The sequence below is a fragment of the Paramesorhizobium deserti genome (genome assembly GCF_001558695.1).
Lineage (GTDB): Bacteria > Pseudomonadota > Alphaproteobacteria > Rhizobiales > Rhizobiaceae > Paramesorhizobium > Paramesorhizobium deserti.
In genome coordinates, this window is the sequence record NZ_LNTU01000001.1 from 567,365 (window position 1) to 625,035 (window position 57,671).

Genomic DNA, 57,671 nt, shown 5'->3' on the forward strand with positions numbered 1-57,671 from the left:
GGTCGCCTCCCGCCCGGATGATCGCCTCGGCGAGGAACTCGGGAACGCGATAGTCGAGCTTGCCGATAAGCGCCGTCTCGAAGGTGGGCGCATAGGCATCGAAGAGGCTTTCGACATAAGCCGTCGGCGGCGCATCAGGCTGGGCCGTCAGGCCGACGCTCGCAAGTTTCAGGCTCGCGCCGAACCGATCGTCGGCATCGGCGCGCAACACGCCGCGCCAGGCTTCGTCTGCGGCCTCCAGCCGGCCCGCCTTCTCCTCCATCTCGCCCAAACGAAATAGCCCCGGCACCCAGTCCGGTACGATTTCCAGCGCCTGGCGCATCACGTCGGCCGCGGCGGCATGATCTCCCGCCTCGAACATCATTTCGGCATAATGGGCACGGCGATCGGCAATCAGATCGCCTGAGGAAAGGAATGCGCGCGTCATGGGGAACCGGACTGCGGGTTGAAGTGCGCGGGATATGATCTTCCGCCCCGGATTTTGCAAGAGGTTTCAGGAGACTCATCGCGAAACCTTTCCCCGGCCGCTTCTCCTCTCTATCTTCATGCAATGCGCCCAGAGGAACTGCTTCGTCCCACACCGCAAGGCCTCTGCTGCCCGCCAGGCGATTTCCATATCGATCCGGTGCGGCCGGTGGAGCGCGCCCTCATCACCCACGGCCACGCCGACCACGCGCGGGCGGGCCATGGTCATGTGCTGGCCACGCAGGAAACCCTCGATATCATGCGGCTGCGCTATGGCGAGGATTTTGCCGGGTCGACACAGGCCGTCACCTTCGGCGAGACCGTTACCATCAACGGCCTCACGGTTCGCTTTCATCCGGCGGGGCATGTGCTGGGTTCCGCCCAGATCGCGGTTGAGCAAAACGGCATGCGGATCGTCGTTTCGGGCGATTACAAGCGCCAGGCGGACCCGACCTGCCAAGGCTTCGAACCCGTCGCCTGCGATGTGTTCATCACCGAGGCGACCTTTGCCCTGCCGGTCTTCCGCCATCCGGACGCGGCGCATGAAATCGCACTGCTGCTCAAATCGGTGGCGCAGTTTCCAGAGCGCAGCCATATCGTCGGCGCCTATGCGCTCGGCAAGGCGCAGCGCGTGATCAGCCTCATCCGGCAGGCGGGTTACGATAAACCGATCTATATTCATGGCGCATTGCAGAAGCTCTGCGACTATTATCAATCCCAAGGCATCGATCTCGGCGATCTGCAACCGGCGACGCTGGAAGAAGGCGACTCCCGCGATTTCGCCGGGGCCATCGTTGTTGGGCCGCCATCGGCTTTCGTGGACCGCTGGGCGCGGCGTTTTCCCGATCCGCTCGCCTGCTTCGCCTCGGGCTGGATGCGCATCCGCCAGAGGGCCAAGCAACAGGGTGTCGAGCTGCCGCTCATCATCTCCGACCATTGCGACTGGGACGAGTTGACGGACACGATCCGCGAGATCGCGCCTGATGAAGTCTGGGTAACGCATGGACGCGAGGAGGCGCTTGTGCGCTGGTGCACGCTTGCAGGAATTCCGGCCCGGCCCCTGCATCTCGTTGGCTATGAGGACGAGGGAGATTAAGGGTGGAGGGGTTTGCCGAACTGCTCGACCGGCTGGTGCTTACGCCGCAGCGCAACGGCAAGATTAAACTGCTTGCCGATTATTTCCGCGAGACGCCCGATCCCGAGCGCGGTTTTGCGCTGGCCGCCATAACACGGGACCTCGATCTTGCCAGCGTCAAGCCGGCTATGCTGCGCGCGCTGGTCGCCGAGCGGGTCGATCCAGAGCTTTTCGCCTATTCCTATGACTATGTGGGCGATCTCGCCGAGACCATTTCGCTGATCTGGCCCGCGCCCGAACAGCGGCGCGCGAACCGACCGCCCATGCTTTCCGAAATCGTCGAGACACTGTCGCAGACGTCGCGGCGGGAGGGGCCGCTGCTGGTTGCCCGCTGGCTCGATGATCTCGATGCATCAGGACGCTACGCGCTTTTGAAGCTCGTCACCGGAGGCCTGCGCATCGGCGTTTCCGCCCGGCTCGCCAAGCAGGCGCTCGCCGATTTCGGACGGGTGGACGTGACGGAGATCGAGGAACTCTGGCACGGGCTGAAGCCGCCCTATGAAACGCTTTTCGCCTGGCTAGAAGGGCGAGGCACCAGGCCGACCAGCCTGGCGGCAGCGCCCTTCCGCCCCGTTATGCTGGCGACGGCGCTGGACGAGGCGGACTTCCCGAAGCTCGACGCCGCCGATTATGCCGCCGAATGGAAATGGGACGGCATCCGCGTGCAGGCGGTCGCGGAGGACGGCATGCGACGTATCTATTCGCGCACAGGCGACGACATCTCCCACGCCTTTCCCGATATTCTGGACGCCATGGATTTCGAAGGCGCCATCGACGGCGAGCTTCTGGTCGGACGCCTTGGCGAGAATGGCATCGTCGCCGGCACGTTCGGAGACCTGCAACAGCGGCTCAACCGTAAGATAGTGACCGCTAAACAACTTTCGGACTACCCGGCATTCGTGCGCGCATATGACCTTTTGCAGGAGGGCAACCAGGAGATGGGGGAGGATCTGCGCCCCCTGCCCTTCAGTGAAAGGCGCAAGCGCCTGGACGCTTTCGTCGAGGATCTCGATCCCCAGCGGTTTGATCTCTCGCCTTTGGTTGCATTCAGCAGCTTCGAGGAGTTGGCGGCGTTTCGCAGCGCACCGCCGCATCCGATCATCGAAGGATTAATGCTGAAGCGCCATGACAGCCCCTATGTTCCAGGCCGTCCCAAGGGGCCATGGTTCAAATGGAAGCGCGATCCCTTCACGGTGGATGCCGTGATTGTCTATGCCCAGCGCGGACATGGCAAGCGATCGAGCTATTATTCGGATTTCACCTTCGCGGTCTGGACAGGGCCGGAGGATGATCCTTCCCTCGTGCCCGTCGGCAAGGCCTATTTCGGGTTCACCGACGAGGAATTGCGGCTGCTCGACCGCTTCGTCCGCGAGAACACGACGGAGCGCTTCGGCCCGGTACGCGCGGTGCGGGCAGAGCCCGATCACGGGCTGGTGGTGGAGGTGGCCTTCGAAGGACTCAACCGCTCGACGCGGCACAAATCCGGCGTGGCGATGCGCTTTCCACGGTTTTCAAGGCTGCGCTGGGACAAGCCGCCGCGCGAGGCGGACCGGCTCGAGGCGCTGGAGAAGCTGCTGATTGGATAGGTTATCGTCATTCTCGGACCTGTCCCGAGAATGACGGCGGCGCGGAAGCAGTAAGCACCGGAGCTACTGAGCGACGCTCACCCTTATCCCATAAATATCGACGATCTTGCCGGCACCTGAGATATCGCTGTTGATGGTGATGGTGCCACCGGCATCCGGCTGTTTACCCGCAGGAAACTCCACATCGAACAGGAAATCGTTGCTGGCATCGGTGACGTCGTAACGCTTGCGCCCGCAATCGCCCAATGCGCCGAAATCGCAGCTGACCGACATCTGGGTCGGCTTGCCGTCATCGCTCCTGGCGATGATATCGAACGTCGCCTTCTTCCCGGCGATCTCGTCCAGAACACCCTGGCCGACGTCGAAGACGATCTCGTCATCCGGCCCAGTGGATTTCACCCGCGCGAAGCTCTGCGATCGTTCGCTGGTGATTTCCGCCGTCGCGCTGCCATGGACCGACATCTGCGTCGGATCGGAAGGGGTGAAGATGGTGATCCAGTTCATGTCTCCGGCCTCCTCGCCCTCCTTGGCGGGGGCGCCGTTGGAGAGCGTGCGGCCCAGATTTGGACGGCTTATATCGGTGAAACTGTTGAACAGCGACCAGCCGATGAACGCGAACACGAGAAGGATGAGCGTCGGCAGCACGTAGGAAAGGAAGGGTGAACGAGGTTTGTCTTCCCGGTCCCGGCGTGTGGCTCCGCCCTCATATCCGAGGTCAGCGCCCCTCGCCTTCTTGCCGGCGGGGCGCACATCGTCCCGGTCGAGCGTCGGCTCCTCCATGGCGGCCGTCCTCGACGTGGCGGAGGCCACCGGGCGACCATTGCGATGCGGCTCCGCCGAAATATCGAGGGAGGGATCGGCGCTCGGGCCTTCCGTATTGACGGCCTGCTGCGCGGGACGAAACTCCGTCTCGATGCGGGATATCGTCGCCTTCAGGCGATCGCGCCGCCCGGCCTTCTGCTCCTCGCTCAGGCCGGCATTTGCCGCAAGCGCATGCTCATGCGCGCTCCAGGCCGATTCGTAGATCCGCTGGCGCGTGGCGGGATTGGCGGCATCGCCTTTGGCGAATGCATTGCGTATCGCGCGTTCTATGCCTTCCAAATCTCGGTCTTCCTCTGTTTCGAACCCGCGCCCTCGCGAGAAGGGTGACATGATAGACTAAAGCAGGACGACGTCATGCTCTAGAGGAATTGAACGGTTAATCAAGCATTTACACTTTATCCGACCGAACCGGAGGGCCGTCTGGCGCCTTCAATCAAGGTTTTTTCCCTGCCCGGTCGACGGCTTTTGCCAAAACTTCCGTTTACGGAAACGTCAAAATCCTGCATAGGTTTGTTCAAGATAGAGCGGAATGCGGGCGGAAGCCGCTTGTGCTTTTCCTCATTCCGCTCCACCCAGCATGGCAATGGGAGGACTATATGGCATTACCCGATATTTTGAAAAGCAGGCTGCGCATTCCCGTCGTCGGTGCGCCGCTGTTCATCATCTCCCATCCCGCACTGGTCCTGGCGCAGTGCAAGGCCGGTATCGTCGGCTCCTTTCCGGCCCTCAATGCACGGCCCGAAGCCCAGCTTGACGAATGGCTGGCCGAAATCACCGAAACGCTCAGCGCGCATGATGCGAAACATCCGGAAAGCCCGGCCGCCCCTTTCGCCGTCAACCAGATCGTCCATCGCTCGAACAAGCGGCTGGAGCATGATCTCGGGCTCTGTGTGAAATACAAGGTGCCGATCGTCATTTCCTCGCTCGGCGCCGTTCCCGAGGTTAATGCGGCGATCCATTCCTATGGCGGCATCGTGCTGCACGACGTCATCAACAATCGCCACGCCAATTCGGCCATCCGCAAGGGCGCCGACGGGCTGATCGCCGTTGCGGCGGGCGCAGGCGGCCACGCCGGTACGCTCTCGCCCTTCGCGCTCGTCCAGGAAATCCGCGAATGGTTCGATGGGCCGCTGCTCTTGTCAGGAGCGATCGCCAGCGGGCGCTCGATCCTCGCCGCCCAGGCGATGGGCGCCGATCTCGCCTATATCGGCTCGCCCTTCATTGCGACGCGGGAGGCCCGCGCCGTCGAGGAATACAAGCAGATGATCGTCGAATCGGCTGCTTCCGATATCGTCTATTCCAACTATTTCACGGGTATCCATGGCAATTATCTGAAACCCTCGATCGCGGCCGCCGGCATGGACCCGGACCATCTTCCCGAAGCCGATCCTTCCAAGATGGATTTCGCCAGCGCTGTCAGCGGCGCCAAGGCCTGGAAGGACATCTGGGGTTGCGGACAGGGCATCGCCGCGGTGAAGGAAATTTTGCCAACGGGCGCGCTCGTCGCGCGTCTGGAGAAGGAGTACCTGACGGCAAAAGCCGATCTGTGCGGCAAGTGACCATCCGTTTCACCTAGCGGGACAGGACCGGCCACACTGCATCGGTTTCACCTTGCACAATGTGGCAAATCTCTTGATTTGCGCACTTGCTTTTCCAGGCCGAGTTCTGTATCAGCGCTTCCAATCGGTCGGGACGTTTTCCGGCCGGTCATTTGTCTTGGTCGACAAAATCGGGGAAGCTTTTCCCTTGCCGCTTTAGCTCAGTTGGTAGAGCACATCATTCGTAATGATGGGGTCGCGTGTTCGAGTCACGCAAGCGGCACCACTTCCCGATGGTCCAGTTCCTCCGCCATTGCCTTCACGCATAGGTTTCCACATTTGCGATGCCAATGTGTTTGACAAGCTGCGGCACGTCTTCCCTTGCCTTCCCGCGGGAAAAGGACGAATTTGACAATATCGTCGGCAGGTTCCGATCCCCGGTCGCCGGTCGCAAAACTCCAAGAGGAATCAATTGACAGTCGATATCATCGTGAAAGACAGCAACGGCACGCAGCTGAATGACGGGGACTCCGTCACCCTCATCAAGGATTTGAAGGTGAAGGGCACGTCGCAGACGCTCAAGCGCGGCACTCTCGTCAAGAACATCCATCTGACCGGCAATCCCGGCGAGATCGAATGCAACACCAAACAGGTCAAGGGGCTGGTGCTGAAAACCGAGTTCCTGAAGAAGGCATGAGCAAGAAGATCACCAGGGATAATCTGTTCAAGCCGACGCGCTCTGAAAGCAAGAGCGCGGCGACCGACCATGCCGCTCGCGACATCCTGGAAAGCGAAACGGCGCAGCGCGAAGCCAAGACGGCAAGACTCAGGGAAGCGAGACTGGCAAAGGAAGCGGCCGAGCGCGAGGAAGCGCTCGCCGAACCAGCGGGAAAGGCTCCGAGAAAGAAAAAACGGACAAAGCCGGAATAGCGACCGGAGGGGACGACATGGCGGACACCTCCGCTCATGAACCGCCATACGGGTGAAATATTACGCAAGAAATTGCCCGACTATCTGCCAAAAAATTTCTCTTTTTTATTGGGATCGATCAAGCGACCCGACTCATACAGTATGCGAACGCGGCTGGACCTGAGTGCCCAGCTGAAGGCCCGGCGCTACTGCCCCCCATTACCCAGCGCCGGGCCTCTTTTACAGCGCCATGCATCTGTTAGGGCACAAAGGGCGCTTTAGCCTTCGAATGATCATCCCTGCAGAGCTTTGTCGCATGAAAGGTGAGACGGTATCGTTGAAACGCCGACGCATCGTTCGAGGCGCCGATGCGCCCCAAATAGCGCCTGTTTTATCGGGCCCGAAAATCCGTAATCGTTTTCGGTATAAATGATATATAATTTCAATGGCTTACGATACCATTTGCGCACCGTTCGGACCACACGGCGGCGTAGGAACGAGGCTTTCATATACTCGCTGTGGTAGCAACTTATTGGAGTAGCGCGCCGGCCGTGACTCATCCATGATTGCTCCATGGTCGGATCCGAACTCCGGCACACCATTCGACTGGCGCCAAGCTGTCCAGCCGGGGGTTTGAAAGATTTCTTCTGCGTCCCTGGCCATTCCCGCGGTGCCGATACCCGCGAAACCGGACAGATGCCGCCGTTCCAGATTGTGGAGGTCTGCATGCCTGAGAAAGAAAACCATTGGAATGTCGATACCGTTTCTCCCCCGCAGATAGACGGCGGTCCCGCGGACCTGCTCGCTGACGAGAGAAAGCAAGTGCTCGGCTTCCGCTTTGTCTACGGGCTCGCTCCCCAGGAACCGGTGGTTCAGATATGTCTGCAGGATCGGAATTCCAAATCCCAGACGTTCCACATATCACTGCCGGACGCGATGTATCTTCTTGGTGCCCTTCAGCATGTCCAGCAGGAGACAGAAGCCGAGATCCCTTCCGAACCCCCAGTTCTGGCAGAGTAATTTCATTCCTGCCGTCATAGCAGCCAATATATGAGAGCGGCCGCCGCCGCTCTGTAGCCGCCAATTTCCTTTATGCTTGCTGTCCACTATAGCATCGGCCTGAAAATCGGAATCGATTTTCAGGCCGATGCGTAGATTCAATAACTTACAGCGCCCTTTGCGCGTCCTAACGGACGCACGGCGCTGTAGGCCGCAGGCCGATTTTGCATGCGCTATCGCCTTAGATCATCCATCCGAAGCAGCGCCCGTTTTTGCCCGGAAGCGCCCGGGCTTCAATCCGAAATGGAAGGGCGCGCGGCTGCAGGTCAACGCCACCAATCTCCTCGACGAGGACGACGATGTCTGCACCAATGGCTATTGCTATGTGGATCAGGGACGCACCGTCATCGCCAGCATGCGATATCGCTGGTAGATAGAGGTCCATGTCAAGCAAGCCCGACAGCGGAAGCCCCCCCGTCTCCCCTCGCCTGACCCGCCGCGCCTTGCTGGGCGGAGGGCTCACCATGCTCCTTCAACCAGAGGGGGCGCGGGCTGCCGGTAAGGCCAAGCGCATCGTCTCGCTTGATTATGGCCTGGCGCAGACAATGATCGCGCTGGGAGAGCCGCCTATCGCGATTCCCGCAGTGCCGGACTGGAAAACATGGGTGCTGGAGCCGCCGCTGCCCGCCGGCGTCGCCAATCTCGGCAGCATGCTGGAAATCAATATGGAAGTTCTCCAGCAACTCGAACCTGACCTGATCCTCACGACGCCCTATCTCGAGGCATCGCGGCATCTGTTCGAGCGCGTGGCCCCGGTCGAGGTCCTGCCTGTCCATGCGACGGGCACACCGCCCTGGCCGCATATCCTTGCGGCGACGCGGCGGATCGGCACTCTCCTGGAACGGGAAAGCGAGGCGGAACGGCTGATCGCCCAATCGGAAGAGACGATCGTGCAAGCAGGCGCCCGGAGCGGCCGGCTGCGTGACATGCCCTGCTTCTTCGTCAATTTCTATGATCTCTACCATGTCCGCGTCTATGGCAGGAACAGCCTCTACCAGGATGTGCTCGACCGTATGGGCATCGCCAATGCGTGGCAGGGCGAAACCAATGCCTGGGGCTTTTCGCTGATCGGGATCGAGGATCTGGATATCGGCGGGGATGCGGAGATGTTCTATTTCGATCCCGTGCCGCCCGATGTTCTGGCCGCGCTGGGACGAAGTCCGCTCTGGCAGAACATGCCTTTCGTGCGCTCCGGACAGGTCGCGCATTTTCCGACAGTGCTGATGTTCGGTACGTTGCCTTCTGCAACCCGTATCGCGACGTTACTCGCCGATTTCGGGAGCAATGATGGCTTCTGATCGTTCTGTGAAGGGTGCGGCTCTCGTCTCTCTGTCGATGTTTTTGCCCGCCCTTCTCGGGATGTTGCTGCTCATCCTGTGGCAGGTGCCGGCGGAGCGGCTTTATGCAGCGCTCTTTGCTCCCGATATCGCCATGGTCGGCGAGCTTCGCGTCCATTACAGCCTGATGCCGCGCCTTGCGGTGTGCCTTGCCTCGGGCACAGCGCTCGGACTTTCAGGAGCGGTTCTGCAGCAGGTGCTGCAGAACCCACTGGCATCGCCCTCCACGCTCGGCATCTCCGCCGGAGCGCAGCTTGCGCTGTCCATCGCCATCCTTTTCTTTCCCGGTCTGATCGGATGGAGCCGGGATGCGGTGGCGCTCAGCGGCGGGATGATCGCGGTGTTCCTGGTGTTCGCCTTTTCCTGGCGTCAGCAATTTGCGCCGTTCACGGTGATCCTCTCCGGCTTGATCATCGGTCTCTTGTTTGCCGCCGTCTCCGCCGCGCTGGTGCTGCACAATGAGCGCTATCTCGCCGGGCTGTTTCTGTGGGGCAGCGGCGTGCTCAAGCAATATGACTGGGAAGCGGCCCGGGCACTCTTGCCGCGCCTCGCCGTCCTGACCCTTCTGGTCGTGCTGATGATGCGCCCACTGATCCTGCTGGGGCTGGAAGACGGCGCCTCGGCACTCGGCGTGAATGTGCTTGTTGTCCGCATTGCCGGCCTCACATTGGCTGCAGCACTCGCCGGAGTGGTCACTGCGCAGGTGGGCGTCATCGGCTTTATCGGGCTCGCCGGGCCGGCGCTTGCCCGATCGCTCGGGGCGGACCATTTCAAGCGGCAGCTTTTCTGGTCTCCAGTGCTCGGAGCCGCCCTTTTGCTGATCACCGACGTCGCTGTTCAGCTTCTCGATGCGGTGACGAATATCTCCTTGCCCACCGGCGCGGTAACGGCCCTCCTGGGCGCGCCGGTTCTACTCTGGCTGCTGCCGCGGTTGCGGATGATCAACAAGCCGGCGCTTTCATCCCCAACGGCCGGGCATCATCGCGTCCGCCATCCCGCACTTCTGCTCACGCTCCTTTTTGCGCTGGCGCTGGCCGCGCTCTGGCTTTCGCTCTCGTTCGGCCGCGCGCCTGACGGAAGCTGGCAGTTCGTACGGGGCGATATGTTCGAGGCGCTTCTGCCCTGGCGGCTTCCCCGCTCGGCGGCGGCATTTGCCGCTGGCACGATGCTGGCGATAAGCGGCACCATCCTGCAACGCTTCACCGGCAATGCGATGGCGAGTCCGGAAATCCTGGGGGTGAGCGCAGGCGCCGGCCTTGGCATCGTTGCGGCGCTCTTTCTACTTTCGGCCCCGTCCTATCTGGCCCTGACCGGCGCCGCCGCACTCGGCTCGCTCTTCGTCCTCATCCTGCTTCTCGGCATCATTCTCAGCGGCAGGACCTCGCTCAACCAGATCCTGCTTGCCGGCGTTGCGCTCAGCGCGCTGCTTTCCTCCGTCTTCGCCATCCTGATGGCGACGGGCGATCCGCGCATGATGCAGCTCTTCACCTGGATGACGGGATCGACCCATGGGATCACACCTGCCCCCGCAATAAGCGCGGGCATCTGCGCCGTCATCGTCCTGCTGCTGGCGCCGCTGTTTTCCCGCTGGCTCGACATCCTGCCGCTCGGACGGGATACCGCACAGGAACTCGGCATCGGCCTGAAGCTCAGCACCTTGACACTGCTCGGTTTCACAGCGTTTGCGACGGCGGCCGCCACACTGGTCACCGGGCCATTGACCTTCGTCGGGCTGATGGCGCCGCATCTTGCCCGCCAGTGCGGTTTCGCGCGCGCCCTGCCGCAAATGGTCGGTGCGGCTCTTTTGGGCGGGACGATGATGCTCTTTGCCGATTGGCTCGGACGTGTGGTCGACTTCCCCTGGCAGGTCCCGTCCGGTCTCGTCGCCACGTTGATTACCAGCCCGCTTCTCCTCTGGCTGCTTTCGCGGCGCTGATACACCCTATCAAAGAGGGCGGGAGTTCGGTTATCCTGCGTGGAACGAGGAGATTACCAAGATGACCAAAGCGCAGATCGTTGGATGGGCGCATTCGCCCTTCGGCAAATCCGAGCTCGAGAATACCGAACAGCTGATGGCGGCGGTCGCGACGCCGGCGCTTGAACACGCGGGCCTGGCGGCTGAAGATGTGGACGGCATCTTCGTCGGCGTCATGAACAACGGCTTTTCCAAGCAGGATTTCCAGGGCGCGCTCGTGGCGATGAACAATGAAGCGCTCGCCCATGTACCGGCCGTGCGACTGGAAAATGCCTGCGCCACCGGATCCGCTGCACTCTATAGCGCGATGGACTTTATCGAGGCGGGGCGCGGCCGCATCGCGCTCGTCGTCGGCGCGGAAAAGATGACGGCGACGCCGACGGCTGAGGTGGGCGACATCCTGCTCGGCGCCAGCTACCGCAAGGAAGAGGCTGACGTGGAAGGCGGCTTCGCGGGCCTGTTCGGCCGCATCGCGCAAGCCTATTTCCAACGCTATGGCGACCGCTCGGAAGAGCTCGCGATGATCGCGGCGAAGAACCACAAGAACGGCATGGCCAACCCTTATGCGCATATGCGCAAGGATTTCGGCTTCGAATTCTGCAACACCGTCTCGGAGAAGAACCCTTATGTCGCGGCGCCGCTGCGCCGTACCGACTGCTCGCTGGTTTCCGATGGTGCGGCGGCGCTTGTCATCGCCGATGAAGAAACCGCCGCAGGGCTCGCGCGTGCGATCGGCTTCCGCGCCCGCAGTCAGGCAAATGACCTCCTCGCGATGAGCCGGCGGGATGTGCTCGCCTTCGAAGGTGCGCGTCGCGCCTGGGCGGACGCACTGTCGGATGCAGGGGCGAGCCTCGATGACCTCTCCTTCGTGGAGACGCATGACTGCTTCACCATCGCAGAGCTGATCGAATATGAGGCGATGGGCCTCGCCAAGCCTGGCGAGGCCCATCGCGTCGTCCGCGAGGGCGTGACGAACAAGGATGGCAGGCTCCCGGTCAATCCTTCCGGCGGGCTGAAGGCCAAGGGCCATCCGATCGGCGCGACAGGGGTGTCGATGCACGTCATGGCGGCGATGCAGCTAATGGGCGAAGCGGGCGACATGCAGATCAAGGACGCCGATCTCGCCGGAATTTTCAACATGGGCGGGGCGGCGGTCGCCAATTACGTCTCCATCCTGGAGCGCGTCAGATAATGGCGGTAACGACTTCGTTATGATCGCAGCCGCTGGGTTCCGCCAGCGGTCAAACTTTCCTAAAACATCCCCGCACGTCAGAATCAAACGCGGGGATGCTGATGCTGAAATCCACCGTACTTACCATCGCATTGATGGGCTTGGCGGGCTCTGCCCTTGCCGCCGATCATTCCGTCATTCGGCGGCAGATCGCGAAGCTCGATCCGCAGACCCGCCTGGAGCAGCGATGCAACGGGCGCGCCATCGGCCGCATCGCACGCGAGAACAAAGGCATGTGGCCGGAGGAGGTCGTCGCCTACGCATTCGCCGATACGACCAAGAGCGCGCACGCCATGAAGGCGCCCGGCGCCGCCTTCCGCAGCAAGGGCAAGTGGTATCATCTCTCCTATAAATGCCATACGACGGACGATAACATGTCCATCATCTCCTTCGACTACAAGATCGGCGCGGTCGTGCCGCTCAGCGAATGGAGTGAGCATTATCTGGTGCCTTAGGGCCAATGGACATTCAGGCGATTGCGGGCAGCAAGACGCCCCTTGAAAATGGGGCGTAAATTTTTGCTCGCCTAAGACTTTTTCAAAACATACAGTCTTGCAGAAAGTGATTCGCGCAATCGTCCATTTCGGTGCGGCTCATATTTCAGTGGGGACATTCATGCTTACAAAAAAGCTTTTGCAAGCAGTCACGTCGGTTGCGATCCTATCAACCTTTTCCGCACTCACTCCAGCATCAGCCGAAGACTTATCCGGAGCGGGCTATTTCGGGCAGGTCGGCAAATATTCCGACAAGCAGGAAATCCGCTTTGGGGTCATGGCCTATGACCGCGGCCTGTTTTCGACGGACGATTTCAGCGGAGCGGTGATCAACGGCGAATTTCTGTTCAAGTCGCCCGAATTCCTGGAAGGCATCGGCTCGCCGCGCCCCTATATCGGTTTCGACGCCGCCATTGCCGACGATCCGATCCATTTCTTCTATACGGGCCTCAACTGGGATTTCCAGCTGACCGAGAAATTCTATCTCACGACCAGTCTGGGCGGCGCGATCACGACGGCTAACGACCTTCACAATCCCACCACCTACAAGGCGCTGGGATGCCGCGTGCTCTTCCATGCCGGTGTCGGCCTTGGATATGATTTCAGCGATCAATGGACCGCCCAGCTCTACGCCGACCACTTCTCGAACGCCAATCTTTGCGACGAGAACAATGGCGCCGAAGCGGCAGGTATCCGCCTCGGCTACCGGTTCTAAAGCGGTTTTATTGGCCGAGCGAAACGGCAACGTTGACGGCGGCCGCGACGAGCACCGTGTTGAAGAAGAATGAAACCATGCCGTGCAGCAGGTTTATCTTGCGCATCTCCGTGCTGGTGATTGCGGTATCCGAGGTTTCTGTCGCCATGCCGATCACATAGGCGAAGTACAGGAACTCGATGCCGCCGGGTTCTATGCCGCTCTGGAAGGCCAGCCCGCCGGCGTTCCCGCCCGCCTTGCCATCAGCGCCTCGCCCACCGACCGGCCGCCAATAAAGATGCGCATAGTGGACGGCCGCCATCATATGGATCGACAGCCAACCGAGCGGCACCGCGGCGAGCGTGAGCGACAGGTCAAGCGGGTAAAAACGATGTGCTGAATTGATCAACACGAATAGCGAACCAACGGCGACCACGACGGCGCCGAAGGTGATAGCGAAGATGATCCAGACCGGCTCATCGGCCGTTGCTATGTTCCTTTGCAGTAACTCCGGTGTCGATCTCAGCATTTTCCTTGCAGTCAGCATGACATAGATCACAAAGAACGCATCAACGGCGATGACATAGGCGACACGCGGCAGAAACGCCAGGCTCAATCCAAGAGCCGCAAGACCAACAACGGCAGCAATATAAAATGAATTGTGCCGTTTACTCACTATTGACTCTATCATTTCGGAAAATTCCTTACACTATTGAAGATTATGACGTATATTCTTCACGAATAGTTATCGGGACCGTGCAATGGATTTAGCCCTCAACATTCGAGCGGGTTCAAGGGCGGGTGCAAAATTTTCATCGCGAAGGAACGCACATTTATTGCCTTTCGCAGACTGTGCGCTACAATCTTACCTATTCAGACAATGTGACGTTTCCACCCCTCCATTCGGCGGGGTGACATCACCGTTTGAGGGAGGACAGCAATGGATGAGGTAGCAACCGGTTCACCCAGAAAACCACGCCCGGCTCCATCGCATATTCTGCAGAAAATCCATGCGGAAATGCCCAAGCCATCGAACGATCGCACGCGCATTTCCGATATATTGAGACTGGCAAAAGGCGGCTATTCCCGCTGCCGTCACAAGCAGCATTTACCAAAGCCGCCGCAGAAATAACCCGGCGCGGATCATATCCCGCCGGATATGCGGCCCGCACTCAGGACAAGGCAAGGAGATCGGCGCGCAAACGATGGGGATCGGAGCCGGCCAGAAGCTGCTCCGTCTCCGCATGCGCGGCTTTCCAGATCGGAACGGCTGCGGAGAGAAGCGCCTTTCCAGCCGGCGTGAGCGTCATCAGCCGGCTGCGCCGATCATCTTCACCCGGCTTGACCTCGATGAGACCACGGCGTTCGAGCGGCTTGAGATTGGCGGTCAACGTCGTCCGGTCCATGGCAAGCAGTGATGAAACCGACCCGATGGTCGGCGGCTTGGGACGATTGAGCGACATCAGCAGCGAGAATTGCCCGCTCGTCAGCCCCAGTGGACGGAGTGCATCGTCAAAGCGTCGGGCAAGAGCCCGCGCGGCGCGCTGCACATGAAGGCAAAGGCAGCTGTCGCGGACGAGCAGGGTCGTTTCAAAGGGTATCTCGACGGGATTTGACATGTGCCAATAATGTTGATATCAACATATTATGTCAAGGGAAATCGTCCGTTTGGGCCCTGGGATATGTCCCGAGCGCCCTCATACCGGACCGGTTTCCCATAGGAGGATGCACGGATTCAGCGGCTTGCAGCGCGCATCCAGCGGGAGGCATAGCGCCATAACCTGTAACCCCGAGAGGAGGATTCACATGCAACATGCAGTCGTAACCCGCGAGGAATGGCTCGAAGCACGCAGGACGCTTCTCGCCCGCGAAAAGGAAATGACGAAGCTGCGCGACAAGCTCAATGCCGAGCGGCTCGCCCTCCCCTGGGTCAAGGTCGAGAAGGACTATGTCTTCGACACGGCGCAGGGCAAGAAGACGCTGGCCGAGCTGTTCGACGGGCGCAGCCAGCTGATCGTCTATCACTTCATGCTCGGGCCCGGCTGGGAGGCAGGGTGCGTCGGCTGCTCCTTCCTGACCGATCACCTCGACGGTGCGCTGCCGCACCTCCAGAACCACGACGTTACGCTGACCGCAGTATCCCGGGCGCCGCTCGCCGAGATCGAGGCCTACAAGAAGCGCATGGGCTGGCGCTTCAACTGGGTTTCTTCCCACAACAACGACTTCAACTACGATTACCATGTCTCGTTCACGCCGGAGGAGCTGGCAAAGGGCAAGGTCTTCTACAATTTCACGGAAATCGACGCGGAAAACGCCTTCGAGGAACTGCCGGGGATGAGCGCCTTCTACAGGGACGAAGCGGGCAATGTCTTCCACACCTATTCCACCTATGCGCGCGGCGCCGAAGAGTTGATCGGCACGTTCATGATCCTTGATCGAGCCCCGAAGGGCCGCAACGAAACGACCACCATGCACTGGGTGCGGCGCCACGACGAATACGAGAACGCGCCGAAGCCGCACGCCTGTTGTGCATGACACAACAATCCCAGATCAGATACTGAGGAGGAAACCATGAAAGCAGAACCGCTGAAGGAACATCATTGGCTGCAGCAGCTCGTCGGCGAGTGGACCTGCGAAATGGAGTCCAGTATGCCATCCCCCGAGGGCGACAGCGCGGAAGGCGGCCAGGCCACGTGGACGGAAAGCGTCCGCTCACTTCACGGTTTGTGGGTTGTCGGCGAGGGCACGGGCGAGATGCCCGAGGTCGGTCCCGTCACCACGATCCTGACGATCGGCTACGATCCGGAGAAGAAGCGCTATGTCGGCACATGGATCGGCTCGATGATGACCTATCTCTGGGTATATGACGGATGGCTCGACGAGACGGAGAAGGTCCTGACACTCGAGGCGGAGGGTCCCGATTTCCAAAATCCGGGAAAGATGGCGAAGTATCGCGACATCATCACCATCAAGGACAAGGACTATCGTCTCTTTACGGCTCAGGTGTTCGGCGACGATGGAGAATGGCGCGAAATGATGCGGGTCCACTACCGCAGGAAGGGCCGGAGCGCCGTGCATCCGGCCGAACACGAGAAGGCCACTTCTTCGCTTTGAACCCTTTCAGGGATGCCGCTTGTCCGGGCTGAAGCGCCCGGGCACGCGGTATTCTCTCCCGAAATCCGGGGATCCCGCAATTGCGCCCAGCGTGCACTCAGTCGAGTTGTGAAGTCGCGAACCCCATGAACATCCCTATCGCCAGGTAGTTCTCGTCGAAATTCGCCAGGCGCACCAATGCGGGGCGGTTGATGAATTCGACCTCGCCATAACGGAAGGCGACGAGATTCTGCTCCCTGAGCTCGCGCAGCATGCGGTTGACGTGAATAGCGGTCAGCCCCAGCGCATCGGCCAGTTCATATTGGGTCAGGGGGCAGGAATAGCCCTTTTCCGTGCCCATGCCGTTGCTCTTCGTCCGAGCGCCCATTTCCAGAAGCAGATGTGCCGTCCTGACCAGCGCGTTGCGTCGCCCCAGATTGGTCAGATGCTCGATGAGAAAGGCCCTTTGCCTCGCCATCAGCCCCATGATCCCGCTGCTGAGATAGGGAGATTGGAGCACGATGGCGTTGAGCGCATATTGCGAAATCTCAAATACCGACATCTCGGTGATCGAAGCATAGGTGTTGTAATTGAATGCCGCCGGCATGCGCAATCCAACGCTATCGCCCCTGAGCGGAAAATCGATGATCTGCCGGTCTCCGCTGGGCAAATCGCGATAGACGCAGCCCCACCCTGAGTTGATGATATAGACGCTGCGGACGGGGTCGCCTTGGTTATAGACCACGGTATGGGGCGGATAGCGTCTCAAACTGACCGGGAGCGAATGGAGGGCTTTTCTATCCGCGTCACTGAATCTAGCGCTTATCGGCGACGCCTCGAGCAATTCCAGCAATGATTTCGATTCACTCGACATGAAACCCGTTCGGCATGAAATCAGGTTTGACATACCCAAAGTATCCCCCAGGTATGGATTTTTGCACAAATTTTGAACAAATGTAATTGTTCTAAAGCACTATTTTTGGACCGTCGTCTTACGAAAGAACAAGTTGCGATCCAACTGCGTATTAGTTCGGTTTATCCAAATCGACGAAATCATCACGGGAGAAACCTGCAGCATTCATACATTCGCGGAAGAGGAAAAAGGGGTGAATCCAGTCAACCCGTCCTATCCGGTCGGTGGATAGCTAATCCAGATGATGGGGCCGCCGCTGGGGTTCCCGCATTCCTCCTACTTCGAAGTGCGTAGGAAAAGAGCCCTTCCGCATGGGCGAAATTTCGCAGCAGCTAACTTATGTTAGTGACACTCACCTGCTTTAATCCCAATAATTTATTGGTAGCAAAAAGATGAGGCGTGGGTAGTATATCATTGGATAATAAGACTGAGTATCCGCACATTTAACACATGTAACAATCCGTACCGCGGATACAGTTTTATTTTATCTTTTTATTGAAGCAGAATAAAATATTCTGTCTTTCAAATATATAACTCATGCCTCTTTGGTGGGAGGCTAGCTTGATGGAAAATATACTGAGAAATACTGAAAACGGGGTTCCGGTCATACGGCATAAGTCGATAATTTCGGGGGCTCATAAACATAACGAAATCGAAGGTGGGGCGAATGCCGATACGGCTGAAGCGACGCTCTTCGTGATCGACAGCCGTACGCTAGATCGGGAATGCATCGCACAAAGTCTCCGGTCTCACAATATCGGCATGCCCGTGATCGCGATCGGCTCTTTCGAGGAATGGCTGGCTCAAAGACAGCAACAATCGGCTGGGGCGGTACTGATCAATATCGGGGGTCAGAAGGTTTCCGATCCGAACATGGCCAACCATCTGCGACGCGTCGTTTCGGAGTGCGATCCTGTGCCTGTCGTCATTCTGGCCGACAAGGAAGACATGTCGCAGATACTGAAAGCCCTCGAATGCGGCGTGCATGGCTATATCCCCACATCAGTCGGGATCGATGTGTGCGTCGAAGCGATCCGGCTGGCGATGGCCGGCGGCACATTCGTACCGGCGAGCAGCGTCCTGGCCATGCGCCATGCCGCCGAAGCCGGCGCCCAGGAGACACGTCCGATGGGTGGCATGTTCACGCAGCGTCAGGCGGAAGTCGTCAGGGCGTTGCGGCGGGGCAAGGCGAACAAGATCATCGCCTATGAACTCAATTTGCGGGAAAGCACGGTAAAAGTGCATATCCGCAACATCATGAAGAAGCTCAAGGCGACCAACAGAACGGAAGTCGCCTACATGATCAACGATCTCTTTCCCTCAGAATCAGGTTTTGCAGACGCAGACTGACTTCGTCTCATTTCCATTCCGGGAGAACGACCGTGATCATATCCGAGAATCCGTCCGCGGGGGCACGGACATCGCTGCCGCAGTTTCTGGCGCTCGTCAAACGCCGGAAGTATATGCTGACAATTCCAATGCTGGCGGGCCTGGGCATCGGGCTCGCCGGCTATTCGACCGCTCCGTGGAGCTATCTTTCCGAAGCGGTGCTCGTGCTCGACGTTCGCCGCGTGCAGGCATTGCCCACGGAATCGGTGGTTTCGCCATTGCCGCAGGATAGCCCGGTGCTGCGGACCGAACTCGACGTCATCAATTCGCGTATGATGGCGCGCAAGGTCATTCAACGCCTGGAATCGCAAGGGATTGCGGTTCTTACCGACGAACCGTCGAAAACGCTTCTCTCGATCTGGACGGAGCGCTTTCGCGATCTTTTAGATGGCGCGGCCTATGCCCAGCGCGCGGCCTCGCCCGCGGTCGACGAGCTGCAGTCTTCCGCCATCGAGCGCAGGAAGACCGATATCCTCATCTCCCATCTGCGGGTGACGAATGACGGGCGCTCCTACACAATTTTCATCAGCTATCGCGCCCCGGATCCGATCTATGCGGCGAAGGTGGCGAACGCCTTCGGCGAGGCCTATCTCGCCCATCAGATCGAGGTGCAGCAATCGGCGACCCGGCGCGTCAGCGAGTGGCTGGGCGACAAGCTCGTCACATTGCGGGCCACTCTCGAGACCTCGGAAAAAGCCGCGGAAAGTTTCCGCCAAAAGGCCGGCCTCGCCGAGGCAAACGGCTTGACGTTCCAGGCGCAGCGCGTCGCGGCACTCAACGCCGAGATCGTCACTTCAACGGGTGTCCTGTCGCTGGCGCAGGCGCGGCTGAATACCGCGATCGCGCTGAGGGAGAAGAACGACACCCCCGCTCTCGCCGAAATACTGGCTTCGCCGGCGATCCAGGCGCTACGGCTGGAGGAGGCAAAGGTGGAGCGAAGGCTTGCCGAACTGCAGGCGACGGGCGCGGTGAAAAGCGCAGAAATCCCTTCACTGATTTCAGAGCGGGAAGCGCTGAAGAAGCAGATGAGCGATGAGGTCGACCAGATCATCAAGAGCCTGTCGAATGAAATCGCCATCGCGCAGCGCCGCCGCAGCGCCATGGAAGAAAATTTGCTCGAAGCCCAGAAAGAACTCTCCAGGGCGGATCAGGCTCAGGTAGAGGCGGCCCAGCTCGAACGCGAAGCCAACGCCAACCGGGCGATCTACGAGAGTTATCTGACCCGCTACAAGCAGACGATCGAACAGGATGGCATAGCCGCACCCGAAGCACAGATGATCTCGATGGCGGAGCCGGCAAGCGCGCGGGCCAGCCCGCGCCTTCTGACCTGGCTGCTTCTCGGCTTCGGCATCGGCGGCGTTGCCGCTGCTGCCGGCACCGCTTTCCGCGAGGCGATCGAAGGCGCGTTGCGCGACACGAAAGCGCCGGAAAACACGGCCGGCGCTCCCGTTGTCCCGGCACCCGATCTGCGCCTGTTACCCACTGATCCCAAAAAGGGGCATCCATATGCGTGAAGCTCGTGCAGCATTATCCAAGAAGTCCATAACTCTCAGGAGCACTTCGGTACTGGCCGGGTTTTTGTGGCTCGGCTCGCTGACGGCGCTCGCGGCGGAAACCGGCGGCTACAGGATCAATCCGAACGACGTGCTGCAGATCACCGTCTACGGTCAGACAGACCTTACGGGCCAATATCCGGTCGGGCCGGACGGCAGCATCGGCTATCCGATCGTCGGCAATGTTACCGTTTCGGGCCTGACCTCGACGGAGGTCGGCGAAAGACTGGGCAAAGCCCTTGCCCAACATATACCAGGCCTCGCCGTGACGGCCACGATCAGCCAGTATGCGCCTGTTTTCGTGCTCGGCGACATCCGCACGCCGGGCAAATACGAATACCGGCCGGGGATGATCGCGCTCGAACTGCTTGCGCTGGGCGGTGGGGCGGGCAGAGGCGAAAATCCTTCCGTGACCGCCGGCATGCAGATGATCTCGGCCCAGCAGGAATATGCCGATCTGCAATTGCAGATGTTCGCACTCCAGGTGAAACGCACACGGACGGAAGCGGAGCTTGAAGGTCACGCCTTCGAATATACCCTTCCCGCAACTGCCAATTCCCCGGACGAACAGCAGAAACAGCGGGTCATCAATGGCGAAATGACGCTTTTCGAGATCAGGCGCAGCACGATGGCGGCCGAGGAACGGGCACTTGAAGCGCAGGTCGACAGCTACTCCGACGAGATACGGACATTGCAGGAAAGCATCCGGCTGCATAATACCGAGATCGCGCTGCTGCAGGAAAACGTCAATTCGTCGAAGACGCTCGTCGACCGCGGATTGGCGGCGAAATCGAGCCTTCGGGAAATGGAGCGCGAGCTTTCATCGACCCGGCGCGGCGCGCTGGAACTCGGCTCGTTCCTGGCGAGAGCCCGGCAGAACCAGCTTGCCGTAAAACAGCGCATCGCCTCGCTCGGCGATATCCGCAAAAACGAGTCGGCGGCAAGCCTCCAGGAAATCGACCTGAGCCTCGCCCGTATGAAGCGAAAGAGCCAGTCGCTCCTGGACAGCATGGCGGAGATCGCCAAGGCTTCGGGGAATGTGTCATCGAGCGATATCGCGCGCAGGATGACATTCACCGTGCTGAGAAGCGGCAACAACAATTATCAGGAAATCGCCGCCAACGAGCGCACAGAGATCAAGCCCGGCGATATCTTACGGGTCGAGTTCGATCTATCGAAGCTGACGGAACCCCGCTCATAATCCGCTATGAGGTTTCGGCGGTCACGCCTGAATTGGCATGGCCGCTGTTTCTCATGTCAGGCCACGGCTGCGATCTCGCGCGTTTCCGTATTGGCGAGCCACCTGATATAGAGATCGCCGATGCCGCCTCTGAGATCTATCCTGGCACGCCAGCCCATCGCTTCCATGCGCGACGTGTCGAGACGCTTGCGGGGCGTACCGTCCGGCTTGCTGGTGTCATAGGCGAAATGGCCCTGGTAGCCGATGATCTCCGCGATGAGGCTAGCCAGATCACGTATCGAAATCTCCTGTCCGGCGCCGATATTGATGTGCTCGCTGCCGCTGTAATTCTTCATCAGATGCACGCAGGCATCGGCAAGATCGTCGACATGCAGGAATTCGCGTAGCGGCGTACCCGTTCCCCATAGCGTCACGCTCGGCGAGCCGTTCACCTTGGCCTCATGGATCCGGCGCATCAATGCCGGCAGAACATGGGAGGTTTCCGGGTCGAAATTGTCATTCGGGCCGTAGAGATTTGTCGGCATGGCGGAGATGAAGCAATCGCCATATTGCTTGTTATAGAATTGGGCCAGCTTCATACCCGCGATCTTGGCGATGGCGTAGGCCTCATTGGTCGCCTCGAGCGTGCCTGAAAGCAGCATCTCCTCACGGATAGGCTGGGGGGCGTTGCGCGGATAGATGCAGCTCGAGCCAAGCCAGAGAAGCTTCTGCACACCGGTTTCATGGGCTGCATGCATGATATTGCCGCCGATCATCATGTTTTCGTAGAGGAATTCGACGGGATAACGTGCATTGGCGGCGATGCCACCGACCCGGGCGGCGGCGATGAATATCGCATCGGGGCGTTCTGCCCTCATCCAGCGCTCCGTCTGCATCTGCCGGGTCAAGTCAAGTTCCCGGTGCGACGCGGTAAGGATGGTGCAGCCTTCCGTCCTCAGACGCCGCATCAGTGCCGACCCCACCAGCCCCCTGTGCCCGGCGACGAAGACACGCTTGCCGCGCAGCGGAAAATGCGCCCGATCATGATCTCGTTCCACGAAAGTCATTCCGTCCGATCTCCCTCTGTACTCCCAGCGGCCCTCTATTGCCTGGAAGTGAGTTTTGGCCATTTCGAGAGAATGCGAAATCACTCCATTATGGGCATCGAGCTTCACCCGAGGGGGTAGGCCGGGGCGAAACGGCCCCGTAGCGGGATCAGCCTCCCTCTTCACTACAAAGGGCGGACACGTCTTAAGAGGTAGCGCATTGCTGGGCGGGATAGGCTGCTAACGCCTTTGGCTTGCTTGTCCAGACACTGCCGGTTCTGCAACTCTGGGCCCAGAAAACAAGGGCGGGCGCCATGAGAATCCTCTTCGCAAATCGCTATTTCCATCCCGATCAATCGGCCACCAGCCGGATGATCTCCAGCCTCGCCTTCTCACTGGCGCGGGAGGGTCTTGAGGTGGAGGTCCTGGCGAGCCGGTATTATTACAATCGCCCGGACGAGCCGCTTCCCGCAGAAGAAACCATCAACGGCGTGCGTGTGCACCGACTGTGGACATCGGGTTTCGGACGACGCTCGCTCGCCGGCCGCGCCGTCGACTATGCGACCTTTCATCTTTCGGCAGCGGCATGGTGGCTGCGTCACGCCGGGCGAGACGATATATGCGTGCTGTGCACCGACCCGCCGTTGCTCGCGGTTACTTGCACACTGCCGATCAGGCTTCGCGGCGCCAAGCTCGTCAACTGGGTCATGGACCTCTTTCCGGAAACGGCAATGGAATTGGGCGTGATGCGGGCCGACGCGCTGTCGGGCAGGATCGCGCTCGGATTGCGCAACTGGTCGATGCGCCGCTCAGCCCTGACGATCTGTCCGATCGAAGCGATGGCGCAATATCTCGCCGGCCAAGGCATGGCGAAGGAGAAGCTGGACGTCGTCCACCACTGGTCCGACAAGAACGAGATTCACCCGGTGAAGCCGAACGAGAACCGGCTGCGCAAGGCCTGGGGTTTGAGCCGCAGCTTCGTCATCGGCTATTCCGGCAATTTCGGCCGTGCACACGAATTTTCGACGGTGCTCGATGCCGCCGAAAAGCTGGTGAATGTGAAAGGCATCCGCTTCCTGTTCATCGGCGAGGGCCAACAAAGGCCGTATGTCGAGGCGGAGATCAAACGTCGGGGCCTGAGCAATGTGGTCTTGAAGCCGTTCCAGCCGGCGGAGAATTTGCCGGAAAGCCTGGGCGTGGCCGATGTGCATCTCGTATCGCTGCTGCCGCAGCTCGAACATTGCATCATACCCAGCAAATTCTACGGCGTGCTGGCCGCCGGGCGCCCGACCATCTTCATCGGCGACCCCGATGGCGAGGTGGGTTCGACGGTACGAACATTCCAGTGCGGCGAAGCCGTGAAGCCGGGAGACGTCTCGGGGCTGGTCGACTGTATCCTGCGGCTGAAGCACTCGCCGCTACATCGGGCGACGATGGGCAATAATGCGCGATATCTCCTGGAGACCGCCTATTCGCGGGAATATGGAACCGATGCCTGGCAATCGGCGATCGCGCCCCTCACCGCTTGCGATGAAGAGACAATCACGCCGTCGCTTACCAGCGAGGCGCTGCAATGAGCGGCAGCATCGTCGTCAGCCAACTCGGCGCAAGAATGCATTACGCCGTGCCGCGCATCCTTGCCGGTGATGGGCGGCTTGCGCATTTCTATACCGATATATGCGCCACGAAAGGCTGGCCACGGCTGTTACGGGCGCTCCCCGCATATACGCTACCCATGGCGATCCGGAGGCTTATCGGACGCGTGCCGCATGATATTCCTCTCGACCGCACGACAACCTTTCCCTCTTTCGGGCTCTACTCCGCCATCCGACGCCTTGCCGGCAAAACCCGCGCTGACGAGACGGCGAACGCGCTCTGGGCAGGCGAGCGCTTCGGCGCGCTCGTCGCTGCGCAAGGCTTTCACGGCGCCGAGGGCATCTATGCCTTCTCCGGAGAGGCGCTGGAACAGCTCGAGGTGGCGCGGACCTACGAGCTGTGGACGGCGGTCGAACAGATGATTGCCCCGCGTGACGTGGTGGACCAGCTCGTCGGCGAGGAGGAAACGGCATTCCCGGACTGGCAGATGCCGACGGCAGCAGACCCGTTCGCCTCAGCATATATCGCGCGTGAACGCGCCGAATGGGCGCTTGCCGACATCGTGATCTGCCCGTCGGAGTTCGTCCGCCGCCATGTGATCGAGAAAGGCTGTCCCGCCGCGCGCGCCGTGGTCGTTCCCTATGGAATCGACAGCCGCTTCACCATCGAGCAGCGCGAGCGCGCACCGGGTCCGCTGCGGATATTGACCGCCGGCGAGATTTGCCTGCGCAAGGGCTCGCCTTATGTGCTGGAGGCGGCGAAGCGCATGAAAGGCCGGGCGGTCTTTCGCATGGCCGGTCCATGCACGGTTTTGCCGCCCGCACGCGCCGCGCTGGAAGCCAATGTCCAACTCATCGGCGCTGTGCCGCGCGGGGAAATGCGCGCGCAATATGCCTGGGCGGACGTGTTCCTGCTACCCTCCCTCTGCGAGGGTTCGGCGACCGTGGTCTACGAGGCGCTGGCGGCAGGGCTGCCCGTCATCTGCACCGAGAACACTGGCAGTGTCGTGCGGCGGGAAATGGACGGCTTCATCGTGCCGATCCGCGATGCGGACGCGATTGTCGAGGCTTTGGAGCGGTTCGCCACGACCCCGTCCCTCTATCGGGAGATGGCCGAGAACGCGCGGGCACGGGCGGCTGAGTTCACGCTGCAACGCTATGGCGAGCGCCTACTGGAGGCGCTCTCCGGCGTTCGCGAAAAAAGGGATAGCGTCCCATGTGCGGAATAGCCGGCATCTTCACGCAGGATCGCGCTGCGGCCGCCAGGGCGCTGCACCGGATGGTGGAGGCGCAAAGACATCGCGGGCCGGACGGCAGCGGCGAAAGCATCGTGCCTTTCGGCAGCGGCATTCTGGCGCTCGGCCATACGCGGCTCGCGGTGATCGACGTTTCGTCGGCCGGTGCGCAGCCGATGGTCCACCCGGTGACAGGCGATCGTCTCGTCTTCAACGGCGAGATCTACAATCATGGCCTTCTCAGGCACGAACTTGCGGCGCGCGGCTGCGTCTTCCGGGGAACGAGCGACAGCGAAACCCTGCTGCATGCGCTTGTCGAATGGGGGGCTGATTGCATCAACCGGCTCGAAGGCATGTTCTCCTTCGCGTTTCATCGCGCGGCGACAGGCGAATTGCTGCTGGCGCGCGACCCGCTCGGCATCAAGCCGCTCTATCTCGCGCGAGGGCGTGACCTGATCTTCGCCAGCGAGGTGCGAGCGCTCTTGCGCTCCGGCCTCGTTCCCCGTGAGACAAGCGCCCGGGGATTGGCGGGGCTCCTTTCGTACGGCGCGGTACAACATCCATTCACGCTGTTCGAGGCGGTGCGTTCCTTCCCGGCGGGATGCTGGCAACGCTTCCATGCCGATGGACGTGTGGATGACCCCATCCGCTACTGGGCTCCGGCTCGGCCGGACCCGATCCGCGACATGGCGAGCACCGTTGCGGCGGTCCGGGAAACGGTGGATGCCGCAGTGCGCGATCATCTCATCAGCGACGTTCCGCTGGGGCTGTTCCTGTCGTCGGGGCTCGACAGCTCTATCGTCGCCGGCATGGCATCGCGGCATGTGCCCGATCTGCGCAGCTTCACCGTCGGCTTTGCCGATAATCCTGACATGAACGAGCTGGCGCTGGCCGGCAAAACGGCCGCGCTTTTCGGTCTGCGGCATACGGAATGCCTCATCAATGGCGGCGATGCGCTCAATGCCGTCACGGCCTGGCTCGATGCGCTCGACCAGCCCTCGATCGACGGCCTCAATGTCTATGTGATTTCGAAGGCGGCGCGCGAGCGCGGCATCAAGGTCGCTCTTTCCGGCCAGGGCGGGGACGAATTGTTCGGCGGCTACTCCACCTTCCGCGACGTGCCGATGCTGCAGCGCATGATGCGGCCGATTTCGGCTCTTCCGCCCGCATTGCGCCGCCGCCTGGCTGAAATCGCGACCATCGGCCGTTCCGCCAGCACCAAAGCCAAGGCGTCGGCGATCGCCGGCTGCGATGGCGATCTCGTTAGCCTCTACATGCAGCGGCGGCGGCTGATGACGCCGGCTCAGCTCTCCCGTCTGGGCCTCGATCATGTCACGGCGGGGCTGACCGCCGATTTCCACGATCCACGCGAAATCGATGCTCTCGCCATCGAGGAAAATGACCCCGCATGGACGGTCTCGCTTCTGGAAAGCAGGTTCTATCTCGGCAACATGCTACTCAGGGACGGCGACGCCAACAGCATGGCGCACGGCTTCGAAGTCCGGGTGCCATTCCTCGACCGCCGGCTCATCGATCTGACGGCCTCGATCCCGGCGCATATCCGGCTTCCTGGCAAGGGCAGTCCGAAACATCTGCTGCGTGCGGCCTTCACCGACATATTGCGTCCCGAGCTCCTCTCCCAGCCGAAATCCGGGTTTGCCCTGCCGATCGGGCGCTGGATGACCGATCCACTCCTCGATATCTGCCGTGAGGGCGTCGAAACCCTGAAAGGCTGCGGCCTGCTCGAACCCGCCGGCGTCGATGCGATATGGGACATCTTCGCCGACGAGCCGGAAACGCCAGCCTGGTCGCGCGCATTCCTGTGCGTCGTTATCGGCCAATATCTGCAGCGGATATCCGAACCATCTGAGGTGAGGCTGGCGTCATGAAGATCGTCCATGTCATCGGCTCGATCGACCCGGCCAAGGGAGGGCCGCAGGCGGTCGTCATCCGCCTTGCCGCGGCTCAGGCCGCACTCGGCCATCAAGTGCATCTCGTCAGCTATGGCAATCCGGAGATCGAGAAACGGGCATTTCTGGCGGCGGCCGCCATCCCCAATTCCCAGAAGGTGCAGCGTCACATCCTGCCCATACCAACGCGCATCGAACGGCTGTTCGCACCGCGAGCGCACCGCCTCCTCCGTCGCCTCCTGGCGGAGACGGATTTCGTGCATCTGCACGGCGTGTGGGAGGCAAACCTGCGCATCGCGGCCGTGCTCGCAAGGCGGCGCGGCATTCCTTATTGCGTGCGTCCGGCCGGCATGCTCGATGTCTGGAGCCTGCAGCAGAAGGCATGGAAAAAGCGGTTGGCGCTGATGGCCGGTTATCGCCGGATGCTCGATGGCTCGGCTTTCATTCAGGCACTGAATGCGGATGAAGCCAAGCTCATGGAGCCGCTTGGCCTCAAGCCCCTGAGCGCGGTCATCCCGAACGGCATTTTTTTGGAAGAGCTCGAACCGGATGGCCGGAGCGACGTTTTCCGCCGCCGCATTCCCGCTCTCAGGGCCAGGCGTTTCGTTTTATTCCTCTCACGGCTCCATTACAAGAAAGGCCTGGATATTCTGGCAGAGGCCTTTGCGATTGCCGCTTCCGCCTGCCCGGATATCGACCTGGTCGTCGCCGGACCGGACGAGGGAGCAGGAGAGGCCTTCAAACAGGCGATCGCGGCCAAGGGCCTCACTGACCGCGTGCATCTGGCCGGCCCGCTCTACGGTCGGGAAAAGATACGCGCGATGCTGGAGGCGGAATGCTTCTGCCTGCCGAGCAGGCAGGAAGGCTTCAGCGTCGCGATCACCGAGGCGCTTGCCTGCGGGCTGCCTGTCGTCATCACCGACGCCTGCCATTTCCCCGAAGTGGAAAGCGCGGGCGCCGGCCTGATATGCAGCCTCGATGCGGCCGCTGTCGCCGATGCGCTCGTGACCATTCTCCATGATCCCGAAACGGCCCGCATCATGGGCGAGAGAGGCCGGGCGCTGGTCCGGCGGCATTATACCTGGCCGCAGATCGCGCAGCGAACGATCGAGACCTATGCGGCGGTGCTCGATATGGAGCGGCGCGTGTTCACGGCGCGGGCCGGATTGCCGGCATAGACCGTCCAGCCATCGAGATCCCGGAAGGCGACACCGCGCGCGCCCAGCACGGCCCCTTCGCCCACCGTTACTCCCGGCCCGACAAATGCTTCAGCTGCGATCCAGCCGTGCCGGCCGACCGAGATCGACCGGGATTTCAGCGGGAAATCCGGATGGTTGATATCATGCGTTCCGGTGCAGAGATGGGCGCGCTGCGAGACAATGGCGAAGTCCGCGAGGCTGACGGGCGCGACGTTGTAGCAAATGGCGCCGGGCCCGAGCGAAGAATGCGCGCCCATACTGAGATGCGCCGGCCACCAGATGCGCGCGCTGCCGCGTACGATGGCCGTCGGGTGAATCTCGGCACCGAACGCGCGCAGAACCAGACCGCGCCAGCGCCACATGAAGGATGGCGTCCAGGCGGCGAGGACCAGCCAGGCTGCGGACCAGACGAGCCGCATCATGCGATGACGGAGCGCAAAGGTCGGCCCGCCGAGAAGCGGCGCAGGTGCTGCTGACGGCGGGGAATGCGGTTCGGAATAACGCGACAGCATCGGCATCTCCTCTCAATCCGGTCTAAGAGCCCAACGGAACCGGCGTAGGGCGGCCACCGCGGATCGAGGGAGCGCCGCGCCCCTCCCGCCGCCGGCGAAAAGCCACACCACAGTGAGGATGAATATCCAGGTCATCGGCCAGTTCATGCCCGATGCTCCACGCCGGAACAGGACCCGGTTTCTGCCCTGGTCCTGTTCGCAGGAAAGAACCGCAGCCTGTACCACAGGAGCTTCGGGTATTCCTTCAGGACGGCGAGGCCATAGGGACCAAGGACGGTGCGCCAGAACGTATCAGGCGGTTCGACGACGGAAGACGTCCAGTTGATGTGCGGGCATATCGTAGCGAAGCTTGCCACGGCGCGGCGCGAATGGAACCAGTTCGTCACCATCACGGCGCGGCGAACGTTCAACCGTTCAAGATATGGCGCCGAATAGAGCGCGTTCTGCCACGTGCTGCCCGACAGGCACTCGACCTGGATGGCGGAGCGCGGAACACCCCTGTGGATCATCTGGTAGCGAATGGAAAAGCAGTCGCCATCGCCGCTGACGAGAATGACCGGCGCCCTCCCCTCAAGCCAGAGATCGGAAGCATGAACCGCCCTGGCAGGACCGTCTCCACCGAGCACCACGATCACATCGGCTCTGGCCGTACCGCTGCGTACGGTCAGCAGGGGATCGGCCCAGAAGATGGCCGCCAGCGCGCCGGCAATGAGCATGACGCAAAGGATCAGGCTACGCAGAACGAGCGAACTGCCTTTACTGATGCTGCCCGACGCGGTCGTATGTCTCGCAGGAGCTGTACTCACCCGGCAAATCCCCCAGCCGTTGGCGTTGTTCCTCGGTCTTCACCACGATCATGAATTCGTAGGCGGCGAGCAGCCGGCAATAGAGATAGCCTGGCCGGCCATCGAGAAAGCCGCCGCGCAGCAGATACATGTAAAGGAAGCGCAGAGTAGGCCTGAAGGGCAGCCTGTAGGAGAGCGCCTTGAGCCCACGGCGTCGCAGATCGGATTTGGTGCTGAGCAGGCTTGCCCAGTCGATCTTGCGCTCCAGCCTCCGGCTCGACGAGAGATCGGCCTCCACAGAGGAATAGCGGTTGTGCTTGTCGTACCAGGCTTCCAGCCCCTTGTTGAAGCTGTAATGGACGAAGTGGGATTTCAGCTCGCCGGTCGGGCCGTCGCCGATGCATCGTGAATGGACCGAGCGTTCGAAACGCACCCTGTCGGGCCGCACCAGCCGTGTGATCCAGGTGGGATAGAGGCTGCTGCGGCGGATCCAGCGGCCCATGAACATGTTCTTGTAGCGAGCCTTGAAGAACGCTTCTGGACGGGATGGGTCGCGGGCGATGGCCAGCATCTCGTCACGCAGGTCCGGCGGGGTGACCTCGTCGGCGTCGGGCGTATAGACCCATGGATATTTGAACTCGATTTCCGTCAGCCCATGCATGCGCTGTCGGTCTTCCGTATCATAGGCCCGCTGGTAGACGCGGGCGCCCGCCGCCCTGGCGATCTCGACCGTGCGGTCGGTGCTGAAGGAATCGAGGATGACGATGTCGTCGCTCCATGAAAGCGAGGCAAGGCATGCAGGCAGATTGACTTCCTCGTTCAGCGTCATGATGAGAACCGAAATGCTCATGGTGCAGCTCCGGGGATGGTCGTTTGCGGATTTGCAGGACGAGGCAGACGAAGCGCGGCGTGCGACTGGCCAGTCATGCGGAAGACGAAGATCGTGTGCAGAGCAACCGGAATGATGAGGCCCGCAGCCAGGAGCTGCGCCGGCAGCTGCATGATAACACCAAAATAGGCCACGGCGCCGCCAAGCGCCGAAAGGGCAACCAGCACCAATGTCGTCCTGGCCGGCGACAGGCCTGTGTCCTGCAAGAGGTGATGAAGATGCCAGCGGTCGGCGGAAAACGGGCTGCGTCCAGCGGCAATGCGGCGGATGATGAGGCTCAGCGTATCAATAACCGGAATGACCACGATCCAGAGCAATACGGGGAATGGCAGGCCATTCCTGCCGGCGGACAAGGCGATGATGAAGCAGCCGATCACCGCCCCGAGGAGCGTACTGCCCGCATCGCCGAGAAAGACACTGGCCTTCATGCGCCAACGATGACGCATGTTGAAGCCAAGGAAGCCGATTACCGCGGCAAGCAGGATCAGTGATTGCACCGCTGTGGAGACGCGCCCCCCATGGAACGCGAGAAGCGCGAGCCAGAAGAGAGCCGTCGCCGCACTGCCGCCGGCGAGCCCGTCGACGCCATCGGTCATATTGACGGCATTGATGACGCCAACGATGAAGACAATGGCAACGAGCAGGATGAGCGGTGTAAGCTGAGCCGTCAGCTCGGGCGGGACGATGCCGGAGAGATTGAGATTGGCGACATCGCCGATATTGATGATCATATAGGCGGCAACCGTCTGTGCCAGGAGCCGCGGCAGAGCCGGCAAAGCGAAGCGATCATCCATCGCACCAAAAAGCAAAATCAGGAAAAGACCCGAGAAAACGGACCAGGAGAGCTGCATCCTGTCTTCCAGCAAGATATTGGCAATGAAGAAGGCGGCAAAGATGGCAATCCCGCCACAGAGCGGGACTGCGCCCTCATGCAGCTTCCGCGCATCGGGGACGTCCAGCAAGCGCCATTCGCCTGCAAAGCGCCGAAGGCCGATATTCAATACAATCGAAAGGGAAAATGCGGTCAGGATGCTGAGATACAGGCTCGCCAATTGGTCCCTCCCCCACGATGCGGAGTTTTCTGGCGCACCCGAAATGCGCCGTCACCTCTCAAGGTTCTACCGGCAGGTGGCAGTGGGGACGATTTGGCAAATCAGCGGAAGCGTCACGCCTCCGGATGGCAGCCTCTCCGCCGAAATGGGTAAGATCGTTGCGCAATAGTGGGCTGGGTCGCGTTATCGCATAGGGCACAATCCCCCTCATCCAGCTCTTCGGGCCACCTTCTCCCCGCGGGGAGGTGGCCGCATAGCGGCCAGTAAGGGAGAACATCGGCAGGCAAATTTGCCTGCCAGCTGCGCGACTGGCGGGATGGCACTATATCCTCTCTTCTCATCCTTTTTGCCTAAGCCCTACGCAGATTGGTGACGTTTTCCGGATGGCGGAACCGCCTATCTTCAAACCGGGCGGAGGAAGCCGGTTCGGCACGCATGTTTCCAACTGGAAGCGGCTTTTTTTTGCGCCCTGTCGAGGGGAGCACGGAAATGAGCGACACAGGATCGATTCCACCCGCAAAAACAATAACGAACCGCCTGAATATCGGCAGATTTATCGGGCGGAACGACGCATGAACAGGATTCGCCGCGCCTTTTTCATGGCCACCTTGGAGCAATATCTGGCGCTGCTGATCGGCCTCGTCACGCTGGCCACCATGGCGCGGCTCCTCACGCCGGCGGAGATCGGCCTCGGGGTGATCGGCCTCGGGATCGGCACGATCACCTTTTCACTGCGCGAATTCGCGAGCCCAGACTTCCTCATCAAGCGCGATCATGTCGATACGGAGGATGTTCGAACGTCCTTCACCATCCTCCTTGTTCTCACCACCGGCCTGGCCCTGCTGCTTTATCTCGGACGGGAGTGGCTGGCGGATTTCTATCACGATGGATCACTCGTCTATTTTCTCGATCTCATCATCATTGCAGCCTTCGTCGAAACCCTGTCATTGCCGACGATCGCACTGTTGCGCCGGGACATGGCATTCGGAGTGCTCGCACGGATTCGAACGGCGGGGAGCGTCATCGCTTCGCTTACGACCATTGGTTTCGCTTTTTTAGGCTTTGGCCATATGAGCTTCGCCTTCGGCCTGCTCGCCGGCGCGCTGACCACCACATTGCTCGCATTCGCCGCGCGACCAGTCATGTCGATCTTCCAGCCAAGCGTTTCATCACTGCGCGAGGCGCTGCATTTCGGCTCCTATATGGGCGCGACCTCCGTACTGAACAAAGTCTATGACACGCTGCCGCAGCTCCTGCTCGGCCGCATCATGACCTCGACATCGGTCGGCATATTCAACCGCGCTAATGCCATCTGCGGCCTGCCGGACCGGGTTTTCCTGTCGGCCGTGTTTTCCGTCGCGTTTCCCATTCTCGCCGAACAGGTCCGCCAGGGGCAGGATTTGCGCCAATCCTATCTCAGGGCGATCAGCTACATCACCGTCGTCTACTGGCCATCGCAGATCCTGCTTGCGCTGCTCGCCTATCCAGCCGTGCACATCGTGCTTGGCGGAAACTGGAGTGAAGCGCCACCCATCGTCGCGATACTGTGCCTGGCCGGCACATTCTGGTTTCCGGTGATCCTGACCTATCCGCTGCTGATCGCGCTTGGTGAAAATCGCGAAGCCTTCGTCTCCAACTGCATTGCGCGCATCGTATCCGCCGTCGTCCTATGCAGCGCCAGCTTCTGGGGACTAACGGCGCTGGCGCTCAGCCAGTTCATCACCCTGCCGTTCCAGATGATGATATCGCTCTATTTCGTGCGAAAACATGTGCAGTTCGAATGGAGAGACCTGCTGGAGGCCATACGACCGAGTGCCGTCGTGACCGTGAGTGCCATGGTTGGTCCTGTCGTAGTCATTGCCGCGCATGGCTTCGCGCTCGATATCTCACCGCTTGCAGGGTTTTTTGCCGGCATTCTCGCGATCGCCGGTTGGCTCGTGGCCCTGATACGAACGCGCCATCCGTTCCTCACCGAGATCGAACGCGTCTTGCACAGGACTTTGCCGCGGCTATCGCTGCGAAAGACCGGCATGTCCAAAGTCACGCCTGCCGAATGATCGGGAGCTTATGAAGCGATGAGCAGCGTCGATGTCCTGATCCCCAACTATAATTACGGGCGCTATCTCCGGGCCTGCGCCGACAGCGTGCTTTCGCAGGACATCGATGATCTGCGGCTGCTCATCATCGACAATGCGTCGACTGACGACAGCGCACAGGTTGCGCGCGAGATAGCCGCCCGCGATCCGCGTGTCGAGCTGCGGTTACGCCGGGAAAATCTCGGGCCGCATTCCTCATTCAATGAAGGCATCGACTGGGCGCAATCGGATTATTTTCTGCTGCTCTTCGCCGACGATTTTCTTGTCCCCGGCGCATTGCGGCGCGCCGCCGCCGTGATGGACCGGGAAGCCGATGTGGCTTTCACCTATGGCCGCGATGTGGCGATCGAGGGGGATGCTTCTATTCCGGATATCGACCCGCAACCGGTCGACGTTCCCTATCGCCTGCACCGGAGTCGCGCCTTCATAGAGCGGTTCTGCAGGCTCGGCGTTTTCCAGATACCGGGACCATCCATCGTCATCAGGACCAGCGTCCAGAAGCGCGCCGGCTATTATCGTACGGAACTGCCGCACAGCGACGATTACGATCTGTGGCTACGGCTGGCGCTGCACGGCAGCATCGCGGAGCTCGATTGCATCCAGGCGGGCATACGCTCGCACGGCGCCAACCGCTCAAGCGAATTGAGAACACGGCAGATCATGCATATCCTGCATACCGCCGAGGCGGCCGAATGCTTCTTCACGCATGAAGGCCGGGACATGCCCGACGGCGCCTATCTGCGGCGGTTGGCCCGACGCGGGATCGCCGAGCGGGCCTACTGGTCCGCCGTTTCGCATATCCAGCGCGGGGAGCCCGGCGCGATGGAGCTCCTGAAACTTGCCTTCAGGCTGCGGCCGCAAACCGCCATTCTCCCGCCGCTCGGCTATCTCCTGCGGCGGCCGGATACGATGCGGCGGATCAAAAAGTCGCTCAGCATCGGCAAAATGCCGGATATACGGATGGCCTGAATCATCCCTTGCGGTGCAAGCCCAGAAGCTTTGCGCGCAGCAGATTTTCCTGCTCCGCCAGTTGAGCACGGAAGATTTCCACTCCCCGCCGGACCTCGCGCTCCAGTTCCTCTCGCCTCTCCATCATCGACAAAAACTGCTTCTTCAGCACTTCCGTGTCGAAAGTCTCAACATGATGGCAGAAATCCGCCAGCCCCGTACGCATGAGAAGCTCATCGTTCTTCTCGGCATAGCCGAGCGATATCGTCGGGCGCCCGGTGCTGAGGGCGCAGATCACATTGTGATAGCGGGTGGCGAGGACTAAATCCGTCTGCACAACCTGTTGCATGACTTCGTGCAGGGACGACATCTCCTCGGCCACAATCCTGTGGCCGGCTCCATTCACGATTTCCATGAGGTCCTCGACAGCCTGCCGGTCGACGCTACCGCCGGTCAGAAGCCTTACCTCCATTCCCTGCGCCAGCAGCCACGCGACAAAGTCCGACATCTTGCGGAGATAGGTCTCGTAGATCGCTTGCCCATCGCGCCCTTCCTTCTCCCAGCCGGAATAGGCCATGACGCCGACACCGACGGTTAGGGGACGGGAATCGTGCGCGGAACGTTCCGCCGGAACCGGCAGTCCGAAAGCGAGGTCGCAATAGACCCGGTCACGCGCGACATCGATGCCGATGCTTTTCATGAAAAGATATGACAGCCGGTCGCGATAGGACCGGTAGGTGGCCATGCGGGCGGCGGACTTCATGAAGAAGCGGCTCAAGGGATGCCGAATGGGGCCTGCGCCGATGCTGACGAAGGCGAGCTTCGCACCACCGAGCCATGCGGCCAGACACCAGCGAAAGATGACATAAGGCCAGCCGAAAGGGGATTCGCAGAAATCGTCGAGGATGCCTGTGCCGGGAATGATGATCAGGTCGAGCTTCCTGGCGACGCGAAATGCGGCGAAGAAATCTCCGATCCGGCGCGGCATCTGTCTCAAGACAGCGTCGGCTTGCCGTAGAAGCCAGCTTTCCGGCTGATCGCCGCTGATGGCGACTGACTCCAGCCCAAATTGCCGCCGCACCACATCCGGCCGTGGACAGATGCACAGCAGTTGCGCGTCCGGCACGGTCCTTCTCAGAAAGGCAAGCATGGCTTCAAGCGAACCGTCATTCCCCGAATTTCCGGAACCGAACTGCCCGAAGAGGCCGATCCTCATTCGCAATACTCCAGAGATAGCGGGTAAATACGAGCCGTCGACGGGGAAAGCATAAACATCCCCCGCCCGCGGCGAAATTACCATCAAGGGAGAAAAGGCCTTCCCCGCTCCATCCGATCGGTGGAGCCCGCTACCCACCATTGCCGATCCGCAATGGCGCTGCGGTGGTCTACCTTTAGGGCTACGAGTCAGCCAGCAGCAAACGGGGCACCCATGAGATTCGCCTATTTCGCCCGTCCCCACATCGGCGGGACCTATTCCGTCTTCAAGCAGTTGCGGCAAGGGCTCGCTCCATCAGGCATCGACGTGCGCTGGCTCACCACGGGGAGAACCGATGTGGAAAACGACGAGCGATGGCGTGCCGACCTTGCGATTGGCGATGCAATCGACCCGCAGGGCAGGCTTGGCGAGAAAGACCGCGCCGAAGTGCTCTTGAATTTTATCGAAAAGAACGAGATCGACGGCGTTTTCCTCAATGTGCTGGCCGACCGGCTGGAAACCAATATCGCACGCTATCTTCCGCCGCATGTATTGCGCTTCATGATCGTCCACACAATCACGCCGGCAACCTATGCCGCAGCCGCTGCCATTCGCGATCATGTGCATGCGACTATCTGCGTTTCGCAGCGCTGCCGCGGCGATCTCGTCGCGCGCTTCGGTTTTCCGCCGAAGCGAACCGTGACAATCGCCAATGCCATCGATTTCGCGGACGAATGCACCGTACCGCGCGGTATGCTATCTGCCGGCAGCCTGCGGCTCCTGTTCCTGGGCCGGATAGATGACACGTCAAAAGGCGTCTTCTGGCTGCCGCGCATGATGGACCAGCTGCCGGCTTCGGTAACGCTGGCAATCGCCGGTGACGGCCCCGATTTGCCGAAACTGCGCCAGGAATTTGGCGCCGACAACCGCGTCATCCTTGTGGGCGGCGTCCCACATGAGAAGGTCAGGGATCTGCTTGCCGCGCATGACATCCTCGTCATGCCGTCGCGTTTCGAGGGATCGCCCATGTCGCTGATCGAGGCGATGGCGGAGGGCTGCGTCCCGGTCGTATCGCGGATCAGAGGCGTCACCGACACGATCGTCGATAACGGCGTCGACGGCATGCTGTTCCCGGTCGGCGACTGGCGGCAGGCGGCGCGGCATATCGAGACGGTCCGCAACGATCCCGCTCTCCTTGCCGCGATGTCGCGCGCCGCGCGCGTCAAGGCCGAAAGCGGGTTCACGGCAGCGAAGATGGCCGCTTCCTATGCCGAACTCATAGGGGCGATCAAAGCCGACCCGCCCACCCTTGCAGCCCTACTGCCGATTGAGGAGTGGACCCTTCCCGCCGGGCTGCGCACCAGCCTGCGCAGCTATCTGCCGCAACCGGTGAAGAACTGGCTGCGGCTCATGCAGGAAAGAAGGCTGCATGCGGCCGCACCATCGGCTTGAGAATCCGCCTTACGCCTTCCGCGGTAGGAAAATCCGCCCAATTCACGAAGGGAAAACGCGGAAAAACCACCTAAACTGGGCGATAAAATCTGCCGATTTTGGCGGATTATCGGGTGATTATCACGGGATTTGTCATGGACGCACAGACGCCACCGTTCGAGAACTCCGACCGTCTTCGCAGGAAAGCGCATAGCCTGATACCCGGCGGCGCTCATACCTATGCCAAGGGCGACGACCAGTATCCCGTGCTCTCACCGGGTTTCATCCGTCGCGGCGCGGGCTCGCATGTCTGGGACGCCGACGGCAATGAATATATCGAATACGGCATGGGCAACCGCGCCGTCGGGCTCGGCCATGCCTATCCGCCGGTCATAAAGGCCGCCGAGGAAGCCTTGCGCAACGGCTGCAATTTCACCCGGCCGGCGGAGATCGAGGTGGAATGCGCCGAGGCCTTTCTTGATACCATCACCAGCGCGGAAATGGTGAAATTCTGCAAGGACGGCTCCGACGCCACCTCGGGTGCTGTCCGGCTGGCGCGTGCCTATACCGGCCGCGACATGGTGGCATGCTGCGGCGACCATCCCTTCTTTTCGACCGACGACTGGTTCATCGGGACGACCAAGATGAATGCCGGCATCCCGGAAACGGTACGGCGGCTGACGCTGACTTTCCATTACAATGACATCGAGAGCGTACAGGCGCTGTTCGAACAGCATCCGGGGCGGATCGCCGCTCTCATTCTCGAACCTTCGCGCGGCGAGGATCCGAAAAATGATTTCCTGCACGAGACAAAACGGCTTTGCCACGAAAACGGTGCGCTGTTCATCCTGGACGAGATGATCACCGGCTTTCGCTGGCATACGCGCGGCGCCCAGGCGCTCTACGACATCGAGCCCGATCTCTCCTGCTTCGGCAAGGCGCTGGGCAACGGCTTCTCGGTTTCGGCGCTTGCCGGCAAGCGCGAGTTCATGCGGCTCGGCGGGCTCGACCATACGGACCGGCCGCGCGTCTTCCTGCTTTCCACAACCCATGGCGCGGAAACCCATGCGCTCGCCGCGGCTATCGCCACGATGAGGGTCTACCGGAGCGAGCCGGTCATCGAACACCTCCATGCGCAGGGGCGCAAATTGCGGGAAGGCCTGGAGCAGGTGATTGCGCGGCATGGCCTGCAATCCTTCGTCAAGATCGTCGGCCGCCCCTCCTGCCTTGCCTATGCGACGCTGGATCGGGCCAGCGAAGCATCGCAGGCCTTCCGCTCGCTTTTCCTTCAGGAGACGATCCGGCGTGGCGTGCTGATGCCGTCGCTGGTGGTCAGCTATACGCATTCGAATGAAGATATCGAGCGAACCATCGAGGCGGTGGACGGCGCGCTCGGCGTCTACGCGCTGGCGCTCGACCAGGGCGTGGAACGCTACCTGGTGGGACGTCCTTCGCAGATCGTCTATCGCCGTTTCAACCAGGACGGAGCGTCGGCTCTGGCCGCGGGCTGATGCGACGAGGCTGGATAGCCATCCTCGCTATTCTCGGGCTGATGCAGCTTGTTTCTGCATCGGCGGAGGAAGAATGGCCCAAGGCCGTTTTTCCGCTGCATGTCTCCACCGACAAGCATTATCTGGTCGATGCGGACAACAAGCCGTTTCTCATTCAGGGTGACGCCGCCTGGTCGCTGATCGCCGAACTCACCCGAGAGGAGGCCGAAACCTATCTGGAGGATCGCAGAAGGCGCGGCTTCAACACGCTTCTCGTCAGTCTGGTCGAGCACCAGTTCAGCAGTAACCCTCCGGCCAATGCCTATGGCGAAAGACCGTTCAAGGGTGCAGGCGGCTTCGCCGATATGAACGACCGCTATTTCGACCATGCGGAATGGGTGCTGCGGCGCGCTCGCGACAAGGGCCTTCTGGTGCTGCTGACGCCCGCTTATCTCGGCGCCAATGGCAGTAGTCAGGGCTGGTATGTGGAGGCTGAAGCCGCAGGGCCGGAGAAGCTGCGCCGTTATGGCGAATATATAGCACGGCGGTTCTCCGGCCTCGGCAACATCATCTGGATACATGGCGGCGATTATGATGCACCCGACAAGGCGCTGGTGCAGGCGGTCGTCTCGGGAATCGAAAGCGCTGCGCCCAATTCGCTTCACACCGTGCATTCCAGACGCGATACGGTGACGGCCGACTATTGGGCCGGAGAGGAATGGCTGACGCTCGACACCGTCTATACCTATGAGGAGGTGTACCACGCGGTACTGGCGCGCACGGCCGGCCCAAGGACGATGCCCGTCCTGATGATCGAAGCGCTCTATGAGGGCGAACACGGAACCGGCGGGGAAACCGTGCGACGGCAGGCCTACGGCGCGCTTCTCGGCGGCGCGGCGGGACAGATCTCCGGCAATCATCCGATCTGGCATTTCAGCGGTCCCGGGATCATGCCTGATCCAATGACATGGCAAGAAGCACTCGACAGCCCCGGCGCGCGGAGCATGACCTGGATGCGAAACCTCCTCGAGGGGTTGGACTGGTGGAAGCTCGAGCCGGACAGGAGCAATCCGGACATTATGGCGGCAATCGCGAGCGACCGGTCCTTTGCGCTCATCTATGGCGACCGACCCGACGGCTTCACCATCAACATGGCGCGTTTCGGCTCAGGCAGCGTCGGCGCACGCTGGTATGACCCGACAAGCGGGCAATTCACCACCGCACATGCCCAACCCGTCAACGGGGAAAGCCGTTTCATTCCGCCACACCCCCGCAATGCATCGGGCGACACCGACTGGGTATTGGTTCTTCGCGAAGGCCAGTAGCGGTTCATATGGAAATGGAAGTTGGCAGGCCAGAGGGGGGCCTGGCGTCTCCATCAAAACATGCCCCTCCAGCATCCGTCGAAAGGCGTAGGCAGCGCCTATTTCAACCCGTCCTCCTCCTTCCATAAGCCACCTCGCCGGTAGAAGTGCGAGGCTGTAGCGTTCGCCGGAGCAATGACAACGCCCAGGGGGAAGCGATGAAAGTTCTGGTCACCGGTCATCAGGGTTATATCGGTTCGGTCATGGTGCCGATGCTGATCAAGGCGGGGCATGAGGTCACCGGCTATGACACCAATCTCTATGAGCGCTGCACCTTTGCCGAAGGGGGCGCCATCGCCGATGTTGCATCGATCCGCAAAGACGTACGCGACGTTACGCCTGGGGATATCGAAGGCTTCGATGCGGTCATTCATCTGGCAGCCCTGTCGAACGATCCACTCGGCAATCTCAACGCCGAGATGACCTATGAGATCAATCATCGGGCGAGCGTGCGCGTCGCCAAGGCGGCAAAGACGGCGGGCGTTGGGCGCTTCCTCTTCGCCTCCTCCTGCAGCAATTACGGCCTTTCCGACGACGAGCTGATCGACGAGACGGGCGAGCTCAACCCGGTCACGGCCTATGGCCGGTCCAAGGTGCGCGCGGAGCAGGACATCGCGGAACTCGCCGACGACTCTTTCTGCCCGGTCTATTTCCGTCCAGCGACGGCCTATGGTCTTTCGCCGCGCCTGCGCTTCGATATCGTGCTCAACAATCTGGTCGCCTGGGCAGTGACGAAGGGGCTGATCTATCTCAAATCCGACGGCACGCCCTGGCGTCCGATCGTGCATATCGAGGATATCTCGCGCGCCTTCATCGCCGGGCTTGCGGCGCCGAAGGAAGCGGTCTGGAACGAGGCCTTCAATGTCGGCCTCACCGAGCATAATTACCGCATCCGCGACATTGCCAGGACCGTCGCCGATGTCGTACCCGGCTGCAAGCTGGAATATGCATCCGATGCCGGCCCCGATGCGCGCTCCTATCGCGTGAGCTTCGAAAAGCTCGCCCGTGTCCTTCCCGACGCCAGGCCGCAGCGGGATGCGGTTTCCGGCGCGCGGCAGCTCTTCACCGCCTACAGGCGATCCGGACTGTCGCTGGAGGAATTCGAAGGGCCGCGCTTCCAGCGCATCGCCCATATCAAGCATCTGATCGCTTCCGGCGTTCTCGACAGCGATTTGCGCCATATCGCACCGGAAGAAGCATCGGATCGCGCCGCAATGGCTTCGTGATGAACGAACAGGCGCATAGGGAGGCTTTCGAGAACGCCGATATCGGAATCGGCCAAGAGATCTATGCCCTGGCGCGCCGCCTCTATCCGGTCTGCCGCAGCATCACCGGGGATGGCGTGCGCGAAACACTCGCCATCCTGGCGGAGCATATCGCACTGGAGCGCCATGAGGTGGCGACCGGGACACAGCTCTTCGACTGGACGGCGCCGCAGGAATGGATCATCCGCGATGCCTATATAGCGGACGCGTGGGGACGTCGGATCGTCGATTTCAGGAAGCACAATCTGCATGTGCTGAATTACAGCCAACCCATCCGCGCGAGGATGGCCTTGGCGGAGCTCAAGACGCATATCCATACAATCCCCGAACAGCCTGACCTCATACCCTACCGCACCTCCTACTATGCCCCTGACTGGGGCTTCTGCATGGCTCATAACACCCTCCTGGCGATGGAGGACGGGGAATATGAGGTAGTGATCGATGCCGAGCATCGGGACGGCTCGCTCACTTATGGCGAATATCTGCATAGGGGCGCAAGCGACGAGACATTCCTGCTTTCGGCGCATATCTGCCATCCGTCGCTCGCCAACGACAATTGCTCGGGACTGGCGCTACTGACGCTGCTTGCACGCGATCTCGGCCGACGGGCGACACGCTGCAGCTATCGCTTTCTCTTTGCGCCCGGCACGGTCGGTTCCCTCGCCTGGCTTTCGCGCAACCAGGCCCAGGTGGCGGAGATCAAGCACGGTCTTGTCGTCTCCTGCGTCGGCGACGGCGGAGGCCCGACCTACAAGCGCAGCCGGCAAGGCAATGCCTTCATCGACCGGGCGATGGCGCATGTGCTGAAGCATTTCGGCGGGGGCGCTACGATCATCGATTTCTCGCCCTATGGCTATGACGAGCGGCAATTCTGCTCGCCGGGCTTCAATCTCCCTGTCGGGCTGTTCCAGCGCAGCGCCTTCGGCACTTTTCCCGAGTATCATACCTCGGCCGACAATCTCGATTTCATCCGGCCGGAACATCTCGCCGCCTCCTACCACATCATCAGGGACGTTATCGACATCGTGGAGAGCGACTGGACGCCGGTCAGCACCAATCCCAAGGGTGAGCCACAGCTCGGACGCCGCGGCCTCTATTCGGCGCTCGGCGGCGACAAGGCCGGCGCACAGGCGGCGATGGCAATGCTCTGGGTGCTCAATCTGGCGGATGGGCAGCATTCGCTGCTGGCCATGGGGGAGCGCTCCGGCCTGCGCTTTGCCGATATCGCGCGGGCAGCGGACCTTCTACGGACGCATGGCCTGCTGCGGGAAGCTGACGGGGCCTAGAATTCCGGGAAACCGGCGGTCTCGAAGAGCTGCCTTTCTCGCGATAGAAAGGGCCAGGAGAGATCCTTCGGCGAGATCACCGTGGGCGGGTTCGGCCAGTCGATACCGATCGTGGGGTCGTCGAAACGGATGCCGCCGCCAGCATCAGGCGCATGGAACGCCGAAATGAGATAATGGACGGTCACATCGTCCGTCAGCGTCTGGAAGCCATGGGCGCAGCCTTGCGGAATATAAAACTGCGTCCCCTCATCCGCCGAAAGCTCCAGGCTCATCCAGTCGAGATAGGAGGGGGAATCCGGGCGCAGATCGATGATGACGTCCCAGATGCGCCCCTGGACGCAGGATACGAGCTTGGTCTCGGAATGTGGCTCCTTCTGATAATGCATGCCGCGGAGCGTTCCCTTCACACGGGAGAAGGACGCACTGTGCTGCACGAAACGGGTTTCCAGCCCGTGCTCGGCGAATTCCTCCTCGCAGAACAGCCGCTCAAACCAGCCGCGTTCGTCCTCGATCCTGACCGGGGCGATCGCCCAGGCTCCTTCGATTTTCAGCGGTGTGAACTGCATGAACGGCTCCCGACGGTTCATTTGTCCGCTCGACTCTTCGCCCTAACATCGAGCGCGGAAAGAGCCCCTTTTTAGATATGGTATCAGGCATGGGGAGAGTGTAGCCACCCGTCTCCTCCTCCAAAGGAGGGAGCCTCATACCCCGGACTATATTTCGGCTGATCTTTCGTCGTCAGAACCACCTTATCCGGCAGCCGATGGGATGATTGCTTCGATCTGATTGCAGTATCGGCACGCCAGCCCCGCTTTTGTAACCTCCGGACACGACCAGCCAAGCCGGATTTTCCAGTCCAGGGGGAGAAAGCATGAATATACAGACGCCGGAGCTCCTGCGGGAAACCAAACCTCAAGCAGTGCAAAGCGGATGCCGCCTTTGCGGCCGGCTGCTGCGGCACAAATTTGTCGATCTCGGCATGTCGCCGCCATGCGAGAGCATCCTGACCGCCGACCAGCTCGATCGGATGGAGCCGTTCTTCCCGCTGGATGTGCTCGTCTGCGAATCCTGTTTCCTGGTGCAGTTGAAGGAATATGTGGGGCCGGAGGAGATATTCACCGAATATTGCTATTTCTCTTCCTTTTCCACCAGCTGGGTGGCGCATGCCAAGGCCTATTGCGAGGCAATCACCGAACGTCTCGGTCTTGACGAAAGGAGCTTCGTTGTCGAGCTGGCGAGCAATGACGGTTACCTTCTCCAGCATTTCGAGCCGCTTGGTATTCCGATGCTCGGGATCGAGCCCGCCGCCAATGTGGCGGAGGCCGCAAAGGCCAAGGGGATACCAACACTGGTGGAATTCTTCGGCGTAGCATTGGCGCAAAAGCTGGTGGAGGAAGGCCTGCGGGCCGATCTCATCATCGGCAACAATGTGCTAGCCCAGGTTCCCGATCTCAACGATTTCGTCGGCGGCATGAAAATCCTGCTCAAGCCGGAGGGGACGATCACGCTCGAATTTCCGCATATCGAAAGGCTGATCGAACAGAACCAGTTCGACACGATCTATCACGAGCATTTCTCCTATTTCTCGCTCACCACCATCCGCAACATGGCATGGCGCCACCGGCTGAAGATTGTCGATGTCGAGGAACTGCCGACCCATGGCGGATCGCTGCGCGTCTATCTCGCTCATGAGGCGAGTGCGCAGAAACCAGCGCCGCGCGTCACCGAACTGCTCGAACGGGAGGAGCGCCACGGGCTCACGGACGTGACCACCTATGCCGCCTTCGCCGAGAAGGCACGGCGAGCGAAGCGCGATCTCCTGTTCTTTCTGATCACGGCGAAGAACGAGGGCAAGCGCATCTGCGGCTATGGCGCGCCCGGAAAGGGGAACACGCTTTTGAATTATTGCGGTATCGGCACCGACTTCCTCGACTTCACCGTCGACCGCAATCCCTACAAGCACGGCCGTTTCACGCCGGGGATGCATATCCCTATCCGGCCGGTCGCGGCGATCGATGAGGCGAAGCCCGATTACATTCTCATCCTGCCATGGAATTTCAAGGACGAGATCATCGAGCAGATGCGCCATGTCGCCGAGTGGGGCGCCAAGTTCATCATCCCCATCCCCTATGTCACCATCATCGATCCAGCGGAGCTCAGAAAATGAAAGTCGTTCTGTTCTGCGGCGGGCTCGGTACGCGTATCCGGGAATATTCGGAAAGCATCCCGAAGCCGATGATCCCGCTCGGCCATCAGCCCATCCTGCGTCATGTCATGGAATATTACAGCGATTACGGCCATGACGAGTTCATCCTGTGCCTGGGCTACAAGGCCAATGTGGTGAAGGACTTCTTCCTCAACAGCAGGCCGCAGACCTTCGCCGACTGCGTGGTCTCGGAAGGCGGAAGGAACATCCAGCTTCTCGATGAGATCAAGCGAGACTGGCGCATCACCCTGCTCGACACCGGCATCTGGCGCAATATCGGCGAGCGGCTGTGGGCAGCGAGGCAGCATGTCGGAGACGACGAGATGTTCCTCGCCAATTACAGCGATGGGCTCACCGATGTCGATCTCCACGACATGACCCGCCGCTTCAAGGCAAGCGGCAAGCTCGCCTGCTTCCTGGCGGTGCGGCCGCCGCTGACCTATCATCTGGCGGATATCGCCGAGGATGGCCAGGTGCGCGAATTCAGGACGTCCAACACATCCGACATCTGGATCAATGGCGGCTATTTCCTGTTCAGGCGGGAGATATTCGACTTCATGCGTGAAGGCGAGGAACTGGTGCTGGAGCCGTTCCGGCGGCTGATCGAGGCAAACCAGCTCATGGCCTACAAGCACGAAGGCTTCTGGCGCTCCATGGATACGCTGCGCGACTGGCAGACGCTGGAGGACATGGTCGAAAAAGGCGACATGCCCTGGAACGCCAAGATGCGGACGGAGCGGGCGAAGAAGAAAGTCATGGTCGCCCTTCCATGATGAAATGTCTCGATCTGACGGAGCGCGGAAAGCCGCTTTACGTTCTTTGCCTCGGCGCCCATTCCGACGATATCGAGATCGGCCTCGGCGGCACGATCCTCTCCATGATCGCCTCGGGCATCGATGTGCATGTGGACTGGTGTGTGATGAGCGCCGCCGGTCCACGCGCTACAGAAGCACGGTCCTCGGCGGCGGATTTCCTCGCCGGGGCCAAGTCGCACAATATCGAGATCGCCGATTTCGACGACAGTTTCTTTCCGTCGCAAAGCCGCCTTTTAAAAGAATGGCTGATCGACCTACGCCAGCGCGCATCGCAGCCGGATATCGTTTTCACCCATAGTTCCTACGACCGGCATCAGGATCACCGGGAAGTCAACCAGCTGACGTGGAACGTATTCCGCGACGAACTGATCCTCGAATACGAGATCCCGAAATGGGATGGCGATCTCGGCCAACCGAACGGCTATATCGGCCTTTCCAAAGAAATCATCGACCGGAAGATCGAACTGCTGATGAAGCATTTCGGCACGCAGCGCTCGAAGGACTGGTTCGACCCGGAAACCTTTCGCGGGCTTGCCCGTCTGCGCGGCATGGAGTGCCGGGCGGAGGAACATTATGCCGAGGCCTTCACCTCGCGCAAAATCCGCCTGTTCTGACTACTCGGCCGGCGAACCGGTCTCCTCCCGGGGCTTGCCCTGCGTGATCAGGCGGGCGCTGCGATGGCCGGTCATGTAGATCCACAGCCAGCTCAAGGCGACCGCGATGCGGTGGCGCGTGCCGATCAGGAAGAAGATATGGGCGATGCCCCATATCCACCAGGCCAGCCAGCCGCGCAGCTTGATCCAGCCGAAATCGATGACGGCGGCGCGCTTGCCGATCGTCGCCAGACTGCCGGAATGCTTGTAGAGGAAAGGTCCCGGTGCAGCCCCGCCGGCGAGCCGCGCCTTTATCGTCGCGGCAGCATGGCCACCCTGCTGCTTGGCGGCGGGCGCAATGCCGGGGACTGGCTTGCCGTCCGGCGCCGAGACGGATGCCGTGTCGCCGATGACGAATATTTCGGGGTGGCCGGGAACGGTCAGGTCCGGCTCGACCTTGACCCTGCCGGCGCGGTCGGCTGGCGCTTCAAGCCATTGCGCCGCGGGAGAAGCCTGCACGCCTGCCGCCCACAGGATGGTTCCGGTTGCCAGCGTCTCATCACCGAAGACCACATGCCCTGCGGCGCATTCCGTCACCGGCGCACCGGTTCTCACTTCCACGCCGAGCCGCTCAAGCGCTTTACCGGCATAGGCGGAAAGGTCTTCGGTGAAACCCGGCAGGATGCGCGGCCCCGCCTCGATCAGCACCACCCGCGTCAGCTGCGGATCGATGCTGCGGAAATCCTTGGCCAGCGTCACATGGGCGAGCTCGGCAATAGCGCCGGCAAGCTCCACGCCCGTCGGGCCACCGCCGATGATGACGAATGTCATGAGCGCCTGCCGCCGCGCCTCGTCCGTTTCACGTTCGGCCAGCTCAAACGCCGTCAGCATGCGGCGGCGGATGGTGGTGGCATCCTCCAGCGTTTTCAGGCCCGGCGCATAGCGCTCCCATTCGTCATGACCGAAATAGGCATGCCGGGCGCCCGTGGCGAGCACCAGCGTGTCGTAGGGCACGCTCTGACCGTCGCTGAGCAGGACTTCACGCTTCTCCTTGTCCACTCCCTTTACGGTGGCCAGAAGCGTCTTCACCTCCGGCCGGTCGCGAAAGAGATAGCGGACGGGCCAGGCGATCTCCGAAGTCGCCAGGATCGCGGTTGCGACCTGATAGAGGAGCGGCTGGAACAGGTGATGATTGCGCTGGTCGATGATCGTGATGCGAACCGGAGCCCCGGCCAGACCACGAACGGTTTCGAGGCCCCCGAACCCCGCGCCGATAACCACGACATGATGCTCAGCCAAGGAATGCTCCTATTCTTTGCGCCACGACTTCTGTGATCAATGTAAATCAATAAAAGATCATTGCCAGCGGCTATTCGCAGACTGGAGCTTACCAATGAGAAAACGCCCCCGCCTTCTTCAGACGGGGGCGTTTAGCTTTACTCTGCCGGAACCGGTCCCGCCTCTTCCGGCGAGCCGCCTTGCTGTTTTTTCGGGTCTTTCCAGGCAATCAGCCGGTAGAACATCGGGATGAAGAAGGTGGCGATGAAGGTCGCCGCCAGCATGCCGCCGATGACGCCGGTGCCGATCGAGTGACGGCTGGCCGAGCCAGCGCCGGTGCTGATCGCCAGCGGCACCACGCCCAGGATGAAGGCGAGCGAAGTCATGACGATCGGGCGGAACCGCAGGCGCGCCGCTTCAATCGCCGCATCTACCGCTGATTTACCTTCTTCGCGCTGCAGGACGGCGAATTCGACGATCAGGATCGCGTTCTTCGCCGCAAGGCCGATCAGCGTGACGAGGCCGATCTGGAAGTAGACATCGTTGGTCAGCCCGCGCAACAAGATCGCCACCAGCGCCCCGAACATGGCGAAGGGAACCGCCGTGATGACGGCAAGCGGCAGGCTCCAGCGCTCATATTGCGCGGCAAGGATGAGGAACACCATGATCAGGCCGAAGATCATCGCCTGTGATCCGGTGCCGCTCGTCGCGAGCTCCTGATAGGCAGAACCCGTCCAGGCGATCTGATAGCCAGAGGGCAGCACCTCTCTGGCCACTTCCTGCATGACGCGGATGGCGTCACCCGACGTATAGCCAGGCGCGGGATTACCGGTCACCTTGGCGGCGGCGAAGGCATTGAAGCGCTCGAGCTGATCGGGGCCGACGACACGCTGAACGGTGACGAGCGCGCTCAGGGGAATCATGCTGCCGGAATCGGCGCGCACGAAGACATGCTTGAGATCGGACGGGGTGCGGCGGAAGTCCGCCTCCGACTGCAGGTTAACCTGATAATTGCGACCATAGAGGGTGAAGTCGTTGACGTAGAGGCTGCCGAAAGTGGCCTGCATCGCCTCGAACACCGAATTGATCGGCACGCCCAGGGCCTTCGCCTTTTCCCGGTCGAGGTCGAGCCTGTATTGCGGGATATTAGGATCGAAGCTGGTGCGCACGCCCGCCAGTTCCGGCCGCTTGGAGGCCGCCTCGACCAGTTGCTGCGTGGCAGCGGTCAGCGCCGCCACGCCGCCCCCGGTACGGTCCTGGACATAGAGCTCGAAACCGCCCGTGGTGGAGAGGCCGAGGATAGGCGGCGGATTGAAGGCGAGCACCATGCCATCCTTGATGCCGGCATTCATGCCGATCAGCTGGCCGGCGAGATTGCGGGCGTCCATCTCGGGCGTCTTGCGCTCGCTCCAGTCCTTCAGCGTCACGAACATGGTGCCGGCATTGGTCTTCAGGCCGCCGGAGAGCAGGTCGAAGCCGGATACCGCGAAAACATTCGCGACGGCGGGGTTCTTGCGCATGTTCTCGCTCGCCTGGTCGACCACCGCCTCGGTGCGCGCCAGGGAGGCCGCGGGCGGCAACATCGCCACGCTGAAGAGAACGCCCTGATCCTCGTCAGGAAGCAGCGAACCGGGCACCGTATAGAACATATAGGCGGTGGCACCGCCGATGCCGGCGAAGATCAGAAGACCGATCGCCACGCGCTTGACGAAGAAGCGCACGCCGGCCGTGTAGCCGCTGGTGAGCCGTTCGAAGAAGCGGTTGAAGATGCGGAACGGCAGCATCGGCTCGTGATGGCCGGGCTTGAGCAGCAATGCACAGAGCGCCGGCGTGAGCGACAGCGCCACGATGCCGGAGATCGTCACCGACATGGCGATGGTGACGGCGAACTGCTTGTACATCTCGCCGACGAGCCCGCCCATGAAGGAAACCGGCACGAACACGGCGCAGAGCACGAGAACGATGGCGATGACCGGGCCCGTCACCTCGCCCATCGCCTTGATGGCGGCTTCCTTGGGCGGCAGCTTCTCGGTCGACATGATGCGCTCGACATTCTCCAGCACCACGATTGCATCGTCCACGACGATACCGATGGCGAGCACCAGGCCGAACAGGGTCAGCAGGTTGATCGAGAAACCGAGCACATACATGCCCGCGAAGGTGCCGATGATCGAGATCGGAACGGCAATGATCGGGATGAGCGTCGCGCGCCAGTTCTGCAGGAAGATGAAGACGACCGCGACGACGAGGATGATGGCTTCGATGAAGGTGTGGATGACCTCCTCCACCGAAACCTGGATGAATTTGGTGGTGTCGTAGGGTACGGAATAGTTGATTCCTTCAGGGAAATTCGCCTTCAGCTCATCCATCCGCGCCCTGACCAGATCCATCGTGTTGAGCGCGTTGGCACCCGGCTGGAGATAGAGCGCGATCGGCACGGCGGGCGTGCCGTTCAGATTGCTGTCCACCAGATAGCTCCTGGTGCCGAGCTCGACGCGCGCCACGTCCTTCAGGCGCAGCGTCGCGGCATTCCTGTCGGAGCGCAGGATGATGTTCTCGAAAGCCTGCGCGTCCGGCAGGCGGCCTTGCGTCGTCGCCGAATAGGTGAAAGCGGAGGATTGCGGATCCGGCTGATCGCTGAAGCGGCCGGCGGCGAATTGCGCGTTCTGCTCCCGAATAGCGGCGGAAACATCGCTCGGTGTCAGATTATATTGCGCGAGCTTGTCCGGACGCAGCCAGATGCGCATGGAATAATCGATATTGCCGAGAAGCTGGACATCGCCGACGCCGGGAATGCGCTTCAGATCATCGATGACGTTGAGAAGCGCATAGTTGCCGATATAGGTGCGGTCATAGGTGTTGCCCTCGGCAAACATCGCCACGAGGCCGAGGATGGAGGACGAGCGCTTGTTGACGGTGACGCCGAGACGCGTGACTTCCTGCGGCAGAGTGGAGGTCGCGCGCTGCACGCGGTTGTTCACGTTGATCGTCGCCTGGTCGGCATCGGTGCCGAGCGCGAAGGTGATGGTCAACTGCATTTGGCCATCGCTGGAATTCGTGGACTGCATATAAAGCATGTCCTCGACGCCGTTGATCTGCTGCTCGAGAGGTGCTGCAACCGTCTGCGCGACGGTTTCCGCGCTGGCACCGGGATAGGTGGCGGTGACGACGACTTGCGGCGGCGTGAGCTCGGGATATTGCGCGATCGGCAAAATCCGCATCGTCACGATGCCGGCAAGGACGATGATGATGGAGATGACCGCCGCGAAGACCGGCCGGTCGATGAAAAAGCGGTTCATTGCGTCACCGAAGCCTGATTGGAAACCTTGTCAGCCGCTGCTGCCGCGGTTCCGGCGTTGACCGGGGAGCCGGGCCGCACCTTTATGACACCCTCGGTCACGATACGGTCGCCGGCGTTGAGTCCGGAAGCGACGAGCCAGCCACCGTCGACTTCACGGCTCACCGTCAGCGGCCGGACCTGTGCGTTGCCGTCAGCATCGATCACATAGACGAACTGGCCCTTCGGCCCCTGCATGAGGGCGGCCTCGGGCACCACGATGGCGTTATCGATGGTCACGCCGACGATGGTCGCGCGGACGAACTGGCCGGGGATCAGCCGGCGGTCGGGATTGTCGACCACGGCGCGCGCGCCGAGCGTACCGGTCTCCGCGTCGAGGCTCGACGAGGTGAAGTCGATGACGCCCTCGTGGTCGTAAACCTGGCCGTCGCCGAAGGTGATCCTCACCTTGAGCTTGTTAGGATCCTCGCCTTTCGCCTTCTGTGCATCGAGGAGCCGGCGGATCTCGGCCGCTTCCGAATCGGTGAAGGAGAAGTTGATATAGACGGGGTCGAGCTGGGTGATCGAGGTCAGCAGGCTGGAAGACGCATCGGTGCCGATGAGGCTGCCTTCCGGCACCTGCTCGCGGCTGGTGATGCCGCTGATGGGCGCCGTCACACTGGTATAGCCGAGATTGAGCTCGGCGGTGCGCACCTGCGCCTTGGCGGCGGCGACGGCGGCTGCATTGAGGTCGCGCGTTGCAAGCGCGTTGTCGCGGGTGGCCGCGCTCTGCACCTTCTGCTGGACGAGCTGCTCGGCGCGCTCGGCATCGCGGATCGACTGGCGGTATTGCGCCTCGGCCTGGGCCAATTGCGCGTTGGCGCGTGCCAGCTCCGCCTCATAAGGGGCAGGATCGATCTCGAACAGGAGATCGCCGGCCTTGACCTCGGCCCCTTCGGTGAAATTGCGGCGCAGCAGGATGCCGCCTACCCGCGCACGCACCTGCACCTCGCGAAAGGCAGAGACGCGCGCGGCATAATCATAGGTCAATCCCACCTCATGCGGCTTGATCTCGAGAGCCGTCACCTGAGGCGGCGGCATCTGGCCGCCGGGCGCCTGAGCAGCCGCGGAACCAACCGCAAGAATGACAAAACCGATGCTGGCGGCCAGTCCCGCCAGAGGAAAATTACGCAAATTCATTGTGAGCCAGGCCCTTTTTCCGGATATTCGGCTAAATAGAAACATACATGAATGTTTGTAAATAGCCCAAAAGTTGATATTATGGCTTTGCGCTGCCGATCCGATCACGTTTGAGTTACGGCGGCATGACGTCGTTGTCAGGGAGGCGACCGGCCGGTGCGGTTCCCATCCGCATGGAGCTCGACGGAAAACAGTCGCTGCTTTCCGGAAAAACCAGTCGCCGATTTTCCCGGGCTTGCTTTAGGACAAGAATAAAGAGACCCTTATGACCAATAATACAAAATGCCGAAAAGGCATTCGGGAGGAAGCGGGGAGGATGAATGCGTAGAACGAAGGCGGAAGCCGAGGAAACCCGGGAGGCTATTCTCGAAGCGGCGGAGCGCATCTTTCTGGAGAACGGCGTCAACCAGTCGACATTGATGCAGATCGCTGAATGCGCCGGTGTGACGCGAGGGGCGATCTACTTTCACTTCAAGGATAAGGCCGATATTTACAAATCGATCGTGGACCGCATCCGATTCCCTCAGGAAGACCTGATCGAACAGGCGCAGAGCGGAGAACAGGTCGATCCGCTCGACCTTCTCCTGGAAGCGGGCATATCCTGCCTGCAGACGTTCGTCGAGGACGAGCGCCAGCAGCGCGTCTTCACCATCATCCACCAGCGCTGCGAATATGTCGGCGAACTGAGCGAAGTGCTCGACCGCCTCAGAGAGGTCAACACGCGGGTGCACCAGCTTTTCGTCCGGCTGCTGCAGACCTGCAAACGCCGCAAGATGCTGTCGCCGGACTGGACGCCGGAAGACGCCGCACGGGCGCTGATCGCCTCTATGTCCGGATTGCTCAACGAATGGGTAAGGACGGACAAGGCCTTCGATCTCGTCGATGTCGGCACCAAATCGACACGGGCGCTGATTGCATCGTTCAGACGGAATGCCGATATCAGCATAGCCGCGTGTGGAACGAGCCCCGATGCGCTACTCTCCGCCGGCATGCACGCAAAAACGAAAGAGGTGACAAACCATGGACGCAAAGCCCGGGCAAAGCTGGAAAGCTGACATCTTGAACTTCTGGTTCGGCGAGCTCGGCCCCAAACAATGGTTCGAAAGCACGCCTGAACTCGATCATACGATCCGTACGCGTTTTTTCGATCTTCACGAAACGATCGCCCGGCAAGCCGCCGAAGATCCAGCCGCTCTTTCAGGAGATGCAGATACGGCGCTCGCCGCCATCATCGCCCTCGACCAGTTTCCACGCAACATCTTCCGGGGAACCGCCCGTGCCTTCGCCACCGATCCGCTGGCACTCGCCATCGCACGGTACGCGGTCGACAAGGGCCTTCACCATCAGCTACCGAGCGAGCGGCGCGCCTTCCTCTACCTGCCGTTCGAGCACAGCGAGGATTTGCGCGACCAGGAGCGCTCGGTCGAGCTGTTCACGGCCGCCGGCGAGGAAGAAGGAATCAAATATGCTGTCGAGCATCGGGACATCATCACCCGGTTCGGCCGTTTTCCGCATCGCAACGGCATCCTGAATCGCGCCAGCACGCCGGAGGAAGAAGCGTTTCTCCTCACCCATGAGGGTTACGGCCAGACATTGGCGGCGACAGAGCCGACAGATGCGGAATGAATTCGGAATATCCCTGCCCTCTCCTTTCGTCCGATATCGCGGCAGGAATTTTTACGCTTACGTCAATGTAAAACTCTTGCGTGAGCACGCGAACTCGCCATAGATAAAGATGGAGGAGCAAGGCCGGTGGCATTTATCCGGCCTTGAGGCCAGGCTGACGGGGCGGCCGCGCCCGAACGGTGCAGCGGAACGAGATAGGGAGGCAGAATTGGCTAAGAAAGAGACGCAAGCGGAAAAGCCCGCGACGAGAGCCGCCAAGGCAACGGCCAAGGCGAGCGCCGCAAAACCGGCCGCGGCGAAGGCGCCCGCAGCCAAGGCCACGGCCAAGAAGGCCGCGACAAAGGCGCCGGCAGCGAAAACCGCTGCAGCAAAGCCTTCCAAAGCCACACCGGAGCGCATCTGGCTTAAATCCTACGCCAAGGAGGTGCCTGCCGAGATCGAGACGCCGCCCTATTCATCCATCGGCGACCTGATCGTCTCGTCCTGCCATAAATATGCGGACCGGCCGTCCTTCACCAGCATGGGCAAGTCACTGACTTATGCGGAGCTGGAGAAGCATTCGGCGGTGCTGGCCGGCTTCCTGCAGGCGCGCGGGCTCGTCAAGGGTGACCGCGTGGCGGTGATGATGCCGAATGTTCTGCAATATCCCGTCGCCATCGCCGCGATCCTGCGGGCGGGGCTCGTCGTGGTGAACGTCAATCCGCTCTACACGCCGCGCGAGCTCGAGCATCAGTTGAACGATGCCGGCGCCAAGGCCATCATCATCCTCGAAAATTTCGCCACGACGCTGGAAAAGGTGTTGCCACAAACGCAGGTCAAGCATGTCATTGTCGCTTCCATGGGCGACATGCTGGGCATCAAGGGCCATCTGGTCAATTTCGTCGTGCGCAAGGTCAAGAAAATGGTTCCGGCCTGGAGCCTGCCGGACCATGTGCCATTCAAGACGGCGCTCGCCGAGGGCGCGGCAAAGGGCTTTTCGCCGGTAGAGGTGGCGCCCTCCGATGTCGCCTTCCTGCAATATACCGGCGGCACGACCGGCGTGTCGAAAGGCGCGACCCTGCTTCACAGCAATATTCTCGCCAATGTCGAGCAGATGCGGCTGTGGGTCGACGTCGCCTACCGGATCAAGGGCAAGCCGAAGGAAGTCAACTTCATCTGCGCCCTGCCCCTCTATCACATCTTCGCGCTGACCGTGAACGCGATGATCGGCATCCAGCAGGGTGCGCGCAACGTTCTGATCCCCAATCCGCGCGATATTCCGGCCTTCGTGAAGGAATTGCAGAAATATCCGGTCCACATCCTGCCCGGTCTCAATACGCTGTTCAACGCGCTTTTGAACAATGAGGATTTCCGCAAGCTCGATTTCAAGCCGATGATCCTGACGCTCGGCGGCGGCATGGCCGTGCAGCGTCCCGTCGCCGATCGCTGGCGCGCGATCACCGGCTGCCACATCACCGAGGGGTACGGGCTTTCCGAGACATCGCCGGTAGCGACAGCCAACGGCCTCGACGCAACCGAATATACCGGGACGATCGGCCTGCCGCTCCCCTCGACCGACATAGCCATCCGCGATGAAGAGGGCCGTGACCTTCCGCTCGGGGAAGTGGGCGAAATCTGCATCCGCGGGCCACAGGTGATGCGCGGCTATTGGAACCGGCCGGACGAGACGAAATGGGCCTTCTACAGCGACGGCTTCTTCCGCTCGGGCGACATGGGCTTCATGAACGAGCGCGGGCTCACCAAGATCGTCGACCGCAAGAAGGACATGATCCTCGTTTCCGGCTTCAACGTCTATCCCAATGAGATCGAGGAAGTGGCGGCGGAACATCCCGGCATCGTCGAAGCGGCGGCTATCGGCGTGCCGAACGAGCATTCCGGCGAGGTGGTGAAGCTGTTCGTCGTGCGCCGCGACCCTGATCTGACCGAGGACGAGGTCAAGGCCTTCTGCGCGGAAAGGCTCACCAACTACAAGCGTCCGCGCGAGGTCGAGTTCCGTGACGAACTGCCGAAGACCAATGTCGGCAAGATCCTGCGGCGCAAGCTGCGCGACGAGAAGGTTTGAGGGACGACGGCAAAAACCGCCAACCCTCATGGTGAGCCTGTCGAACTATGAGGGCTACTGACATGCCGCACACGTCCACAACAGATCAGGACGGCGCTTTCTCGATCACGGGCCGCTTGTCGCTCGAGGCGAGGAACACTGGGAGATCGGCGACCGAAGGCAACACCGCATCGGCCAGAGGCTCCAGCACCTCGCGCGGGCTGTTGCCGCTGAGCACGCCGATGGCATAGCCGGCATCCGCGGCGTGCGCCGTCTCCATATCGTGCGGATTGTCGCCGACCATGGCGATATTCCACGCCTCCAGGCCCGTCGCCTTGGCGAAATGGTGGATGGGGTCGGGATGCGGCTTCGGGCGCAGGACCGTGTCGTAGCCGATGAAGGTATGAAACAATGCCGTCAACCCCAGCGCTTCCGCCGTGGCCCGTGCGCCCGCTTCCGAATCATTGGTGGCGATGCCAAGGAGATAGCCCTGCTCCCGCAAGGCCTCCAGCGCCTCCCGCAATCCTTCGACGGCCACGGCGGCGCGAGCCCCTTCGGCGATGGAATAGTCATCATACTCCCGGATGATCGCCGCCCGCGCAGCCGGGCTTGCCCCCGGATGCCAGAGATCGACGACATCCTCGATGGTGCCGGCGGCGATCACCGAATTGGCGCGAAAGCGCCGGGCCGCCCAGTCATAGCCGCCCGCCTCCAGGAGGGCGCGGGCCTTGGCCTCGTCGCCACCGGCAGAACGCCTTGCTAGCTCCCACGATATGCCGAACCATGTGCGGTCGAAATCGACCAGCGTGCCGTCCTTGTCAAACAGAACGGCCCTGATCGCCCGAAGCGGCATATGCGCCATCATGCCTCCAATGCGCCGGGGCGCCTGGCAACGGCCGAAGGGCGCTTGCCCAAAAGCTTGAGCAGATCGTCGCCGCGCCTGACATAGCGCAGGCTGCGCCGCGTCAGGATGCGGCCGGCCTGGGGAGCAGTCAGCGTGACATCGCCCGACGGGTCGCCCGGCCGCGTAACGATGGTGACGAGCCTGTCCCCCTCGCCCACCTCGTCGCCGGGAACGACATGGTAGAGAACCATGCCGCCTTGTGGCGCGCGCACCATCTCGACATTGGCGAGCGGCGTCACCGGGCCGTCAAAGGCGACGGCAAGCGTTTCGCCGTCATCCTTCACCACGCCACGGTGCACGAGGAAACGATAGAGCCCCTGTGCATCCGACCGGCCGGTTGCGAAATCGACATCGGCAAGGCCGCGAAACTCGACCGTGGTGACGGCGCGGCGCTTCATGTCACGGGTGTCGACCGGCATTTGCAGCACCGGATAGGCACAGGCTTCCTCAAATGCGGCATCGGCGGTGGAATCCCAGGCGAGGATCGCCTTCGAGCCGAGTGCTACGGCAAGATCGGTCATCTCCGGCAGGAAATCCTGATGGATATAGAGATAGTTCTCGCTCTGGTCGTCGCAGTGCAGATCAAGAATGATCTCATGCGGGAGCGCGAGGCGCAGGAGCGCCGCCTTCAACCTCTCGGCAAGCGGCAGCGCTGCATCGATTTGCGGCAGGCTGGAGACATCGAAATCCGGCAGAAGCGGGAAAGCCCGGTTGAAATTGGTCTGGGTGAAGAGCTCGAAGCGCCCAAGATGTTGATAGGCCTGCCACTGGTTCGAGCCGATCGGATTGGCCTGCGGAACGATGGTGATGTTGCCGGTGATACGCCCTTCTGCCTCGGCCTTCTCCAGAAGCGGAACAAGGAAATGCAGCGCCGCCTGACCGGGAAGCTCACCGCCGTGCAGCGCCGATTGCAGATAGGCCGTCGGTGCATTCGCATCGCGGCCTTCAAAACGCAGGACCCGCAATTCGATGGCATTACCAGGCACATCGCCGGGAAGGGTGATTGTCTCAGTCTTCATGATCTCTTTCGATCCACATCATGTTGTTCTTGGCCCACAGG

The 57,671-nt window shown here is 61.1% G+C and carries 50 protein-coding genes, 1 tRNA gene and 1 pseudogene (1 of these 52 cut by a window edge); 35 read left to right on the forward strand and 17 right to left on the reverse strand.

All coding sequences use genetic code 11. The features are described 5' to 3' along the window. Positions 1-427, reverse strand: partial view of a class I SAM-dependent DNA methyltransferase gene (locus ATN84_RS02655; protein ID WP_068879967.1) — the 5' portion only. 545 nt of this gene lie to the left of the window's left edge; only the first 427 of its 972 coding nucleotides appear in the window; the start codon lies at positions 425-427; its stop codon lies beyond the left edge, outside the window. A gap of 123 nt (positions 428-550) precedes the next feature. On the opposite strand from ATN84_RS02655, the gene ATN84_RS02660 reads away from it, so the two are divergent. After that, the gene (locus tag ATN84_RS02660) at positions 551-1,561 is read left to right on the forward strand and encodes a ligase-associated DNA damage response exonuclease (protein WP_068879968.1); all 1,011 of its coding nucleotides are present in this window, start codon (positions 551-553) and stop codon (positions 1,559-1,561) included. Positions 1,562-1,563: 2 nt separating this feature from the next. Then, on the forward strand, positions 1,564-3,186 hold the full coding sequence (locus ATN84_RS02665) for a cisplatin damage response ATP-dependent DNA ligase (protein WP_068879969.1): 1,623 nt from the start codon (positions 1,564-1,566) through the stop codon (positions 3,184-3,186). 63 nt (positions 3,187-3,249) lie between these two features. On the opposite strand, the gene ATN84_RS02670 is transcribed toward ATN84_RS02665, so the two are convergent. Then, complete coding sequence (locus ATN84_RS02670) at positions 3,250-4,287, reverse strand: hypothetical protein (RefSeq protein ID WP_068879970.1); 1,038 nt, start codon at positions 4,285-4,287, stop codon at positions 3,250-3,252. Between the two features lie 317 nt (positions 4,288-4,604). Between ATN84_RS02670 and ATN84_RS02675 the strand changes: the two genes are divergently transcribed. From ATN84_RS02675 to ATN84_RS02725, 11 genes are all read left to right on the forward strand, one after another. Further along, positions 4,605-5,567, forward strand: a complete 963-nt coding sequence (locus tag ATN84_RS02675) for an NAD(P)H-dependent flavin oxidoreductase (protein ID WP_068879971.1) — start codon at positions 4,605-4,607, stop codon at positions 5,565-5,567. A 189-nt stretch (positions 5,568-5,756) separates the two neighbouring features. Next, a tRNA-Thr gene (locus tag ATN84_RS02680) sits at positions 5,757-5,832 on the forward strand. 186 nt (positions 5,833-6,018) lie between these two features. Next, on the forward strand, positions 6,019-6,243 hold the full coding sequence (locus ATN84_RS02685; protein WP_068879972.1) for an alkylphosphonate utilization protein: 225 nt from the start codon (positions 6,019-6,021) through the stop codon (positions 6,241-6,243). After that, a complete protein-coding gene (locus ATN84_RS02690) occupies positions 6,240-6,476 on the forward strand; it encodes a hypothetical protein (RefSeq protein WP_068879973.1) in 237 nt (78 codons plus the stop codon). The genes ATN84_RS02685 and ATN84_RS02690 overlap by 4 nt, the downstream gene beginning before the upstream one ends. Before the next feature lie 552 nt (positions 6,477-7,028). Continuing rightward, complete coding sequence (locus ATN84_RS02695) at positions 7,029-7,475, forward strand: hypothetical protein (protein ID WP_153020071.1); 447 nt, start codon at positions 7,029-7,031, stop codon at positions 7,473-7,475. 127 nt (positions 7,476-7,602) lie between these two features. Then, positions 7,603-7,887 carry a hypothetical protein gene (locus ATN84_RS28060; RefSeq protein ID WP_153020072.1) on the forward strand — a complete coding sequence of 95 codons (285 nt, stop codon included), beginning with the start codon at positions 7,603-7,605 and terminating at the stop codon, positions 7,885-7,887. A gap of 91 nt (positions 7,888-7,978) precedes the next feature. Then, positions 7,979-8,812, forward strand: a complete 834-nt coding sequence (locus tag ATN84_RS02705) for an ABC transporter substrate-binding protein (RefSeq protein WP_068879976.1) — start codon at positions 7,979-7,981, stop codon at positions 8,810-8,812. Continuing rightward, positions 8,802-10,787: a Fe(3+)-hydroxamate ABC transporter permease FhuB gene (gene fhuB / locus ATN84_RS02710; protein ID WP_068879977.1), complete on the forward strand. Its 1,986-nt coding sequence runs from the start codon at positions 8,802-8,804 to the stop codon at positions 10,785-10,787. The genes ATN84_RS02705 and fhuB overlap by 11 nt, the downstream gene beginning before the upstream one ends. A 61-nt stretch (positions 10,788-10,848) precedes the next feature. After that, positions 10,849-12,018 (forward strand): acetyl-CoA acetyltransferase, encoded by a 1,170-nt coding sequence (locus ATN84_RS02715; protein WP_068879978.1) that lies wholly within the window; start codon positions 10,849-10,851, stop codon positions 12,016-12,018. Between the two features lie 101 nt (positions 12,019-12,119). Continuing rightward, entirely contained in the window at positions 12,120-12,512 is a 393-nt protein-coding gene (locus ATN84_RS02720) for a DUF930 domain-containing protein (protein WP_244490967.1), read from the forward strand. A 160-nt stretch (positions 12,513-12,672) separates the two neighbouring features. Then, positions 12,673-13,266: an acyloxyacyl hydrolase gene (locus tag ATN84_RS02725; RefSeq protein WP_153020074.1), complete on the forward strand. Its 594-nt coding sequence runs from the start codon at positions 12,673-12,675 to the stop codon at positions 13,264-13,266. A gap of 7 nt (positions 13,267-13,273) precedes the next feature. Here the strand turns inward: ATN84_RS02725 and ATN84_RS02730 are convergent, their stop codons facing one another. Together ATN84_RS02730 and ATN84_RS02735 are read right to left on the reverse strand one after the other, a co-directional pair. Continuing rightward, positions 13,274-13,936, reverse strand: a complete 663-nt coding sequence (locus ATN84_RS02730) for a DUF1345 domain-containing protein (protein WP_068879980.1) — start codon at positions 13,934-13,936, stop codon at positions 13,274-13,276. A gap of 481 nt (positions 13,937-14,417) precedes the next feature. Further along, positions 14,418-14,864: a MarR family winged helix-turn-helix transcriptional regulator gene (locus ATN84_RS02735; protein WP_068879981.1), complete on the reverse strand. Its 447-nt coding sequence runs from the start codon at positions 14,862-14,864 to the stop codon at positions 14,418-14,420. 187 nt (positions 14,865-15,051) lie between these two features. Here ATN84_RS02735 and ATN84_RS02740 point away from each other — a divergent pair, with 187 nt between their 5' ends. Both ATN84_RS02740 and ATN84_RS02745 read left to right on the forward strand, forming a co-directional pair. Next, entirely contained in the window at positions 15,052-15,780 is a 729-nt protein-coding gene (locus tag ATN84_RS02740; RefSeq protein ID WP_068879982.1) for a DUF899 domain-containing protein, read from the forward strand. A gap of 36 nt (positions 15,781-15,816) precedes the next feature. Next, positions 15,817-16,359, forward strand: a complete 543-nt coding sequence (locus ATN84_RS02745; RefSeq protein WP_068879983.1) for a DUF1579 domain-containing protein — start codon at positions 15,817-15,819, stop codon at positions 16,357-16,359. Positions 16,360-16,456: 97 nt separating this feature from the next. On the opposite strand, the gene ATN84_RS02750 is transcribed toward ATN84_RS02745, so the two are convergent. Then, positions 16,457-17,212 (reverse strand): Crp/Fnr family transcriptional regulator, encoded by a 756-nt coding sequence (locus ATN84_RS02750; protein ID WP_068880841.1) that lies wholly within the window; start codon positions 17,210-17,212, stop codon positions 16,457-16,459. Between the two features lie 603 nt (positions 17,213-17,815). Between ATN84_RS02750 and ATN84_RS02755 the strand changes: the two genes are divergently transcribed. Genes ATN84_RS02755 through ATN84_RS02765 form a run of 3 tightly spaced genes read left to right on the forward strand, consistent with a single transcriptional unit; the run spans position 17,816 to position 21,394 of the window. Next, on the forward strand, positions 17,816-18,601 hold the full coding sequence (locus tag ATN84_RS02755) for a response regulator transcription factor (RefSeq protein WP_082766061.1): 786 nt from the start codon (positions 17,816-17,818) through the stop codon (positions 18,599-18,601). A 32-nt stretch (positions 18,602-18,633) separates the two neighbouring features. Continuing rightward, entirely contained in the window at positions 18,634-20,154 is a 1,521-nt protein-coding gene (locus tag ATN84_RS26590) for a GumC family protein (RefSeq protein WP_068879985.1), read from the forward strand. Beyond that, a complete protein-coding gene (locus tag ATN84_RS02765) occupies positions 20,147-21,394 on the forward strand; it encodes a polysaccharide biosynthesis/export family protein (RefSeq protein WP_068879986.1) in 1,248 nt (415 codons plus the stop codon). The genes ATN84_RS26590 and ATN84_RS02765 overlap by 8 nt, the downstream gene beginning before the upstream one ends. 56 nt (positions 21,395-21,450) lie before the next feature. On the opposite strand, the gene ATN84_RS02770 is transcribed toward ATN84_RS02765, so the two are convergent. Then, positions 21,451-22,440, reverse strand: a complete 990-nt coding sequence (locus ATN84_RS02770; RefSeq protein ID WP_068879987.1) for a GDP-L-fucose synthase family protein — start codon at positions 22,438-22,440, stop codon at positions 21,451-21,453. A 293-nt stretch (positions 22,441-22,733) separates the two neighbouring features. On the opposite strand from ATN84_RS02770, the gene ATN84_RS02775 reads away from it, so the two are divergent. The 4 genes from ATN84_RS02775 to ATN84_RS02790 are packed head-to-tail and all read left to right on the forward strand — an operon-like array spanning position 22,734 to position 28,337. Further along, complete coding sequence (locus tag ATN84_RS02775; RefSeq protein WP_068880842.1) at positions 22,734-23,996, forward strand: glycosyltransferase family 4 protein; 1,263 nt, start codon at positions 22,734-22,736, stop codon at positions 23,994-23,996. Further along, complete coding sequence (locus ATN84_RS02780; protein WP_068879988.1) at positions 23,993-25,243, forward strand: glycosyltransferase family 4 protein; 1,251 nt, start codon at positions 23,993-23,995, stop codon at positions 25,241-25,243. The genes ATN84_RS02775 and ATN84_RS02780 overlap by 4 nt, the downstream gene beginning before the upstream one ends. Then, the gene (asnB, locus tag ATN84_RS02785; protein ID WP_068879989.1) at positions 25,231-27,138 is read left to right on the forward strand and encodes an asparagine synthase (glutamine-hydrolyzing); all 1,908 of its coding nucleotides are present in this window, start codon (positions 25,231-25,233) and stop codon (positions 27,136-27,138) included. Before ATN84_RS02780 ends, asnB begins: the two co-directional genes overlap by 13 nt. Next, positions 27,135-28,337, forward strand: coding sequence for a glycosyltransferase (locus ATN84_RS02790; protein WP_068879990.1), 1,203 nt, complete (start codon positions 27,135-27,137; stop codon positions 28,335-28,337). The genes asnB and ATN84_RS02790 overlap by 4 nt, the downstream gene beginning before the upstream one ends. On the opposite strand, the gene ATN84_RS02795 is transcribed toward ATN84_RS02790, so the two are convergent. From ATN84_RS02795 to ATN84_RS02810, 4 genes are all read right to left on the reverse strand, one after another. Next, positions 28,274-28,870: an LbetaH domain-containing protein gene (locus tag ATN84_RS02795; RefSeq protein ID WP_068879991.1), complete on the reverse strand. Its 597-nt coding sequence runs from the start codon at positions 28,868-28,870 to the stop codon at positions 28,274-28,276. The two genes, ATN84_RS02790 and ATN84_RS02795, sit on opposite strands and share 64 nt — an antisense overlap. Positions 28,871-29,013: 143 nt before the next feature. Then, on the reverse strand, positions 29,014-29,676 hold the full coding sequence (locus tag ATN84_RS02800) for a YdcF family protein (protein WP_153020075.1): 663 nt from the start codon (positions 29,674-29,676) through the stop codon (positions 29,014-29,016). After that, a complete protein-coding gene (locus ATN84_RS02805; RefSeq protein ID WP_068879993.1) occupies positions 29,627-30,505 on the reverse strand; it encodes a glycosyltransferase family 2 protein in 879 nt (292 codons plus the stop codon). The genes ATN84_RS02800 and ATN84_RS02805 overlap by 50 nt, the downstream gene beginning before the upstream one ends. Next, a complete protein-coding gene (locus ATN84_RS02810) occupies positions 30,502-31,596 on the reverse strand; it encodes an MraY family glycosyltransferase (RefSeq protein ID WP_068879994.1) in 1,095 nt (364 codons plus the stop codon). The genes ATN84_RS02805 and ATN84_RS02810 overlap by 4 nt, the downstream gene beginning before the upstream one ends. 572 nt (positions 31,597-32,168) lie before the next feature. Between ATN84_RS02810 and ATN84_RS02820 the strand changes: the two genes are divergently transcribed. Continuing rightward, the gene (locus tag ATN84_RS02820; RefSeq protein WP_161939550.1) at positions 32,169-33,653 is read left to right on the forward strand and encodes an oligosaccharide flippase family protein; all 1,485 of its coding nucleotides are present in this window, start codon (positions 32,169-32,171) and stop codon (positions 33,651-33,653) included. An 18-nt stretch (positions 33,654-33,671) separates the two neighbouring features. Further along, positions 33,672-34,661 (forward strand): glycosyltransferase family 2 protein, encoded by a 990-nt coding sequence (locus ATN84_RS02825; protein ID WP_068879997.1) that lies wholly within the window; start codon positions 33,672-33,674, stop codon positions 34,659-34,661. Between the two features lies 1 nt (position 34,662). Here ATN84_RS02825 and ATN84_RS02830 read toward each other — a convergent pair whose 3' ends face one another. Further along, entirely contained in the window at positions 34,663-35,856 is a 1,194-nt protein-coding gene (locus ATN84_RS02830; protein ID WP_068879998.1) for a polysaccharide pyruvyl transferase family protein, read from the reverse strand. Between the two features lie 213 nt (positions 35,857-36,069). Between ATN84_RS02830 and ATN84_RS02835 the strand changes: the two genes are divergently transcribed. From ATN84_RS02835 to ATN84_RS02855, 5 genes are all read left to right on the forward strand, one after another. Then, positions 36,070-37,287, forward strand: a complete 1,218-nt coding sequence (locus tag ATN84_RS02835; RefSeq protein WP_068879999.1) for a glycosyltransferase family 4 protein — start codon at positions 36,070-36,072, stop codon at positions 37,285-37,287. A gap of 134 nt (positions 37,288-37,421) precedes the next feature. Then, a complete protein-coding gene (locus ATN84_RS02840) occupies positions 37,422-38,777 on the forward strand; it encodes a glutamate-1-semialdehyde 2,1-aminomutase (protein ID WP_068880843.1) in 1,356 nt (451 codons plus the stop codon). Further along, complete coding sequence (locus ATN84_RS02845; protein ID WP_068880000.1) at positions 38,777-40,081, forward strand: glycoside hydrolase family 140 protein; 1,305 nt, start codon at positions 38,777-38,779, stop codon at positions 40,079-40,081. Before ATN84_RS02840 ends, ATN84_RS02845 begins: the two co-directional genes overlap by 1 nt. 197 nt (positions 40,082-40,278) lie before the next feature. Then, on the forward strand, positions 40,279-41,346 hold the full coding sequence (locus ATN84_RS02850) for an NAD-dependent epimerase/dehydratase family protein (RefSeq protein WP_068880001.1): 1,068 nt from the start codon (positions 40,279-40,281) through the stop codon (positions 41,344-41,346). Beyond that, positions 41,346-42,671: a DUF4910 domain-containing protein gene (locus ATN84_RS02855; RefSeq protein WP_068880002.1), complete on the forward strand. Its 1,326-nt coding sequence runs from the start codon at positions 41,346-41,348 to the stop codon at positions 42,669-42,671. Before ATN84_RS02850 ends, ATN84_RS02855 begins: the two co-directional genes overlap by 1 nt. Here ATN84_RS02855 and rfbC read toward each other — a convergent pair. Then, complete coding sequence (rfbC, locus tag ATN84_RS02860) at positions 42,668-43,237, reverse strand: dTDP-4-dehydrorhamnose 3,5-epimerase (protein ID WP_068880003.1); 570 nt, start codon at positions 43,235-43,237, stop codon at positions 42,668-42,670. The genes ATN84_RS02855 and rfbC overlap by 4 nt on opposite strands. A 305-nt stretch (positions 43,238-43,542) precedes the next feature. Here rfbC and ATN84_RS02865 point away from each other — a divergent pair, with 305 nt between their 5' ends. From ATN84_RS02865 to ATN84_RS02875, 3 genes are read left to right on the forward strand one after another with little or no spacing between them, the layout of a single operon-like run. After that, on the forward strand, positions 43,543-44,838 hold the full coding sequence (locus ATN84_RS02865; protein WP_068880004.1) for a class I SAM-dependent methyltransferase: 1,296 nt from the start codon (positions 43,543-43,545) through the stop codon (positions 44,836-44,838). Then, positions 44,835-45,650 carry a glucose-1-phosphate cytidylyltransferase gene (locus ATN84_RS02870; protein ID WP_068880005.1) on the forward strand — a complete coding sequence of 272 codons (816 nt, stop codon included), beginning with the start codon at positions 44,835-44,837 and terminating at the stop codon, positions 45,648-45,650. The genes ATN84_RS02865 and ATN84_RS02870 overlap by 4 nt, the downstream gene beginning before the upstream one ends. Next, positions 45,650-46,306 (forward strand): PIG-L deacetylase family protein, encoded by a 657-nt coding sequence (locus ATN84_RS02875; protein WP_153020121.1) that lies wholly within the window; start codon positions 45,650-45,652, stop codon positions 46,304-46,306. The genes ATN84_RS02870 and ATN84_RS02875 overlap by 1 nt, the downstream gene beginning before the upstream one ends. On the opposite strand, the gene ATN84_RS02880 is transcribed toward ATN84_RS02875, so the two are convergent. From ATN84_RS02880 to ATN84_RS02890, 3 genes are all read right to left on the reverse strand, one after another. Then, positions 46,307-47,584, reverse strand: a complete 1,278-nt coding sequence (locus tag ATN84_RS02880) for an NAD(P)/FAD-dependent oxidoreductase (protein WP_068880007.1) — start codon at positions 47,582-47,584, stop codon at positions 46,307-46,309. Positions 47,585-47,721: 137 nt separating this feature from the next. Next, entirely contained in the window at positions 47,722-50,862 is a 3,141-nt protein-coding gene (locus ATN84_RS02885) for an efflux RND transporter permease subunit (protein ID WP_068880008.1), read from the reverse strand. Next, positions 50,859-52,040: an efflux RND transporter periplasmic adaptor subunit gene (locus ATN84_RS02890; protein ID WP_082766062.1), complete on the reverse strand. Its 1,182-nt coding sequence runs from the start codon at positions 52,038-52,040 to the stop codon at positions 50,859-50,861. Before ATN84_RS02890 ends, ATN84_RS02885 begins: the two co-directional genes overlap by 4 nt. Positions 52,041-52,360: 320 nt before the next feature. Here ATN84_RS02890 and ATN84_RS02895 point away from each other — a divergent pair. The 3 genes and pseudogenes from ATN84_RS02895 to ATN84_RS02905 all read left to right on the forward strand — a co-directional run. Then, positions 52,361-52,981, forward strand: a pseudogene (locus ATN84_RS02895) (TetR family transcriptional regulator); the annotation flags it as partial. 79 nt (positions 52,982-53,060) lie between these two features. Further along, complete coding sequence (locus ATN84_RS02900) at positions 53,061-53,666, forward strand: DUF924 family protein (protein ID WP_068880010.1); 606 nt, start codon at positions 53,061-53,063, stop codon at positions 53,664-53,666. 109 nt (positions 53,667-53,775) lie between these two features. Beyond that, positions 53,776-55,728: a long-chain fatty acid--CoA ligase gene (locus ATN84_RS02905; RefSeq protein WP_082766064.1), complete on the forward strand. Its 1,953-nt coding sequence runs from the start codon at positions 53,776-53,778 to the stop codon at positions 55,726-55,728. Positions 55,729-55,813: 85 nt separating this feature from the next. On the opposite strand, the gene ATN84_RS02910 is transcribed toward ATN84_RS02905, so the two are convergent. Further along, positions 55,814-56,572 carry an HAD family hydrolase gene (locus ATN84_RS02910; protein ID WP_068880011.1) on the reverse strand — a complete coding sequence of 253 codons (759 nt, stop codon included), beginning with the start codon at positions 56,570-56,572 and terminating at the stop codon, positions 55,814-55,816. Further along, entirely contained in the window at positions 56,569-57,630 is a 1,062-nt protein-coding gene (locus ATN84_RS02915; RefSeq protein ID WP_068880012.1) for a M14 family metallopeptidase, read from the reverse strand. Before ATN84_RS02915 ends, ATN84_RS02910 begins: the two co-directional genes overlap by 4 nt. Between the last annotated feature and the right edge of the window lie 41 nt (positions 57,631-57,671).

Excerpts from the sequence above, each read along its gene's own strand:
- ATN84_RS02755 (WP_082766061.1), top strand. The coding sequence starts at position 17,816 with ATGGAAAATATACTGAGAAATACTGAAAACGGGGTTCCGGTCATACGG.
- ATN84_RS02745 (WP_068879983.1), top strand. The coding sequence starts at position 15,817 with ATGAAAGCAGAACCGCTGAAGGAACATCATTGGCTGCAGCAGCTCGTC.
- ATN84_RS02900 (WP_068880010.1), top strand. The coding sequence starts at position 53,061 with ATGGACGCAAAGCCCGGGCAAAGCTGGAAAGCTGACATCTTGAACTTC.
- ATN84_RS02890 (WP_082766062.1), bottom strand. The coding sequence starts at position 52,040 with ATGAATTTGCGTAATTTTCCTCTGGCGGGACTGGCCGCCAGCATCGGT.
- ATN84_RS02740 (WP_068879982.1), top strand. The coding sequence starts at position 15,052 with ATGCAACATGCAGTCGTAACCCGCGAGGAATGGCTCGAAGCACGCAGG.
- ATN84_RS02915 (WP_068880012.1), bottom strand. The coding sequence starts at position 57,630 with ATGAAGACTGAGACAATCACCCTTCCCGGCGATGTGCCTGGTAATGCC.
- asnB (WP_068879989.1), top strand. The coding sequence starts at position 25,231 with ATGTGCGGAATAGCCGGCATCTTCACGCAGGATCGCGCTGCGGCCGCC.
- ATN84_RS02910 (WP_068880011.1), bottom strand. The coding sequence starts at position 56,572 with ATGATGGCGCATATGCCGCTTCGGGCGATCAGGGCCGTTCTGTTTGAC.
- ATN84_RS02695 (WP_153020071.1), top strand. The coding sequence starts at position 7,029 with ATGGTCGGATCCGAACTCCGGCACACCATTCGACTGGCGCCAAGCTGT.
- ATN84_RS28060 (WP_153020072.1), top strand. The coding sequence starts at position 7,603 with ATGCGTAGATTCAATAACTTACAGCGCCCTTTGCGCGTCCTAACGGAC.
- ATN84_RS02660 (WP_068879968.1), top strand. The coding sequence starts at position 551 with ATGCGCCCAGAGGAACTGCTTCGTCCCACACCGCAAGGCCTCTGCTGC.
- ATN84_RS02825 (WP_068879997.1), top strand. The coding sequence starts at position 33,672 with ATGAGCAGCGTCGATGTCCTGATCCCCAACTATAATTACGGGCGCTAT.
- ATN84_RS02675 (WP_068879971.1), top strand. The coding sequence starts at position 4,605 with ATGGCATTACCCGATATTTTGAAAAGCAGGCTGCGCATTCCCGTCGTC.
- ATN84_RS02795 (WP_068879991.1), bottom strand. The coding sequence starts at position 28,870 with ATGCTGTCGCGTTATTCCGAACCGCATTCCCCGCCGTCAGCAGCACCT.
- ATN84_RS02850 (WP_068880001.1), top strand. The coding sequence starts at position 40,279 with ATGAAAGTTCTGGTCACCGGTCATCAGGGTTATATCGGTTCGGTCATG.
- ATN84_RS02835 (WP_068879999.1), top strand. The coding sequence starts at position 36,070 with ATGAGATTCGCCTATTTCGCCCGTCCCCACATCGGCGGGACCTATTCC.
- ATN84_RS02775 (WP_068880842.1), top strand. The coding sequence starts at position 22,734 with ATGAGAATCCTCTTCGCAAATCGCTATTTCCATCCCGATCAATCGGCC.
- rfbC (WP_068880003.1), bottom strand. The coding sequence starts at position 43,237 with ATGCAGTTCACACCGCTGAAAATCGAAGGAGCCTGGGCGATCGCCCCG.
- ATN84_RS02715 (WP_068879978.1), top strand. The coding sequence starts at position 10,849 with ATGACCAAAGCGCAGATCGTTGGATGGGCGCATTCGCCCTTCGGCAAA.
- ATN84_RS02770 (WP_068879987.1), bottom strand. The coding sequence starts at position 22,440 with ATGACTTTCGTGGAACGAGATCATGATCGGGCGCATTTTCCGCTGCGC.
- ATN84_RS02905 (WP_082766064.1), top strand. The coding sequence starts at position 53,776 with ATGGAGGAGCAAGGCCGGTGGCATTTATCCGGCCTTGAGGCCAGGCTG.
- ATN84_RS02840 (WP_068880843.1), top strand. The coding sequence starts at position 37,422 with ATGGACGCACAGACGCCACCGTTCGAGAACTCCGACCGTCTTCGCAGG.
- ATN84_RS02780 (WP_068879988.1), top strand. The coding sequence starts at position 23,993 with ATGAGCGGCAGCATCGTCGTCAGCCAACTCGGCGCAAGAATGCATTAC.
- ATN84_RS02765 (WP_068879986.1), top strand. The coding sequence starts at position 20,147 with ATGCGTGAAGCTCGTGCAGCATTATCCAAGAAGTCCATAACTCTCAGG.
- ATN84_RS02875 (WP_153020121.1), top strand. The coding sequence starts at position 45,650 with ATGAAATGTCTCGATCTGACGGAGCGCGGAAAGCCGCTTTACGTTCTT.
- ATN84_RS02855 (WP_068880002.1), top strand. The coding sequence starts at position 41,346 with ATGAACGAACAGGCGCATAGGGAGGCTTTCGAGAACGCCGATATCGGA.
- ATN84_RS02720 (WP_244490967.1), top strand. The coding sequence starts at position 12,120 with ATGCTGAAATCCACCGTACTTACCATCGCATTGATGGGCTTGGCGGGC.
- ATN84_RS02735 (WP_068879981.1), bottom strand. The coding sequence starts at position 14,864 with ATGTCAAATCCCGTCGAGATACCCTTTGAAACGACCCTGCTCGTCCGC.
- ATN84_RS02830 (WP_068879998.1), bottom strand. The coding sequence starts at position 35,856 with ATGAGGATCGGCCTCTTCGGGCAGTTCGGTTCCGGAAATTCGGGGAAT.
- ATN84_RS02730 (WP_068879980.1), bottom strand. The coding sequence starts at position 13,936 with ATGATAGAGTCAATAGTGAGTAAACGGCACAATTCATTTTATATTGCT.
- ATN84_RS02870 (WP_068880005.1), top strand. The coding sequence starts at position 44,835 with ATGAAAGTCGTTCTGTTCTGCGGCGGGCTCGGTACGCGTATCCGGGAA.
- ATN84_RS02845 (WP_068880000.1), top strand. The coding sequence starts at position 38,777 with ATGCGACGAGGCTGGATAGCCATCCTCGCTATTCTCGGGCTGATGCAG.
- ATN84_RS02805 (WP_068879993.1), bottom strand. The coding sequence starts at position 30,505 with ATGAGCATTTCGGTTCTCATCATGACGCTGAACGAGGAAGTCAATCTG.
- ATN84_RS02865 (WP_068880004.1), top strand. The coding sequence starts at position 43,543 with ATGAATATACAGACGCCGGAGCTCCTGCGGGAAACCAAACCTCAAGCA.
- ATN84_RS02820 (WP_161939550.1), top strand. The coding sequence starts at position 32,169 with ATGAACAGGATTCGCCGCGCCTTTTTCATGGCCACCTTGGAGCAATAT.
- ATN84_RS02750 (WP_068880841.1), bottom strand. The coding sequence starts at position 17,212 with ATGTCGAGTGAATCGAAATCATTGCTGGAATTGCTCGAGGCGTCGCCG.
- ATN84_RS02690 (WP_068879973.1), top strand. The coding sequence starts at position 6,240 with ATGAGCAAGAAGATCACCAGGGATAATCTGTTCAAGCCGACGCGCTCT.
- fhuB (WP_068879977.1), top strand. The coding sequence starts at position 8,802 with ATGGCTTCTGATCGTTCTGTGAAGGGTGCGGCTCTCGTCTCTCTGTCG.
- ATN84_RS02885 (WP_068880008.1), bottom strand. The coding sequence starts at position 50,862 with ATGAACCGCTTTTTCATCGACCGGCCGGTCTTCGCGGCGGTCATCTCC.
- ATN84_RS02725 (WP_153020074.1), top strand. The coding sequence starts at position 12,673 with ATGCTTACAAAAAAGCTTTTGCAAGCAGTCACGTCGGTTGCGATCCTA.
- ATN84_RS02705 (WP_068879976.1), top strand. The coding sequence starts at position 7,979 with ATGCTCCTTCAACCAGAGGGGGCGCGGGCTGCCGGTAAGGCCAAGCGC.
- ATN84_RS02790 (WP_068879990.1), top strand. The coding sequence starts at position 27,135 with ATGAAGATCGTCCATGTCATCGGCTCGATCGACCCGGCCAAGGGAGGG.